Raw genomic sequence first — 56,351 nt, 5'->3', positions numbered from 1 at the left:
GACGGCGGTGTCCTCAGCAAGCCCCGCGGCGTCGTCGTGACGGTGATCGTCGCGCTGCTGGCGCTGACGTGGCTGTTCCCGCTGCTGTGGGCCTTGGTGAACTCCTTCCGGGAGTACGACTACACCCAGGCCAACGGCTACCTGTCCTTCGGGGGCTGGACCACGTCGAACTACGAGGAGGCGTGGTCGCGCGGCAACTTCGGGCTGCACCTGCGCAACTCGCTGCTCGTGACCATCCCGGCGGTCGTGCTCACGCTGTGGCTGTCCTCCATGGTCGCCTTCGTGCTGGCGCGGTTCAGCTACCGCTTCAACCTGATGATGCTGGGCGTCTTCCTCGCAGCGAACCTGCTGCCGCCGCAGGCGTTGCTGATCCCGGTGTTCCGGATGTTCCGGGAGGTCCCCCTCCCGATGTTCATGAGCGACTCCGGCTCGCTGCTCAACAGCTTCTGGGCGCTGATCCTGGTCAACACCGCCTTCCAGATGGGCTTCTGCACCTTCGTGCTCAGCAACTACATGAAGACGCTGCCGCGCGAGATCTACGAGTCGGCCGAGCTCGACGGGGCGAGCGTGTGGCGGCAGTACTGGCAGCTCACGATGCCGCTCGTCCGCCCGGCCCTGGCCGCCCTCGCGACCCTCCAGGTGGCGTGGGTCTACAACGAGTTCTTCTGGGCCACGGTGCTCATCCAGCAGGGTGACAAGCTGCCGATGACCTCGGCGCTCAACAACCTGCGCGGTCAGTTCTTCACCGACACCAACCTCGTCGCGGCCGGCTCGATCATCGTCGCGCTGCCGGTCCTCGTGGTGTTCTTCGCGCTGCAGAAGCAGTTCGTCTCCGGGCTCACGCTGGGGTCGACGAAGGGTTGACCCAGGCGCCGGCGCGCATCGTCCGGACCACGTGCAAGCCCTCGTCGAGGACGACGAGGTCGGCGCGGCGGCCGGCCTCGAGCGCGCCGACGTCGTCCAGCCCCCACGCCCGGGCCGGCGCGGTGCTGGCCGCATGGACCACGTCGAGCAGCGGCAAGCCCGCGGTGCGGACGGCGAAGTGGACCGCCGCGTCCATGGTGAGGGTGGAGCCGGCGATGGCGCCGGTCCCGTTCCCATCGGCCAGACGTGCCACGCCGTCCCGCACCTCGATCGCCATCGGGCCGAGCCGGTAGTCGCCGTCCGGAGCGCCCGCGGCGGCCATCGCGTCGGTGACGAGGATGCAGCGGCCGGGCGCGGCCGCGAACACCGTGCGCAGCACGGCGGGGTGCAGGTGCACGCCGTCGGCGACCAGCTCGACGTCGACGGGGGAGTCCAGCAGGGCGCCGACGGGGCCGGGGTCACGGTGGTGGAGCGGACGCATGGCGTTGAAGAGGTGCGTGCCGAGGCGGGCACCCGCGTCGAGGGCGGCCCGCGACTCGTCGTACGTCGCGTCGGTGTGGCCGATCGCGGCGACCACGCCGGCGTCGACGAGCTGGCGGACTGCCTCGATCCCGCCGGGCAGCTCGGGCGCGAGGGTGACCATGCGTACGGCGCCGTCGCCCGCGTCGAGGAGGGCCTGGACCGAGGCCGGGTCCGGGTGGGTGAGCGAGCCCGGCTGGTGGGCGCCCGAGCGCTGCGGGCTCAGCCAGGGTCCCTCGAGGTGGATGCCGGAGAGCCGGCCGTCCTGGACGAGCAGGGCGAGCTCGCGGACGGCGTCGGCCATCCGCTGCGAGGTGTCGGTGACCAGGCTGGCCGCCATCGACGTCGTCCCGTGGAGGAGGTGGGTGTCCGCGACGACCGCCGCCGCGTCCGACGTACCGAGGTCGAACGACGCACCCCCGCCGCCGTGCACGTGGAGGTCGACGAAGCCCGGGACGACGCTCGCCCCGCCGAGGTCGACGTCGGGCTCGCGGGGTGGCGCCCCTTCGCCGACCTCGACGATGCGGTCACCGTCGACGTGGAGCCACCCCGGCACGAGGACGCGCGCCGGGGTGACCACCTGTCGTGCAGCGAGGATCACGTCAGGCCTTGTTGTCCTGCTCGAGCATCGAGCCGCCGCCGGCCAGGTCGTCGTCCTCCTCGCGACCCGGCGTGCGGAGGTTCCACTTCCGGATCACGAACCGGAACAGGAAGTAGTAGAGCGCCGCGTAGGCCAGGCCGATCGGGATGAGCAGCAGGGGCTTGGTGGCGATGTTGTAGTTGAGGACGTAGTCGAACAGCCCGGCGGAGAAGCCGAAGCCGTCCTTGATGCCGAGGGCGTTGGTCAGGGCCATCGACGTGCCCGTGAGCAGGGCGTGGATGACGTAGAGGGGGAACGCGACGAACATGAACGCGAACTCCAGCGGCTCGGTGACACCGGTGAGGAACGCGGTCAGCGCGGCCGACAGCATGATGCCGCCGACGAGCTTCTTGTTCTGCGGCTTGGCCTCGTGCCAGATCGCCAGGGCGGCGGCGGGCAGCGCGAACATCATGATCGGGAAGAAGCCGGTCATGAACGCGCCGGCCGTCGGGTCGCCCGCCAGGAAGCGGGCGATGTCGCCGTTGACGGGCTCGCCGCCAGCCGGTGTGTACTCGCCGAAGATGAACCACGGCGGGTTGTTGAGGATGTGGTGCAGGCCGAGCGGGATGAGCAGCCGGTTGAGCGTGCCGTAGACGAAGCCGCCGAGCACCGCGTTCTCCGTCACCCGTTCGCCGAGGCCGGTGATCGCCCAGTCGAAGGCGGGGTAGGCGAAGCTCATCAGCACGGAGATCACCAGCATCGCGAAGGCGGTGATGATCGGGACGAACCGGCGTCCGCCGAAGAACGCCAGGTAGGGCGGCAGGCTGATCCGGTGGTAGCGCTGCCAGAGCCACGCGCTGACCAGGCCGGTCACGATCCCGCCGAGGACGCCGTAGTCGATCAGCTCCTGCTCGGCGTCGCCCTCCGGCAGGCCCAGCACGACCGGGGACATCGCGTCGCCGACGCCCTGAAAGACCAGGTAGCCCACGACGGCGGCGAGCGCGGTCGAGCCGTCCGACTTCCTCGCCATGCCGATCGCGATGCCGACCGCGAACAGCAGCGGAAGGTTGGCGAACAGCGCCCCGCCCGCCGCCCCCACGACCGCAGCGACGCTGTCCCATCCGAGGCCATCCGGACCCAGCAGGTCGTCTGCGCCGAGGCGCAGCAGGAGCGCCGCCACCGGGAGGGCGGCGATGGGAAGCATCAGGCTGCGCCCGAACTTCTGGAGCGGTGCGAGGTTGAACCTGCGCTTGTTCTCCGTGGTGCTGCCGCTCGAGGCGGCGTCCTGGGTTGTCACGTCGATCGTTCCCTTCTGGTGCTCTTCTTCCTGGCGGCGCCCTGCTCGGCGCCGAGGCTCATGTGGACCTGGTAGCGGTCGCCCCGGTAGCGGGAGACGACGTACTCGACCGGTCGCCCCGCCGCGGTCGAGACACGGCGGAAGACCAGGAGCGGTGTGTGCACGGGCGCCTCGAGGCGGCGCGCGGTCGCACCCTCCGCCGCCTCGCCCCACAGGGTCTGCTCGGCGCCGTCGATGACGAGGTCGTAGCTGCTCGCGAAGAGCGTGTAGAGCGAGCCGGTGAGGTCCGCGGTGTCGAGGTCGGGGAGGAGGGAGCGCGGGTACCACCCCTGCTCGATCGCCATCGGCTGCCCGTCGGCGAGCCGCACGCGGTCGATCCGCCACGCGGTGCCGCGCGCGCCCAGCCGCAGCGCCGTGACGACCTCCGCCGGCGGCCGCTCCTCGTCGACGCGCATGAGGCGGGTCGCCGGGACCAGGCCGCGGCGGCGCATGTCGTCGGAGAACGACGCCAGGTGCAGGCTCGTCTGCACGCGAGGTCGCGCGACGAAGGTGCCCTTGCCGTGGATCTTCTCCAGCAGCCCACCGACCACCAGGCTGTCGATGGCCTTCCGCACCGTGGCGCGCGAGACGTCGTACGTCGTCATGAGCTCGCGCTCCGAGGGGATCGAGGCGCCGGGCCCGAGGTCGCGGGTCGTCAGCTCGGCCAGCACGTCGCTCAGCTGCACGTGCTTGGGCCGCGGCCCGTCCTCGATCCTGGGGGACATGTCGTCCTCTCGACGTCTGGTGGATCCATTGGTACGGTCTGGTACGTACCAGTTGGAGAGCATGGCTCCGACACGTCGACGTTGTCAAGGACCACTGATGGACACCGCACCCCCGACCGCCCGCGCGACGCAGATGGCCGCCGAGATCGCCGAGCAGCCCGCAGCCGCCCGCCGCACGCTCGACGCGCTCCTGCCCGAGCAGCCGCGGCTGCGCGCGCTCGCCGCCGGTCGCCGCCGCGTGCTGCTGGTGGCGCGCGGCTCGAGCGACAACGCCGCGATCTACGGGCGCTACCTGCTCGAGGTGGCCGCTGGCGTCCCTGCCGCGCTGGCCGCGCCCAGCGTCGCCACGCACTACGGCGCGCGCCTCGACCTCTCGGACACCGTGGTGGTCTCGGTGTCCCAGTCCGGTGCGACCGCCGAGATCGTCGAGACCCAGGAGTGGGCGCGAGCCTGCGGGGCCGCCACCGTGGGTGTGACCAACGTGGAGGGCTCGCCGCTCGCCGACGCCGCCGACGTCGCGCTCGTGACCCGGGCCGGCCCCGAGGTCGCGGTGCCGGCGACCAAGTCCTACCTCACCCAGCTCGTCGCCCTCGCCGTCCTCGCCGACGCGCTCGGCGAGGCGTCGCTGGGGGACGCGCTCGACCGCGTGCCCGCTGCCGTCGAGGAGCTCCTGCGGACCGACGTCGACGCGGCCGCCGAGGCGCTGGCCGCCACCGACCGGGTGGTGGTGTCGGGGCGCGGGCTGCTCCTCGGCACCGCGCTGGAGACGGCGCTGAAGATGGAGGAGACGTGCCTGCGCCCGGTGCGCGGCTACTCGTACGCCGACCTGCGCCACGGCCCCATCTCGGTGGTCAGCGAGGGTCTGCTGGCCGTGCTGGTCGGGGCGGCCGAGGGGCCGCTCGCGGAGCCGATGGTCGACCTGGTCCGCGACCTGCACGAGCGCGGGGCGCGCGTCCTCGGGCTCGGCGGCACGTCCGCCTTTGCTGCCGAGTGCGACCTCCACCTGGCGGGTCCGGACCTGCCCGAGACGGTGGAGCCCATCGCGTCGATCGTGCCTGCGCAGCTGATGATCGAGCAGATGGCCCGTCGACTGGGCCTCGACCCCGACAACCCCCGCGGCCTGAAGAAGGTCACCCAGACCGACCGCTGACCCCCACGACCTTGCGCCGCACCCGTCGGCGTACGCGACAGTGGATCCACCCACGAAAGGAACCTGAGATGAGCAGCAAGGCAGAGCAGATCCTGGCCGGCCTCGGCGGCGCCGACAACGTCGTCGAGATCGAGGCGTGCATCACCCGCCTCCGCACCGAGGTCAAGGACGGCTCGCTCGTGGACCAGGCCGCCCTCAAGGCCGCCGGAGCCCACGGCGTGATGGCGAGCGGCACCGTCGTCCAGGTCGTCGTCGGGCCCGAGGCGGACAACCTCGCCGACGACATCGAGGACCTGATGTGAGCGGTGCCGTCCAGGTCCTCGCCCCCTGCCCGGGACGCGTCGTCGCGATGTCGGACGTGCCCGACCCCGTCTTCGCCCAGGAGATGGTCGGCCCCGGGGTGGCCATCGAGCCCGAGCCCGGCCGCACCACCGTGGTGTCGCCGATCGCCGGCAAGGTCGTGAAGGTCCTGCCGCACGCCTTCGTCGTCCTCGGCGACGGTGTCGGCGTCCTGGTGCACCTCGGCATCAACACCGTCCGCCTCGAGGGCGAGGGCTTCGAGGTCCTCGCCACCCAGGGCAGCGAGGTCGCCGCTGGCGACCCGATGATCACGTGGGACCCGTCCTCGCTGCCGTCCACGGCCAGCGGCCAGGACGTCTCCCCGATCGTCCCGGTCGTGCTGATGGACGCCCCGAAGGGGTCGGTCGCGAGCGACGCCGTCGGTGGGTCCGTGGCTGCCGGCGACGTGCTCTTCGCGACCGCATGACGGGGGCGACGACGGGCGTCTCCGCGCTGCTGCTCGACCTCGACGGGACGCTGGTCGACTCCGAGCCGCTGCACCGGCGCGGCTACGAGTCGTTCTTCGCCCACAAGGGCTGGGAGCTGCCCGACCTCTCCGTCTTCACCGGACGCCGCGCGGTCGACGTCTTCGCGACCGAGCCCGGTCCCTGGGACGGGCTCGACCCCGAGGCCGTGCTCGCGGAGGTCCTCGAGCACGTGCCGGACGAGGCGGCGGTGGCCGTGCCCGGTGCGCGGGAGCTGATCGAGGCGGCCCGCGCGGGCGGCACGCCGGTCGCGATCGTCACCTCGGCCGGACCGGCCTGGGTGCAACGGTCCCTGGTCGAGTCGCTGACCCTGGAGCTCGACAGCGTCGACCTCGTCGTGACTGCCCGCGACGTCGCGGACGGCAAGCCGCACCCGGCGGGGTTCGCCCTCGCCTGCCGGAGGCTCGACGCCGACCCAGCGGCCGCCCTGGCGGCGGAGGACTCGCCGGCGGGTGTCCGCGCGGCGCTCGGTGCCGGCGTACGCCAGGTGCACGGCATCGGCACGTCCCACCCGCGCGAGGTGCTCCTCGACGCCGGCGCGGTCGAGGTCCACGACGACCTCCGGCCGCTGCTACGGATGCTGCGGGCGTGATGCTTCACGGTGCGGCCCAGGTCAGCCGACGGCCTGGTCCCCGACGGTCCTGGCGTGCGGGCGGCCCGGGTCGTCGAGCGCCGGCGCGACCTCACCCGCCCGGAGCGCCTCGAGCTGGGCGCACACGGCCGTGCCGTAGAAGAACGCCACGGACGACAGGAGCGCCCACAGCAGCAGGGCGAACACGCCGGCGAGCGGCCCGTACACGCTGCCGAACGACCCGCTGAGCGAGACGTACGCCGCGAGCCCGGCGGTGGCCACGGCGTTGAGGACGACGGCGATCCCGGATCCGAGTGCGAGCCACGACAGGGCCGGCTGCCGGCGCCGCGGCGCGTGGTCGAGGAGCACGGCGATCGCGAAGACGAGCAGCGCGATGCCGAACGGCCACCGCAGGCCGTTCCACCAGTCGACGGCCGTGTCGGACCAGCCGTAGCTCTCCGCCATCGCCTCGCCGAGCGCGCCGCCGCCGACGATCATCACGAACCCCACGCCGACCGGCAAGGCGAGCACGGCGGTCAGCACCGCCGCCCGGCCGTACTTGTGGAGCGCCTTGCGGTCGCGCCGGATGCCGTAGATGCGGTTGGCGCCGCGCTCGACCTGCGCCATCGCCGTGGTCATCGACAGGAGCGCGAAGCCGAGGCCGAGCACGAGCGCGATCTCGCCGGCGCGCTCGGAGGCGTCCGACCCGTCGACCGCCGAGGCCAGCGCGTCACCGTCGCCCGAGCCGGGGGAGAGCGAGTCGACGACGTGCGCCACGACCGCGGCGGGACGCTCGCGGTCGATGTCGGAGGCGAGGCCGGTGAGGGCGAGGAGGAACGGGACGACGGCGAGGCAGGCCTGCAGGGCGAGCGCGCGCGAGTTGGTGAACCCGTCGCCGTAGCGGAAGCGCACGAACGACTCGACCGCGATCTTCCGCAGCCCGTGGTGGCGTGCGAGGTGCCAGGCGTCGAGCGCGTCCAGCTCGTCGCCGTCCATCTCGGTGGTGACGGGAACGGTGCGCGCGGTGGTCATGGGCGCACCCTAGGCGGCGGCTGTGGCGGACGAGCGGCCGGATTCGCCGGACGGGAGCCCCGTGCCGCCTCTATTCTGGGGGTCCCACCGGTCGTCGCGACCGCTGGCAGACGTTCTCGACCTTCTCGGAGTCTCCGTGTCGTTCCTCGGCCCCACCCTGTCTCGTCGCGCCCTCGTGGGCGCCTCCCTCGTCGGCACCGCCGCAGCCCTGTCCCTCTCGCCCGGCAGGGCGTACGCCGCGTCGGGCACCCCGCTCGGCCGGCAGGTCCGGTTCGGCGCCTACGCGTGGGACGTGCCGTGGACCCCCGGCGTCCTCGACGACCTCCAGCGGAACGTCCAGGCGCCGGTCTCGATCGCGTCCTACTTCTACGGACCCGACGTCGTCTTCCCCGCCCAGCAGGACCTCGACACCGCTCGAGGTGGCGCGCGCGACCTGCTGGTCGCGTGGGAGATCGGCAGGTTCCGCTACAGCGAGTGGCCCGCGGGCCTGCACGACGCGTACCTCGACCAGGTCGCCGCGGCGGCGCGCGCCTTCCCGTACGTCATGTACGTGCGCCCCTGGCCGGAGATGAACGGCGACTGGACCTCGTTCCAGCCGACCCCCGCCGGCGAGAAGGAGCACGGCGGCACGCCCGAGGAGTTCATCGCTGCCTGGCGCTACCTCGTGACCTACCTGCGTGAGCGGGGCGCCACCAACCTGCGCTGGGTGTTCAACCCGACGACCGACACCTACGAGGGCACGACCGACATCCGCACCATCTACCCCGGTGACGACTACGTCGACGTCCTCGGCCTCGACGGCTACAACTGGGGCAACACCGGCCTCAGCTGGGGACAGTGGCGCACCTTCGAGGACATCTACCGCGAGCAGTACGACCGGCTCGTCGCCCTGCACCCCACCGCTCCGGTGTGGATCTGCGAGGTCGGCTGCAAGGAGCCGTCGTACGACGACGGTGCGCCCCGCATCAAGTCCGCCTCCAAGGGACGCTGGATCACCGACATGTTCGCCGCGACCACCTTCCCTCGGGTCCGGGCGGTGTGCTGGTTCCAGGGCAACAAGGAACGCGACTGGCGGGTGAACTCCTCCAACGACGCGCTCCGGGCGATCCGCTCCGCGCTCGACCAGATGCCCGCCTGACGTCGGCCCCGCCGCTGCACCCGGGACATCGGGCGCGGCCGGGACGCTGGAGGCTGTCGGTCCGCACCGCCAGACTGGAGGCATGGACGCTCGGGACCGGGTCGGATCGATCGGGAGACAGGTGGCGGTGGAGCCGCGCCGGTTCTACGACGGCGGCACGCTGCCGACCGCGGCGGGTCCGGGCGAGCCGCCCGACCCCGGGTCCGATCCCCGCATCGTGCTCGAGCGGCACTCCGCGGAGGGCGTCGAGACGTTTGCCCTCGCGCGGCGCCTGGCCTACCGCGACCGTCACCTCGGCGAGCTGCTGGTCCCGGCGGACGCGGACTTCCGCACCGACCTGACCTCGGTGCCCGCCCTGTTCACCTGGCTGGTGCCCAAGACCGGGGCCCACCTGCCCGCCGCGCTGCTCCACGACGCCATGGTGGCCGGTCGCGGCGACCCGACGTCGTACGTCTCCACCGACGGGCACGAGGTCGACCGGGTCGAGGCCGACCGGGTGTTCCGCGACGCGATGGCCGACACCGGCACGGGAGTGATCCGGCGCTGGATCGTCTGGTCGGCAGTCACCGTGGCGACGATCTTCGTCGGCCGGGCCGTGCCGTGGTCGCCGGTCAAGCACTGGTCCTACCGGGTGGCGGCCGGAGTCACGATCGCGACGGTGCTCTACCTCGGCTACAGCGCGACCAGCGACCTCTTCGACCGGTCCTGGGCCGGGGCGGTCGACGTGCCGTGGATGGGCGACCGGACGTGGCGGGTGGAGCTGGCAGGCGGGTTCGCGGGGGCGATCGTGCTGCCGCTGGCGCTGAGCCTGCTCTGGGGCCGGCTGCGGATGGCGGGCGCGATCGCCGGGGTGATGCTCGCCGTGCTGCTGCACGTCACCGTCGCCCTCGCCGTCATCGGGGCGAGCTACCTCGCCCTCGAGCGGCTGGCCCGGCGCTCGCCCGTCGCGGCCTGGGTGTTGGCGGGCGTCGTCGTCGCTGCCTCGCTGGTCGTCCTCACGGTGCTCAGCCTCGGCTGAGTAGGTGTCTTCGGTGCTCGCTCCGCTCGCGCGAGAAGCCCCAGTAGGCACGTTCGGCGCCCGACGTCGTCTGGACTGACGAGCGAGCAAGCGTGACGAGCGAAGCGAGACAGCGCCGTCGAGCGAGGAGGGAAGACGACGTCTACAGGGGCGCCGAACACGCCCGAGCGGAGCGAGGGCAGATCAACGCAGAGAGTAGGTGGCGAGCGAGACGCCGACGTAGTGGGCGGCGAAGGCCAGGATCGTGAACGAGTGGAACACCTCGTGGAAGCCGAACCAGCGGGGGGAGGGGTTGGGGCGCTTGAGGCCGTAGACCACGCCGCCGAGCGTGTAGAGCACACCGCCGACCGCCACGAGCACCAGCGTGGCGACCGCGATGCCGCTGCTGAAGCGGTCGGCGCCCTCCATGAACTGGGGGATGAAGAACACCGCCGCCCAGCCGAGGGCGATGTACATCGGCGTGTAGAGCCAGCGCGGCGCGTCGGTCCAGAACACCCGGAAGAACACGCCCGCGACCGCCGCGATCCAGACGACGAGCAGCAGCGTCGTACGCGCCGAGCCGTCGAGGAAGAGCAGGGCGTAGGGCGTGTAGGTGCCCGCGATCAGGACGAAGATGTTGGCGTGGTCGAAGCGGCGCAGGAACGCCCACGTGCGCGGCGACCACGTGCCGCGGTGGTAGATCGCGGAGACCGTGAAGACGAGGAGGGCGGAGAGCGCGAAGGCGGCCGACCCGACGCGGGTGGAGGCGGTGGGGGAGAGTGCGACCAGCACGATGCCGGCAGCGAGCGCGATCGGCGCGGTGGCGGCGTGCAGCCACCCACGCAGGTGCGGCTTGATCTCGGCCATCTTGTCGGCCATCACCTCGCCGGCGCGCTCGACGGCGTGCTCGACGCGGTCGCGCGGGGTCTGGCCGGGGGTCTCCATGGGACGAAGTTACCCGGACGGGGGTGAGAAGCGCAGCCGAGTGCACCGAGTGCCCGGTCACACGGCGTGACGGCGTTACGATCGCTTGGTGGTCAACGTGAAGGACGCCGTGCGACGGGTGCTCTACCCCGCCTACGAGTCCCGGGTGGTGAAGTTCCTTCCCCACGACCAGATCCCGAAGCACGTGGGCGTCATGCTCGACGGCAACCGCCGGTGGGCCAAGGCGGTCGGGCTCAACACCGCCGAGGGCTACCAGGCCGGCGCCGACAACATCCGTCCGCTGCTGGGCTGGTGCGAGGAGGTCGGCGTCGAGGTGGTCACGCTGTGGCTGCTCTCGAGTGACAACCTCACCAACCGCCCGCCCGAGCAGCTGACCGGGCTCCTGAAGATCATCGAGGGCGCGGTCGAGTCGCTCGCCGAGGCGGGCCGCTGGCGGATCCACCCGGTGGGGGCGCTCGACCTGCTGCCGACCGAGACCGCCGAGCGGCTCAAGGCCGCCGAGGAGAGCACCCGCCACATCGACGGGGTTCTCGTCAACGTCGCGGTCGGCTACGGCGGTCGCCGCGAGATCGCCGACGCCGTACGCGCCCTGCTCGCCGACCACGCCACCAAGGGCACCTCGCTGGAGGAGCTCGCCGACATCATCGACGTCGAGCACATCGCCGAGCACCTCTACACCAAGGGCCAGCCCGACCCCGACCTCGTGATCCGCACGTCCGGAGAGCAGCGCCTCGGCGGCTTCCTGCTGTGGCAGTCGGCCAACTCGGAGTTCTACTTCTGCGAGGCGCTGTGGCCCGACTTCCGGCGCGTGGACTTCCTGCGCGCCATCCGCGCGTACGCCGAGCGCGAGCGCCGCTTCGGCGGCTGAGCGGCGGCCCTCGGACGTCGCCCGACCGTCACCTCGCGTTCGGGCGTGTCGCCCCGGATCGGTTGGGCCGCGGGCGTATTTTCGCAGCATCAGCAGGTGGGGAAGCCGGCTGAACCGGGAGGCACACCTTGGGCACTCAGATGGGAGCTCTCCGGTCCGTTGAATGACATCGGGCCGGGCGAGGAGTGCGCGCGCCGACCCGCAGCAAGGGGTTAGTCGTGGCCAGCAGCAAGACCTCACCCAGCTCCGCATCGCTCAGCTCGGTTCCGCCCAGCAGCACCCGCCGCACGTACGTCCTCGACACGAGCGTCCTGCTCGCCGACCCGGCCGCGACCAAACGCTTCGCCGAGCACGAGGTCGTGCTCCCGGTGGTGGTGATCACCGAGCTCGAGGGCAAGCGGAACCACCCGGAGCTCGGGTTCTTCGCGCGCTCGGCCCTGCGGGCCCTCGACGAGCTGCGCGTCGTCAACGGGCGGCTCGACCAGCCCGTCCCCGTCGGGACGGAGGGCGGCACGGTCCGCGTCGAGCTCAACCACACCGACCCGGAGTCGCTGCCGTCGGGCTTCCGGCTCGGCGACAACGACACCCGGATCCTCGCCGTGGCCCGCAACCTGGCCAACGAGGGCCACCGGGTCACCCTCGTCAGCAAGGACCTCCCGCTGCGGATCAAGGCCTCGGCCGTCGGGCTGGACGCCGAGGAGTACCGCGCCGAGGCGATCAGCAGCTCCGACACCGGCTACACCGGGATGGCCGAGCTCGAGGTGCTCGCCAGCGACCTCGACGAGCTCTACGAGGACGGTGTGATCGACCTCGCCGAAGCCCGCGACCTCCCGTGCCACAACGGGCTCGTGCTGCTCTCGGACAGGGGTACGGCGCTGGGCCGCGTGGGGGCGGACAAGCGCGTGCACCTCGTCCGCGGCGACCGCGACGCGTTCGGCATCCACGGCAGGTCGGCCGAGCAGCGGGTGGCGCTGGAGATGCTGCTCGACCCCGAGGTCGGCATCGTCTCCCTCGGCGGCCGCGCCGGCACCGGCAAGTCGGCGATGGCGCTGTGCGCCGGCCTCGAGGCCGTGATGGAGCGGCGCCAGCACAAGAAGGTGGTGGTCTTCCGGCCACTCTTCGCCGTCGGCGGGCAGGAGCTCGGCTACCTGCCGGGCTCGGAGAACGAGAAGATGTCCCCCTGGGCCCAGGCGGTCTTCGACACCCTCGGCGCGCTGGTCTCGCGCGACGTCGTCGACGAGGTGATGGACCGCGGGATGCTCGAGGTGCTGCCGCTCACGCACATCCGCGGCCGCTCCCTCCACGACGCCTTCGTCATCGTCGACGAGGCCCAGTCGCTGGAGCGCAACGTCCTGCTGACCGTGCTGTCGCGCATCGGCGCGAACTCCAAGGTGGTGCTCACCCACGACGTGGCCCAGCGCGACAACCTCCGCGTCGGCCGCCACGACGGCATCGTCGCGGTGGTGGACAAGCTCAAGGGTCACCCGCTCTTCTCGCACGTCACGCTCACCCGCTCTGAGCGCTCGCCGATCGCAGCGCTCGTGACCGAGATGCTGGAGGACGTCACCCTCTGACCGAGGCGCTCCGCGCTCCGCGCTCCGCGCTGTTGCGCGCTGCAACGCCGGGTTACTGCCCACTGCCCACCCCCGAGCAACCCCGTGGGTACAGCCGTAACCCGGCGTTGCCGCGCGTGTGGGGCGGGGGCGACTCGGTGGCGCTGGTCACCCGCCTGTGACTGATGAGGCCCATGAGGCGTCGATAGAGCGCTGTGACGCAAGGGACAGCACCAATTGTGCGGTTCGGTTTGCACGTGGTTGAAGCCTCATGCATGGTGGCTCGTGACCGTTCCGTGACCTCGGTCGTCGGCAGGGCCGGGCTCCCCCGCACCACCGCCCCGTCCCGCCGCACCAGGTCCTCGTGGTCGCCCCGCGCCTCCGTGCACGACCCGGCGCGACACCCCCTGTCGTCAACCCCCGTGAGCCCCTGTGTCGAAGTCAGACAAGTACGTCCCGAAGCACCGCGCGCCCGGCAAGCACAAGGCCGTCCGCGCGCCGCGTCGAGCCCTGCGCACCGGCGTCGCCCTGACCGGTCTGGCAGCTGCCGTGACCGGCGTGAGCGTCACCGGCGGCCTCGCCTCGACCGACCCCGACGTGCTGACGCCCGCCGCCGCGGACGTCGCGACCGCCACCCCGACCCCGTCCGCCGACGCGACGGCCGAGGGTGCCGGCTCGACCGCTGGCGCGACCACGCTGGAGCGCTCGTCGCGGCAGGTCGCCTCGCGCTCGGCGCGACGCACCGACAAGGCGAAGGCCACGACGCTGGCCATGTCCGGCGGCTCGGCCGTGACGCGCTCGGAGAAGCTGTCGGAGGGAGACCCGCGCGACATCGCCCGCGCGCTGCTGCCGGCGTACGGCTTCTCCTCCGACCAGTTCTCCTGCCTCGACTCGCTCTACGTCAGCGAGTCGGACTGGCGCATCGACGCCGACAACCCGACGTCGTCGGCGTACGGCATCCCGCAGGCGCTGACGCAGCTGCACGACCTGCCGGCGGACTACATGACCTCCGCCGAGTCGCAGATCCGGTGGGGCCTGGAGTACATCCAGGACACCTACGGCACCCCCTGCAGCGCGTGGAGCTTCAAGCAGGGCAACGGCTGGTACTGACCCTCGCTCCGAGCGTCACGACAGCTGGTAGAAGCGCCAGAACCCGAAGTCCTCGATCGGCAGCACCTCGAAGCCGGTGAAGCCGGCGGCCTCGCCGTACGCACGCAGGGTCGAGGGGCGCATGACGGTGCCGGTCCCGACGCTCGGCGTGCTCGACAGGCCGTCGGGGAGGCAGACGAAGAGGCTGAAGCCGTACATCATCTGCTCGAGGTCGTCGCCGTTCGGGGCGAACTCCTCGGCGACAGCCTCGTCCATGACGACCAGCGGTGCCCCGGGCGCCAAGGCCCGGCGGACGGCTGAGAGCACGTCGACCGGTCGTGGCATGTCATGGATGCACTCGAAGGCGAATGCTGCGTCGAAGCGTCCGGCCGGCAGGGTCGAGGCGTCCTGGTGGAGGAAGGTGACCCGGTCCGCGAGGCCGGCCTCCCGGGCGTTGACCGTCGCCATCCGCACCGATTCCTCGTCGATGTCGATGCCGGTCACGGCGACACCTGGGTACGCGCGGGCGAGGGCGATGCTGGACCACCCGCCACCGCTGCCGACGTCGAGCAGCCTGACCGCCGGCCGGGAGAGGACGTCATGCAACGTGCCGACGCCGGCGAGTGCGGGCCCGAGCCGGCTCTCGTACCACGGCCGGTTGGCGTCGGCCTGCGACTCCCGGGCGTCGGGTCCGAGCTCGTCCCAGCTGACACCGCCGCCGGCACGGTAGGCCTCGAGCAGCCGAGGCAGTGCCGGACCCACGGCCCCGAACATCCGGCCCACGGGCGCGAGGTAGGCCAGGCTCGAGACGTCGGTCATCACCTCCGCGGTGCTGGGCGGGATCGCGTAGACGCGTGCGTCGGCGGCGCCGTCGGCCTGCAGCGAGAGCAGGCCGACCACGGCTTGCTGCTCGAGCCACTCGCGCGCGTAACGGGGCTGCGTGCCGGTGCGGGCGGCGAGCTCGGGAGCCGTCGCCGGCCCCTGGGAGGCGAGGCTGGCGTACCAACCGAGACGGTCGCCGAGGTAGACCGACATGATCTCCACCGTGCCGAGCAGGGAGGTGAAGAGCCGTTGGGCGACCTCGTCCGCTGTCTGCTGGGATGCGTCCATGGCCTCACTGTCCTCCTGCAGGGACCCCTGCGCCACGCAGTAGATCGGATGCCCCCCAGGACATGGCGGCGTTCATCACCGCGATGCTCGACACCTTCGCGGCCGCGTGGCCTCACCTCGCGGCGCTGGCCGCGTGACCGGTCTCCGGCGGTGCCTCGAGCTCGTCGGCGACGGAGACGACCAGGCCGCCCAGCATGAAGGCGACGATGGCGGCGACGAGCGCCGAGGTGGCGAGGTCCGGGATGAACCGGCGGGCGCCCACCGGCTCGGCGCCGTGGAACCCGTGGGTGAGGGCGTGTCCCTTCCCGCGTGCCAGCAGGTAGCGGTTCACGGGCCACGCGGCGAAGAACGCCACCGTGAGCGCGAGCATCATCGAGAGCCAGAAGACCGGGTTGACCAGCCCGGCGTCCATCGCGCCCGGGATGATCGCCATGACCAGGTTGTCGACGACCTCCATGGTGGCGATCGAGAGCGTGTCGGCCGCGAGGACCACCGTCAGCGCGGCACCGACGCCGAGGCCGGCCCGCAGGAGCGGCAGCGTCGACAGCGCGTAGCCGAAGACGAACGCCAGGCCCACCGCGATGGCGATGGTCGCGAGGTTGCCCAGGCCGAGGGCGGTGCCGACCATCAGGCCGAGGACCTCGCCGATGGCGCAGCCGGTGAGGCAGTGGAGGGTGGCGGAGATCGCCATGGCGTTGGTGCCGAGGTTGCCCATGTCGTGGTGCGCCCCGTGGTGGGCTCCGTGGGCGGTGTGCTGATCCATGCGACAAACATACCCCCGGGGGGTATAACGGTCAAGCGGGTGCGACGTCCATCGACATCACGCAGTTCTTCAGGCCCTTGGGGCGCACGTAGGTGAACCCGAGGCGCTCGTAGAGCCGCCGCGTGCCGTTGTAGAGGAAGGACGACGACATCTTCTTGGTCTGCTCGGTCAGGTCGTGCGGATAGCTCTCCACCAACCCGCCACCGGCCTCGGCGATCAGGTCGAGCGCGCCACGGACGGCGACCTCGACCAGGCCCTGCCGGCGGAAGCGGCGGTCGACGAACACGCAGGTGATCCGCCAGTCGGGGTCGGCCTCCTTCTCGGCGTCGTACTGCTTGCGGTGGTGGATGCCGGGCAGCTCGGCCGGAGTGCCGTACTCCGCCCACGCGACGGCCTCGTCGCCGTCCATGACCAGGGCGGCGTGGGCGACCCCCTGCTCGACGAACGAGCGCTTGAGGACCCGGTTGGCCTCTCTGCCCTGGCCGCGCTCGGGACCGTCCGGGTGGAACGCGATGCAGTAGCAGCCGCCGAAGATCCCGTTGTGCCGGATGACCAGGTCGTCGAAGGCCGGCCAGGTCTCGGGCGTGAGGGGCTTGATGTCGTAGGACGTCTCGCTCATCCGTCGACCGTACGACGGCTACCGGACGATCGGCGACCGCTTCACTCCGAGGTGCGGCGACCCGTCATCGAGTCGACGTCCAGCGCGGCGTCGAGCTGTTCCTCGGTCAGGTCGCCGCGCTCGACGTAGCCCATCTCGATCACGGTCTCGCGGATCGTGGCCCCGTCGGCGAGGGCCTTCTTGGCCACCTTGGCGGCCTGCTCGTAGCCGATGTGGGCGTTGAGCGGGGTGACCACCGAGGGGGAGGACTCGGCGTAGCGCCGCATCCGCTCGGCGTCGGCGGTGATCCCGTCCACGCACCTCTCGGCGAGCAGCACCGAGGAGGTGGACAGCACGTGGATCGACTCGAGCAGGGCGTGCGCCATGACCGGCATCATCACGTTGAGCTCGAAGCTCCCGGACGCGCCGGCCCACGCGATCGTCGCGTCGTTGCCGACGACGCGGGCGCACACCATCAGCGTCGCCTCGGGCAGCACCGGGTTGACCTTGCCGGGCATGATGCTCGATCCCGGCTGCAGGTCGGGCAGGTGGATCTCGGCGAGCCCGGTCGTGGGTCCCGACGACATCCACCGCAGGTCGTTGCACGCCTTCGTGAGCCCGACGGCGATGGTGCGCAGGACGCCGGACAGCTCGACCAGCGAGTCGCGGGTGCCCTGCGCCTCGAAGTGGTTGCGCGCCTCGGTGAAGGGTTGCCCGGTCCGCTCGGAGAGCGCGGTGATGGCCCGCTCCGCGAAGGCGGCCGGGGTGTTGATTCCGGTGCCGACGGCGGTGCCGCCCAGGGGGAGCTCGCGCACGCGCGGCAGCACTGCCTCGAGCCGCTCGACGCCGAGGCGCAGCGTGGCGGCGTACGCCCCCATCTCCTGCCCGAGCGTCACGGGCGTGGCGTCCATCAGGTGGGTGCGCCCCGACTTCACCGTGTCGGCGAACTCCTCGGCCTTGCCCTCGAACGAGGTCGCGAGCCGGTCGAGCGCGGGAAGGAGGTCGTCCACCACGGCGAGCGTCGCCGCGACGTGGATGCTCGTCGGGAAGGTGTCGTTGCTGCTCTGCGAGGCGTTGACGTGGTCGTTGGGGTGCACCTCGACGCCGGCCTTCGCGGCCAGGGTCGCGATGACCTCGTTGGCGTTCATGTTCGAGCTGGTGCCCGATCCTGTCTGGAAGACGTCGATGGGGAACTCCCCGTCGTGTGCCCCGTCGACGATCGCGTCGGCGGCGGAGACGATGGCCTGCGCCTGCTCGTGGCGTACGACGCCCAGCGCGGCGTTGGCGGTCGCGGCGGCCGCCTTGACGTGGGCCAGCGCCTGGACGTGCCGGGGCTGCAGCGTGAGGCCGCTGATCGGGAAGTTCTCGATCGCGCGCTGGGTCTGGGCCCGCCACAGGGCGTCGCGAGGTACCTCGACCTCGCCCATGGAGTCGTGCTCGGTGCGTGTCTCGGTCACCCGACGACCGTACCCACTGTCGGGGGACCTACGCCTCCGCGTCGCGGTCACGTCGAGGACGGCGGACGCCCCGCCGACCTCGGGTGAGGCCAGCGGGGCGTCGTGGGCGGCGTCGTCGTGCGCGTCGGGTGGCGAGGATCAGCACCAGGGGTAGACGAAGAGGCTGTCGTCGCCGGCGCGGTGGTCGGCCAGGACGACGCTGAGGGGAAGCGGGTCCGGGAGGGGCGCGACGTCGGTCCCGGCGCGGGGGGTGACGCCGACCGACACGGCGGTGGCGATCGGCAGTCCGTCGCGAGCGACGGTCGAGAAGAGGCCGGCCGACTTGAGCGTGCTGATGCCGGCGCGCATGCAGTCGGTGTCCGCCTTGGCCTGCGCCGCGGCGGGGGCGAGGACGACGGTGGCCACGCCGAGGGACAGGGCGGCGAGGCTGCCGACGGTGCGAGAGGTGCGGGTCATGTCGACTCCTGGTGGGGGGAGATGGGACGTCCAACGAACCATGCCGCGGTGAGGTTGTCGAGGGTTTGTCCAAGGTTGTTCCGACTTTTGTCCGGAGTCGCTGTCCCGCGGATCGCTCGGTGGGCCAGCCTTGACAAACGGTAACAATCTGGTTACCAATGTGGCGTGGACCCGTTCGCAGCCCTCGCTGACCCCGTGCGCCGGGACCTCGTCACGCGACTGGCGGGGGGCCCGGCCCGGGTGGTCGACCTGGCCGCCGACCACGCCATCAGCCGGCCGGCCATCAGTCGCCACCTCCGGGTGCTTGCCGAGGCGGGCATCGTGGAGGCGGAGGACCGTGGCCGGGAGCGGCACTACCGGCTGCGGCGCGACGGTCTCACCGTCCTGACCGACTGGCTGGGCGCCCTCGGGGCTCCCGGGGCTCCGCAGCCCCCGATCGCCGAGCCGGCCTTCGGCGGGCTCGAGCTCGAGGTGCGCCGCACCGGACGCGAGCGCCGGGCCACCACCCCGTCCGCCACCCCGTCTCCCACCCCATCCCGACTCCAGGAGGACATCGCATGGACACGACCCTCATGACCGGACGCCGCGAGCAGCGCGACGGACGCACGCTGCTGGTGATCGAGCGCCGGTACCGGGCTCCGCTCGACGACGTCTGGGCGGCCTGCACCGAGCCGTCCCGCATGGAACGCTGGATCGGCACGTGGAGCGGGGACCCGGCGGACGGGTCGGTGAGCTTCCGGATGACCGCGGAGGGCGACGACGTGCCCGCCGAGGAGATGGACGTGCTGGCCTGCGAGCCGCCGCACCGCTTCGCCGTCCGCAGCCGCGAGCCGCAGCCGTTCAGCGAGGACGGCCAGGGGGAGAAGGCGCTGTGGGAGATGGAGCTGGAGCTCCAGGAGGCCGACGGTGTCACCTCGCTCAGGTTCGTCCAGGTGCTCGTCCCGGGGGCGACGGGCGTCGACATGGCCGCGAGCGTGGGTCCGGGCTGGGACTACTACCTCGACCGGCTGGGAGCCGCCCTGGCGGGCCGGGACGTGGGCGACATCGACTGGGAGGACTACGCGGGCGGGTCGCCCCACTACCGCCAGCGCTTCGCCTGAGCCACCGCTCGTCGGCGTTGCGCCTTGGTCGCGACGCCCGGGCTCGGGACCATGGGCGCATGCGATCACTCCGTCTCGGGGTCGCCGCTCTGCTCGTGGGGGTGAGCTCGGCATGCTCCGCGCTCGGCGGTGACGACACCGACCCGCCGTCCGGAGTGGCCGACGACCTCGCCGCCGCCCTGTCGGACCACTCGCTCGCCGACGTGCCCCTGGTCGACGACGCCGACCGCGCCGCCTTCGCCGACCTCGTCGCGCCGCTGGAGGACGTGCCGGTGGCCGTCGAGGTCACCGCCGTCGACGAGGTCGACGGCACCGGCGACGACCCCGACTCCGCGACGGCGACGCTGGCCTGGCAGTGGGAGCTGACGGACAGCGCGCCCTGGGAGTACGACACGACGGTCGCCCTCGTGCCGGAGGGGACCGGCTGGCAGGTCGACTGGGCGCCCGACGCGCTGGCGCCCGACCTCGCCGACGGCGACAACCTCGGCCTGCGATCGCTGCCGCCGGTGCGCGGCGACATCACCGGAGCCGACGGCGCGGTGCTGGTGACCGAGCGGCCGGTGCTGCGCTACGGGCTCGACAAGACCAAGGTCCGGGGGCCGCAGGTCGCCCGGAGCGCCCGACGGATCGCGCGGGTCCTCGACGTCGACGCGGCGTCGTACGTCCAGCGCGCGGAGGTGATGGGCGCCGAGGCCTTCGTCGAGGCGCTGGTGCTGCGCGAGGACGACGCCCTCGACGTGCTGCCCGGCTTCGCGAAGATCCGCGGCGCGCTCGCCGTGCGCGACACCATGCCGCTCGCCCCGACGCGCGAGTTCGCCGCGGCGCTGCTCGGCCGCGTGGGCCCGGCGACGGCAGAGGTCGTCGAGGCCTCGGAGGGCCGCATCGTCGCCGGCGACGAGGTCGGCCTCTCCGGCCTGCAGGCCCGCTACGACGAGCAGCTGCGGGGCGTTCCCGGCGCCGCCGTCATCGCGCGCGACGCCGACGACGAGCTGCGCACCCTCGCCGAGGTCCCGGCCACCGCCGGGGCCGACCTCGTGACCACCCTCGACCCGGCGCTCCAGCAGAAGGCCGAGGACGTGCTCTCCGCCCTCGGCGACAGTGCGCCGGCCGCGGCCCTCGTGGCGATACGGCCGTCCGACGGCGCGGTCCTGGCGAGCGCCAACGGCACCGGGGCGGCGGGCGCCGACCTCGCCATGACGGGGCAGTACGCCCCCGGCTCCACGTTCAAGGTGGTCACGTCGCTCGCGCTGCTGCGCAGCGGGATGGGGGTGGACGACGTCGTGTCGTGCCCCGCCACGACGGTCGTGGACGGCCGGTCGTTCAAGAACTACGACGACTACCCGGCCTCCGCGCTGGGAGACATCACCCTGACCCAGGCCATCGCCCAGTCCTGCAACACGGCCCTGATCGGCAACGCCGACCGGCTCGCTGACGGCGACCTGGCTGCGGCCGCGCAGGCTCTCGGGCTGGGCACCGACCACGACCTCGGCTTCCCGGTCTACTTCGGCCAGGTCCCGCCGCCGGAGACCGCGACGGGCGCCGCCGCCGACATGATCGGCCAGGGCACGGTGCTCGCCAGTCCCTTCGCGATGGCCATGGTCGCCGCGTCGGTGCAGGCCGGCCGGGCCGTGCTGCCGGTGCTGCTGCCGGACCACCAGGTCGAGCAGGTGGCGCCGGACCAGCCGCTCACCGGTCGCGAGTCCGGCACCCTGCGAGGGCTGTTGCGCGCCGTGGTCACCACCGGGTCGGGACGCTTCCTCCAGGACGTGCCGGGCGAGGTGGGCGCGAAGACCGGCACCGCTGAGTTCGGCCAGCCCGACGCCTCCGGGGCACTTGCCACGCACACCTGGATGATCGCGACGCAGGGCGACCTCGCCGTCGCGGTGTTCGTCGAGACCGGCGTCTCGGGGTCGCAGACCGCGGGCCCGCTGCTCGAGGCCTTCCTGCGCTGAGGGTGGTCGGCCCTCAGCGACGGGCGAGGTAGAGGAAGTACTCCTCCGGCCGGTCCTGCAGGAGCACGTCGTGGGCCTGCTCCTCCGCGTCGCCGAACACCGTGCGGAGCGAGGCGAGCAGCTCGGGCGCGGGGTTGGCCGACCACACCACGAGCACGCCTCCGGGTCCGAGGACGTCGCGGCACCGGCGGAGGAACTCCTCCTCGTAGACCGCCTCGTTGTGCTGGTGCACCAGGTAGCCCGGTCCGTTGTCGACGTCGAGGAGCACCAGGTCGTAGGTGGAGCGCGCCTCGGCGATCGCCATGGCGATGTCGGCGTTGACGACGGTCGCGCGCGTGTCGGCCAGCAGGGCGGGTCCGTGCGGCACCGTCCCGTCGCGCATCCACTGCACCAGCGCCTCCTCGATCTCGACCACGACCGCCCGCTCGACGCGGGGGTCGGCGAGCACCCGCTGCAGGGTGAAGCCGAGCCCGAGCCCGCCGACCAGCACCGCGGCCGGCTCCTCGACCAGGTCGAGCGCCTGCGCGGCCAGCTCGATCTCGCTCGTCGTCTCGAGGGTGTCCATCACGAACACCCCGTTGACGCGCAGCTCGAGCACGTCGGCGCCGGTGCCGCTCGCGCGTCGCCGCAGCACGACCTCGCCACGGGGGCTCTCGGCCCGGGCGATCTCCACGCTCTGGACGCTCTCGGGGCTCACCATGGTGCCATCCTGCCAACCGTCGTTGCCGGACGGGACGCTGCCCGTGCCCACATCCGTGGGGAGGGTTCGTCCAAGGTCGCCGCGCGCGAGATCGGGGCGTCAAATGGCTGCCCAGAGCGAGCGCGCCCGACTACCGTGAACTCGTGTACACCGTCGGCCGCACAGCTGAGCTCACCGGCGTGCCCACGGGGACCCTCCGCAAGTGGGAGCAGCGCTACGGCGTGGTCGTCCCGCAGCGCTCGCCGGGCAACTACCGGCTGTACGACGACGAGGCGGTGCGCCGGCTGGTCGTGATGCGCAGCCTGGTCGAGGCGGGTTGGACGGCTCACGAGGCGGCTCGCCACGTCGCCGAGGACGTCGCGGCCGCCGAGGCCCAGGTCGCCCGACCGGAGGAGCCGGCCTACGAGGCACGCTTCGAGACGCTCGTCGCCTGCGCCCAGGACTTCGACGTCGCCCGGCTCGAACGTCTGCTGGGCGAGGGCTTCGGCGACATCGACGTCGTGTCGGTGATCGACGACTGGCTGCTGCCCTCCATGGTGCACCTCGGCAAGGCGTGGCAGCACGGACTGGTCTCGGTGGCCGGTGAGCACTTCGTGACCGGTGCGGTGCACCGCAGGCTCGCCCTCACGTTCCAGTCGCTGCCGCCCGCCCCGAGCGGCGGCCCGCGGGTCGTCGTGGGTCTCGCGCGCGGCTCGCGCCACGAGATCGGCGTCCTGGCGTTCGCGCTGGTGCTGAGGTCGCGCGGGGTCGCGGTGACGTACCTCGGCGGTGACCTGCCGCTCGAGGCGTGGGTCGGAGCGGTGCGCCTCATCCAGCCCCGGGCCGTGGTGCTCGCCGCTCCGACGATCGAGGACCTGCCGGCCGTGCGCGAGGTCACCGACGCGCTGATGCCGATGACCGAGGTGCTGCTCGGCGGCGCCCACCAGGACCGCGTCGAGGGACCCGTGCACCTCGGGCACCACGCCGGTGCGGCCGCGGACGCCCTCGCCACCCGCCTCGGCGCCGTCAGCTGACGCGCGGGGCAGCAGGCGTCGGTTGTCCAGACTTTGTCCATAGTTCGCTACGTTGGGCGGGTGTACACCGTCGGACGCACCGCGCAGCTCACCGGAGTGCCGCGCGAGACCCTGCGCAAGTGGGAGCAGCGGTACGGCGTGGTGTCACCGGCCCGCACCGAGGGCAACTACCGCCTCTACGACGACGAGGCGGTCAGACGCCTGTCCGTGATGCGCGACCTCGTCGACTCGGGGTGGGCGCCGCGCGAGGCGGCGCGGCGCGTGCTGGACGAGTCGGCACGAACCGCCGACCTCCCCCGACCGGGGTCGCCACCGGTGCGGCTCGACGACCTTGCCGCGTGCGGCGAGGACTTCGACGTCGTACGTCTGGAGGCCATGCTCGACAAGGCGTTCACCGAGACCGACCTGGCGATCGCGGTCGACGAGTGGTTGATGCCGTCCCTCGTACGCCTCGGCGAGGCCTGGCAGCAGGGGACGGTGAGCGTCGCGGGGGAGCACTTCGTCAGCGCCGCCGTCCTGCGCCGGCTCGCCCAGGCGTTCCACCAGCTCCCGCACGCCGAGCCGGGGGCACCCCAGGTGATGGTCGGGCTGGCCCGGGGCTCGCGCCACGAGCTGGGCGTCATGGCCTTCGCGATGGTCCTGCGCAGCCGTGGCGTCAACGTCACCTACCTCGGCGCCGACCTCCCCGTGGAGAGCTGGGTCGACACCGTCCGTGCGCTGCTGCCCGAGGCCGTGGTCCTCGCGGTCCCGACCGTCGAGGACCTCCCGGCGGTGCGCGAGGCCGTGCAGGCGATCACGCCGATCGCCACCGTCCTCCTCGGCGGCGCCCACCAGGGCCGGGTGGAGGGTGCCGAGCCCCTCGGGCACCGGATCGGCGAGGCGGCGGCCGACCTCGCCGCGCGCCTCCTCGCCTCCACCGCCTGACCGCCGCCTGACTGCGGTGCGGCCGCTACTGCGCCGAGCGGACCCGGATGCCCGCCCCGGTCAGCGAGCTCAGCGGCACCGTCACCGCGCCCGAGGGGTCGGTGAAGAAGTCGTTGCCCTTGTCGTCCACGACGATGAAGGCCGGGAAGTCCTCGACCTCGATCTTCCAGACGGCCTCCATGCCGAGCTCCTCGTACTCGACGACCTCGACGGACCTGATGCAGTCCTGAGCGAGGCGCGCTGCCGGGCCGCCGATCGAGCCGAGGTAGAACCCGCCGTGGGAGTGGCATGCCTCGGTGACGGCCTTCGAGCGGTTGCCCTTGGCGAGCATCACCATCGATCCGCCCGCGGCCTGGAACTGCTCCACGTAGGAGTCCATCCGACCGGCCGTGGTCGGGCCGAACGACCCGGACGGCATGCCCTCCGGGGTCTTGGCCGGGCCGGCGTAGTAAACGGGGTGGTTGCGCAGGTAGTCGGGCATCTCCTCGCCGGCGTCGAGGCGCTCCTTGATCTTGGCGTGCGCGATGTCGCGTGCCACGACGAGCGGGCCGGTGAGCGAGAGCCGCGTCTTGACCGGGTGCTTCGAGAGCTCGGCGAGGATGTCGGCCATCGGCTGGTTGAGGTCGATCGGGACGACCGCGCCGCCCTCGATGTCGTGCGCCATGCCGGCGTCGGGCATGTAGTGGGCCGGGTCGGTCTCGAGCTGCTCGAGGAAGACGCCCTCCGGCGTGATCTTGCCGAGCGCCTGCCGGTCGGCCGAGCAGGAGACGGCGATCGCCACCGGGCACGAGGCACCGTGGCGGGGGAGGCGGACGACGCGCACGTCGTGGCAGAAGTACTTGCCGCCGAACTGCGCGCCGATCCCGAAGGACTGCGTGAGCTCGAAGACCTTCTCCTCCAGCTCGACGTCGCGGATGCCGTGGGCGGCCATCGAGCCCTGGGTCGGCAGGTCGTCGAGGTAGTGCGCCGAGGCGTACTTCGCGGTCTTGAGGGCGAACTCGGCGCTCGTGCCGCCGATGACGACGGCGAGGTGGTACGGCGGGCAGGCGGCGGTGCCGAGGGAGCGGATCTTCTCGTCGAGGAACTCCATCAGCCGCGTCGGGTTCAGGACGGCCTTGGTCTCCTGGAAGAGGAACGACTTGTTCGCCGAGCCGCCGCCCTTGGCCATGAAGAGGAACTTGTACTCCGGGACGTCCTTCGCAGGTGTCGAGTAGAGCTCGATCTGCGCGGGCAGGTTGGTGCCGGTGTTCTTCTCCTCGAACGTCGTCAGCGGCGCGAGCTGCGAGTACCGGAGGTTCAGCCGGGTGTAGGCGTCGTACACGCCACGGCTGATCGCCTCGCCGTCGTCGGTGCCGGTGAGGACGCCCTCGGACTTCTTGCCCATCACGATCGCGGTGCCGGTGTCCTGGCACATCGGGAGGACGCCGCCGGCGGAGATGTTGACGTTCTTGAGCAGGTCGAGCGCGACGAAGCGGTCGTTGCCCGACGACTCGGGGTCGTCGATGATCCGGCGCAGCTGCGCGAGGTGGCCCGGTCGGAGGTAGTGGCTGATGTCGTGCATCGCCTCCTCGGTGAGCCGGCGGATCGCCTCGGGCTCGACCTGCAGGAAGGTGCGACCCCCGACCTCGACGGTGCTCACGCCCTCGGTCGTGACGAGGCGGTAGGGCGTCTCCGGAGCGCCGTTGGAACCGGCGGTCGGGAGGAGGTCGGAGTAGTGGAACTCGGGGCCAGCGGCAGCGGTCGTCACGGCTGCCGATGCTACGCCGGGCCGGGCTCCTTGCCGGACTCGCCCTCCGGGTCCGGACGCGGACGCGCGCCCTCCTGCTGCTCGCGCGCCTGCTGCTCCCGCGCCTTGCGACGCTGCTCCTCCGCGCGCTCGCGCACCTTCTTCAGGAACGCCTCGTCGGCGGCGGGGTCGGCAGCCGCGAAACGGCCGGGACGGTCGTACTCCGGGAACGCGCCCGCGCTGCGCTCGTGGGGACCGTGCCGCCGGGCGTCACGCTGCGGCCGTCCTGCGACGAGCCAGGCGATCGACCCGACGAACGGGAAGAACAGGACGAGCAGGATCCACCACACCTTGGACAGGTTGCGGACCTCGTCGTCCCGGGCCGAGATGGCCTCGACGATGCAGTAGATGCTGAGGACCAGCGGGATCAGGAAGAGGAGCAGGCGCAGCACGTTCGTACCCCCGTAGTACAGACCCCGGACGCGCCGGAGACCCCGATCCGATCCGGGGCGACGGCAGCGTAGCGGCGTGGGGGCCCGCCGGGAGGAGAACCGCCGAAGCGGGCCAGACCACGCGTTCATCGGTCGTACCCACAGGGGTCACTCGGGAGTAGCCTCCGAGCAGACGGGCCCGACGAGGCTCCGCGCGGCACATTCCACCGGCTGCGGCCGGCCAGCACCCTGGAGGTCGAAGTTGAAGGTCCGCACATCACTCGTGTCCCTCGCCGCGATGGCGACACTCGCAGCCGCAGCCGGCTGCGCGGCTCCCGAGGAGGAGTCCGACACCACCACCGAGAGCGGCGTCGACGCCGCGTCCGCCCAGTCCTCGGAGGACTTCGGCGGGATGGAGGAGCTCGTCAAGGCGGCGGAGGATGAGGGCGAGCTCAACGTCATCGCCCTGCCGCCGGACTGGGCCAACTACGGCGAGGTCATCTCCACGTTCGAGGAGAAGTACGACATCGAGGTCAGCTCCGACCAGCCGGACGCCGCGTCCCAGGACGAGATCAACGCGGCCAACGACCTCAAGGGCACCGACCGCGCGCCCGACGTCTTCGACCTCGGCCAGTCCGTGGCGCTGGCCAACACCGACCTGTTCGCGCCCTACCAGGTGGAGACCTGGGACGACATCCCCGACGAGTTCAAGGACCCGGACGGCACCTGGGTCAACGACTACGGCGGCTACATGTCGATCGGCTACGACTCGTCCGTGGTCCCCGACGTCACCTCGGTGGCCGACCTGATGAAGCCTGAGTTCAAGGGCAAGGTGGCGCTCAACGGTGACCCGACGCAGGCCGGGGCGGCGTTCAGCGGCGTCATGATGGCGGCGATCGCCAATGGCGGGTCGGCCGACGACATCGCTCCCGGCGTCGACTTCTTCGCCGACCTGAAGAAGGCCGGCAACTTCCTCACCGTGGACCCCGACTCGACGACGATCGAGCAGGGCACCACGCCGGTCGTCATCGACTGGGACTACCTCGGCGCGGCTGCGGCTGCCAACGTCGACACGTGGAAGACGGTCGTCCCCGAGGAGGCGGTCGTCGCGGGCTACTACTTCCAGGCGATCAACGCCGACGCGCCGCACCCGGCCGCCGCGCGGCTGTGGCAGGAGTTCCTCTACAGCGACGAGGGCCAGAACCTCTGGCTCAAGGGCGGTGCCCGTCCGGTCCGCGGTGAGGCGATGGCCGAGGCCGGCACGATCGACGCCGAGCTCTGGGACGCCCTGCCCGAGGTCACCGGCGAGCCGGTCATCCCGACCGACGAGCAGACGGTGACCGCCGGCGAGTACCTCGCAGCGAACTGGTCCAAGGCCATCCGCTGAGCACCCCGACCCGCGTGAGCGGGGGTCCGGGCCGGCGGTTCGCCGTCGGCCCGGCCCTCCCGCTCCTGCCGTTCCTGCTCTTCGTCCTCGTCTTCCTGGTCGTCCCCACCCTGACCGTGGTGGTGGGCGCCTTCCAGGACGAGGACGGTCGCCCGACGCTCGGCAACCTCGACGCGCTGACCAGCGAGGCCGCCCTCTCCGCGCTGCGGGGCTCGCTCGTCCTGTCCGCGTCGACGGCGGTCATCGGCGCCGTGCTCGGCGCCCTCCTGGCCTACCTGGTCTTCACCATGCCCCCGAGCAGCCTGCTGCGCCGCAGCACGCTGGCGGTGAGTGGCGTCCTCGCCCAGTTCGGTGGCGTCACGCTCGCCTTCGCCTGGATCGCGACCATCGGTCCCGTCGGTGTCATCACCCTGGCCGTGGCGGACCTGGCCGGGATCGACCTCTACGGGTCCGGCTGGCTCTTCGGGCTGCCGGGCCTGGTCGTCGTCTACTGCTACTTCCAGATCCCGCTCATGGTGATCGTCTTCGCGCCCGCCTTCGAGGGCCTGCGCCCGCAGTGGCGCGAGGCCGCGGTCAACCTGGGTGCCAGCACGTGGGCGTACTGGCGCCACGTCGCGATCCCGCTGCTGACCCCCGCCTTCCTGGGCGCGATGCTGCTGCTCTTCGCCAACGCCTTCGCGGCCTACGCCACGGCGGCCATCCTGGTCAGCCAGGGCCAGCCGATCGTGCCGCTCCTCATCCGGCAGGCGATCACGAGCGAGGTCCTCCTCGGCCAGGCCAACGTCGGCTTCGCGCTCGCGCTGGAGATGATCGTCGTGGTGACGGTGGTGATGGTGGCGTACACCCTCCTGCTGCGACGTACGTCGAGGTGGATGCGATGAGTCCCTCACCCCTCTTCCGGATCGTGCGGGCCGTCGTTCTGGTCGCGTTCGCGGCGTACTTCTTCGTGCCGCTCCTGGCGATGCTGGACTTCTCCACCCAGGTCCGCGGCAGCGCCCCCGGGCGCACGTGGGACAACTGGGAGTACGTCTTCACCGACGACGACTTCCGGGCCTCGATCGTCTACTCGCTGCTGCTGGCGCTGTTCACCGTGGTGCTGATGGTCGCGCTGCTGGTGCCGACGATGGTGTGGGTGCGGCTCCGCGTCCCGCGCGCGAAGGTGCTGGTCGAGTTCCTCTGCCTGCTGCCGCTGACCATCCCTGCGCTGGTGGTCGTGGTCGGCATCAGCAACGTCTACTCGTGGGTGACCTACCTGCTGGGCGACTCCCCGCTGGTGCTCACGTTCGTCTACGTCGTCTTCGTGCTGCCCTACGCCTACCGAGCCCTCGACGCCGCCCTGTCCTCGATCGACGTTGCCACGCTCGCCGAGGCGGCGCGGTCGCTGGGCGCGAGCTGGTTCACCGTCATCGTGCGGATCATCATGCCCAACATCACCGGCGGCATCCTGGGCGCGGCCTTCATCGCGGTCGCGCTGGTGCTCGGCGAGTACGTCGCCGCCTCGCTGCTGCACTTCGACACCCTGCCGGTGGAGATGGCGAACATCTACCGCAGCAACGGGCCGGCCGCCATGGCCGCGGCGCTCGCGACCATGTTCGTCGTGTCCGTGCTGCTGCTCGGCCTCACCTTCCTCAGCCGTGACCGGCACAAGCAAGGAGCCTCCTCATGACCGATCGCGGCCTCGCCGTCGAGCTGTCCGACCTGACCCGCGTCTACGGATCCGTGCGGGCGCTGGACGGGCTGACGCTGCACCTCGCGCCCGGCGAGCTCGTCGCCCTGCTCGGCCCGTCGGGGTGCGGGAAGACGACGGCCCTGCGGATCCTGGCCGGTCTCGACCAGGCGACCTCGGGCTCGGTGTCGGTGGGCGGCAAGGACCTGACCAGGGTTCCGGCCAACAAGCGCGACATGGGCATGGTGTTCCAGGCCTACAGTCTGTTCCCGCACATGACGGTGATCGACAACGTCGCCTTCGGCCTCAAGCTGCGCGGCAGCACCAGTGCCGGGCGCCGCAAGCGGGCCGGCGACATGCTGGACCTGGTCGGCCTCGGTGAGCACGCCGACCGCTACGCCCACCAGCTGTCGGGGGGTCAGCAGCAGCGCGTCGCGCTGGCGAGGGCGCTGGCGGTCGAGCCGTCGGTGCTGCTGCTCGACGAGCCGCTCTCCGCGCTCGACGCCAAGGTGCGGGTGCAGCTGCGCGACGAGATCCGTCGGGTGCAGCTCGAGGTCGGCACCACGACGTTGTTCGTCACCCACGACCAGGAGGAGGCGCTCGCCGTCGCCGACCGGGTCGGCGTGATGAACGCCGGTCGCCTCGAGCAGCTGGCGCCGCCGGCCGAGCTCTACGCGTCCCCGGCCACCCGGTTCGTCGGCGAGTTCGTCGGCCTCAGCAACCGGGTGCCCGCCGACGTGCGCGACGGGGTGGCCGACATCCTCGGCCGCGAGGTGCCCGTCCTCCCCGGCTCGACCACCGGACCGGGTCGGGCGCTCGTGCGTCCCGAGTCGGTCTCGGTCGTCAAGGACGCGGAGGGCCCTGCGACCGTCGCGACGGTGATGTTCCTCGGACCGCTCTCACGGGTGACCTGCACCCTCGCCGACGGCACCGACGTCGTCGCCCAGCTGGCGAGCTCGGACGCCCTCCGGCTGGTCCCCGGTGACGCCGTGCGCCTCGAGGTCGCGCCGTCGCCGGTCCTCGTCGTGGCCTGAGGCGTCAGCGCCAGGGCATGACCAGGGCCGTGAGGTCGGGCGCGAGCTCCTGCATCAGCTTGGGGCCGAAGGTCACCCGGTGCACGCCCATCACCTGAAGGTCCTCCAGCGACCCGGCGGCGCTGCCGGTGCGCGGGTTGGCGATGACGTTGACCGGACCGGACAGCGCGTCGAGGAGGGCCTGCAGGGCGGCCGCGTCCGGTACGCCGACGGGGTAGACGCAGCGCGCGCCCGCCTCCTCGCACGCCCGCAGGCGGGTGACGGCCTCGCCGACCGGGTCCGCGAACTGGTCCTTCTTGAGGAACACGTCGGTGCGGGCGTTGACCACCAGGTCGACGCCCGCCCCGTCCGCCGCCTGGCGGATCGCGCCGATGTAGTCGGCGTGCTCCGCCGCCGAGCGCATCCGCCCACCTTCGGAGTGCACGGTGTCCTCGATGTTGAGGCCGACGGCGCCGGCCTCGAGGAGCCGCTCGACGAGCTCCTGGGGCGTGGCGCCGTAGCCGGCCTCCATGTCGGCGGTCACCGGGACCTCCGGCACGGCCGAGCAGATGCGTCGTACGCCGTCGAGGGCGTCGTCGAGCGTCATGTCCTCCTTGTCGCCCTGGCCGCGGGAGTCGGCCAACGGGTGGCTGCCGATGCTGAGCGCACCGAAGCCGGCCTCGGCGACGACCTTCGCGGACCAGGCGTCCCAGACGTTGGGGAGGACCAGCGTGGAGCCGGTGTGGTGGAGCTCGAGGAGCCGGGTGGCGAGGTCAGCGACGGAGGTGGTCATGCGTCGAGGCTGCCACGCGGCAGGCGCGGAGCACAGGGGCACGGGCATAGGAGCTCGCGCTCGCGCGTTGCAGGCGACGTGAAGGTTCACGAGGCAGCGCCCGAGGCGGCGCCCGGCTCCGCCCTCGACTCCACCCTCGACTCCGTCCTTGACTCGGTCGTGATCGGCGCCGGGCAGGCCGGTCTCGCGGCGTCGTACTTCCTGCGCCAGCGCGGCATCGACCACCTCGTCCTCGACGCCAACCCCGGTCCGGGCGGGGCGTGGCAGCACCGGTGGGCGTCCCTCAGCATGGGTGACGTGCACGGGGTCGCCGACCTGCCGGCGTCCACCGCGCCCGACGGTCGTGACCTGGCGGCGAACCTCGTCGTGCCCGACTACTTCGACGGCTACGAGCGGTGGCACCACCTCCCGGTCGTCCGTCCGGTGCGGGTCGACCGCGTCGAGAGCGAGGGCGAGCTCCTCGTCGTGCGCGCGGGCGACCGCGTCTGGCGCGCCCGGACGCTGGTGAACGCGACCGGCACCTGGACGCGCCCCTTCGTGCCGCACTACCCGGGCATCGCGTCGTTCGCCGGCGAGCAGCTCCACACGGCCGGCTACCCGGGCGCCGAGCACTTCCGCGGCAAGCGCGTGCTCGTGGTCGGCGGCGGCGCCTCCGCGGTGCAGTTCATCGGCGAGCTCGCGCCCGTCACCGACACGCTGTGGGTGACCCGCCGCCCGCCGGTGTGGCGCGACGACGACTTCGACTCCGCGGCCGGCCTCGCCGCGGTGACCGCCGTCGAGGAGCGCGTACGACAGGGGTTGCCGCCGGCGAGCGTCGTCAGCGCGACCGGTCTGGCGCTTCGTCCGCAGGAGCAGGAGGCGGCCCGGCTGGGCGCCTACGAGCGGCGCCTCCCGATGTTCGAGCGGATCGAGCCCGACGGCGTGCGGTGGGCCGACGGCCGCTTCGAGCCCGTCGACGTGATCCTCTGGGCCACCGGCTTCCGCCCCGCCGTCGAGCACCTCGCCCCGCTCGGCCTCCGCTCCCCGCAGGGCGGCATCGCCCTCGTCCCGGTGCCCGGGAACGTGCAGGGCGCGACCACGGCCGTCAGCGACCCGCGCGTGCAGCTCGTGGGCTACGGGCCCTCGGCCAGCACGGTGGGCGCTTCGCGCGCCGGTCGACGGGCCGCCCTCGCGGTGTCGCGGCACCTCGCTGCTCGGGCCGCCTGAGTCCCAGCGGCGGACTCGCTCTTCGCCCACCACGGCACAATCGGGGGATGGAGGGACGGGCTCGACATCTCGCGGCACTGGTCGCCTGCGCGCTGGTCGCGTCGGCCTGCACCTCGCCCGCGCCCAGCCAGGAGCCGCCGGACGACCCGGGTGCCGGCAGCACCTCGACGACGCCGCCGGCCCGGGGCGGGCAGGTGACCCTGGCCTTCGGTGGCGACGTGCACTTCGAGGGCCAGGCGGGTCGGCTGCTGGACCGGCCCGACGGGCTGGGACGCATCGCCCGCACGCTGCGCGCCGCCGACGTCGCGATGGTCAACCTCGAGACGCCCGTGACGCGGAGCGAGCGTCGCGACCCCAAGGAGCTCGAGAACGCCGGCGACCGCTACTGGTTCCGCACCCGCCCCGCCGCCGTCGGCGTGCTGGCTGACGCCGGTGTCGACGTGGTGAGCGTGGCCAACAACCACGCGGGCGACTACGGCGCCGAGGGCCTGCAGGACACGCTGGCGGCCGGCCGCGGGAGTGGCGTCGCGATGGTCGGCGCGGGCCGCGGCGAGGCGGCGTACGACCCCCACGTGGTCGAGGTCGGCGACCTCGAGGTCGCCTTCCTCGCGGCCGACGGCGTCCAGCGCGAGGGCGCCAGTGACGTGTGGTCCGCGAGCGCCGGACGCATCGGTACGGCGTCGGCTCGGGGCAGCAACGCCGCAGGGCTGGTCGCCGCGGTCGAGGCGGCGTCGGCGCGCGACCAGCTCGTCGTGGTCTACCTGCACTGGGGCCGGGAGTACCAGTCCTGCCCGACGCAGTCGCAGCGGCTGCTCGCCCGTGACCTCGCCGACGCCGGCGCGGACGTCGTGGTGGGCAGCCACTCCCACGTCCTCGGCGGCGGGGGATGGGCCGGCGACGCCGTGGTGGCCTACGGCCTGGGCAACTTCGTCTGGTACCACGCTCGCCAGGCCCGGACGGGGGTCCTGTCGGTGACCCTCGATGCCGAGGGCGCCGTGCAGAAGTCCTGGACGCCGGCCACGATCTCGCCGACCAACGGCCGGCCCGTCCCGGTCACCGGAGCGGAGCGCACCCGCGCCGTGGCCGACTGGCGTGCCCGGCAGCGCTGCACCGGACTGGCCGCCGACCGCGGTGGCGCGCAGGCCGACGACCCGGCGTACGCCTCGTCGGTGAGCCGCATCGACGTCGACCTCGCCGACCGGATGCGCCGCAGCCACCGATCCGGCTGTCCCGTCCCGCTCCGCGACCTGCGCCACCTGCGGTTGACCCACCGCGACTTCGACGGCCGGGCGCGGACGGGCGAGCTGGTCGTCCACCGGCGGTGGGCGCGCCAGGTGGCCGACGCGTTCGGACGCCTGTACGACGCGGGCTTCCCGGTCGCGCGGATGCGGCTCGTGGACGACTACGGCGCTGACGACGACCGCTCCATGGCGGCCAACAACACCTCCGGCTTCAACTGTCGCCGGGTCGCGGGGCAGCGCAGCTGGTCGCAGCACGCCTACGGCGCGGCGATCGACATCAACCCGGTGCAGAACCCCTACGTCACGCCTGCACGCGTCGACCCTCCGGCCGGCCTGCCCTTTGTGGCGATCGCCCGGGACCGGTCGGCACCCGCGCGGCCCGGTGTCATCCGGGCCGGCGACATCCCGGTCGCGGCGTTCACCCGCATGGGCTGGGAGTGGGGCGGCGCCTGGGTGTCGACGAAGGACTACCAGCACGTCGCTGCGCCGCGCGGGCGCTGATCGAGCGGCTCACCCGCGCTTCCGGACGGCGGCCACCCGCGGCTTCGGGACCCGCGGCCCTCCCGGCGCGGCGGAGGAGAACGTGTCCGGCACCAGGGCGCGGGACCGGTCGACCACGCCGAGCAGGGGCACGTGCCCACGCGCCTGGGCGTGGGCACGGCGCAGCAGCCTCCGGGCGAGGGTGCCGCGACCCTCGCCCAGCGCGAGCTCGCCCGCCCGCCAGCGGGCGTACGCCGCCTCGTGCGGGCGGGCGACGAGGTCCCATTGCTCGGCCGCACCGATCCAGTGCTGCAGCTGTGCGACGCCGTGGAGCCGGGCGAGCTCGGCGCGCCACGTGCTCCGGGTCGCAGGGGCAGCGGCGTGGGCCGCCTCCGGGGCGAGCGGGTCGGTGGACCACTGGCGCTGCCAGGCCGAGAGACGAGCGGCGAGGACGGCTCGGCGGGTGGGGTCGGCCTCGGCGACGTCGGCGCCTGCGCGGGCGGCGAGGCACAGCAGGGACCCGGTGTAGGGCGACCACGAGGTGGCCGTCTCGCCGGCGATGCCGTCACCGATCCGTTCGAGGGCCTGCGTCGGCAGATCGCGCCACAGGTCGCACAGCGCCTGGACGGTCACCACCGCCTGCCGGTGAGCGCTGACCCCGAAGTCGAGCGTGGCGATCGCCTCGAGCCGTCGGTCGGCCGGCTCGAGGTCGCCGTGCACCACCTCGACCCACGCCCGGGTGAGGTGCAGGAAGCGGGTCGCCTGCCGGGGCTCGTCCTTGGTGCGCGGACGGACCAGCCGGGACGCGGCTCCGGTGGCTCCGGCGTGGAGGCGGGCCTCGGCGACGTTGCAGAGGAGCATCGTGCTGAGGACGAACGACTCGATCCCGGCCTCGCGCACCGCGGCCAGCCCGGGGTCCGCCGCGTCGGCCACGTCGTCGGCTCGCGCGCACAGCATCAGCAGCAGGTCGGTGTGGTAGGTCCCGAGCCACACGTCGCTGAAGGGGTTGCCCTCGACGAGGACGGTCCTCGCCTCCCGGGCCGCGCGCAGCCCGTGGGCCGAGCGCCCCAGCACGATGTCGTGCCAGGCGCGCTCGACCAGGGCGTCGCGGTGCAGCGCCGGGTCGCCGAGCCCGGCGCTGATCTCGAGCATCCGGTCGATGACGAGGTCGGCCTCGCCGTTGCGACCGGCTCCTCGCAGGGCGCCCGACTTGTCGCCCATGGCCCGGACCAGGGAGACGCGGTCGTCGAGACTGTCGAGCACCGTGATCGCCTCGTCGAGCAGGCGCACGGATGTCTCCGGATCGACCTGTGCGAGCACCTGCCCCGCCCGGCGCAGCGCGCGGGCGTGGTCGTGCCCGGGCAGCGCCGGGGCGAGAGCCAGGGCCTCTTCCACCACGTCCTCCACCACGGGCCTCGCCTGATCGGTGCGACCCGAGCCGGTCCTGGAGTGGACGAGCTCCAGCAGCAGCTCGCACCTGGTGATCCCGGCGTCGGCGGGGGCGGGGCCGTCGGCGGGCCACAGGTCCAGGGCGCGCTCCCAGTGGACCGCCTCCTCGTCGCGGGACAACCCGTCGCAGGCCGCCCGTCCGGCAGCAACCCGCCACCGCAGCTCCTCACGAGGATCCCCGGCGCCGCGCCAGTGCGCCGCGACCTCGGCCGGCGACGGGTGCGACGTCGTGGCCAGGACGGCTGCCAGCCTCCTGTGGGTCGGTACGGCCTCTCCCGGCACGAGCCCGGCCCGCAACGTGGCGGCCGTCAGCGGGTGGCGGACGGTGACGTCGGTCGCGGTGTAGGGGTCGGCGAGCAGGTGCCGCGACACCAGCTCGCGCAGCGCGTCGTCGAGCTCGGGCTGGTCCATCGACGTCGCGTCGGCGACGACCTGCGGGGGGAGGGGACGGTCCGCGAGCGCTGCCACGAGCAGCACCGACCTGGCGCTCGGGCTGAGGTGGCCGAGCTGCCGGGACAGCACGTCGGCCAGCGGCTCCGGCACCGTGGCCGCGGTCATCGAGCGCGCCAGCTCCTCGGTGGACAGCGGCACCCCGCGGCCCAGCGCGTGGACGCGCTCGACGTCGCCGCGGCGCAGCCGGGGTCCGACGAGCAGCCGCAGCTGCTCCCGGGTCTCCTTGAGGGTGAGCGGAGCGAGGTTGAGCACCAGCGCCGCCTCCCGACGCACGCGCGTCAGCCACGCGTCGGCCTGCGCGGACTCGCCGGTGCACAGGCTGGCGACGATCGGGACACCCCGGCCACCGACCACGTGCCGCTCGACGAAGCCGCGCGAGCTCGGGTCGGACCAGTGCAGGTCCTCGAGCACGAGCGCCAGGGGGCGGAGCGAGGACAGGGCGGCGAGGATGGACTCGATCGCGGCGAAGAGGCGGTCGGTCGCGAAGCGGTCCTCCAGGTCGCGACCGGGCAGCCCGATCTCCGGCAGGATCCGGGACAGCGCCGGTGCGACGAAGCCGGGGCAGCGGCCGAGCGCCTCGCCGAACCACCGACCCTCGTCGTCGAGCCACACCTGGCGCAGCACGTCGGACACGAGCGCGAAGGGCGCGTCGGCCAGGATCGGCAGCCCGCCGGCTCGAGCCACGAACGTGGACACCTGCTGCGATGCTGCCGCCAGGAGCGTCGTCGTGCCGATGCCGGGCTCGCCGGTGAGGACCAGCAGCCCGCCGCCTGCCTCGAGGTGTCGGCGTACGACGAGGAGCTCGGCGCGGCGGCCGGCGATGGTCCGCGCGGGAGGGGGCAGGTGCCGGGCGCCGTCCGCCGTGGCGGCGAGCCAGAGGTCCCGGAAGTCGGCCGGGTCGCCCCCGGTCGCCGTCACGACCACCTCGAGGAGCGACCACGCGGGCAGCCGCGGGTGCGTGAACACGTGGAACACGGTCGTGTGCGAGCACCCCGCCCGGCGGGCGATGGCGCGAAGGCTGGGCCGTCCTGCCGCGTGGTGCAGGCGGTGCAGCGCATCGACGAGGTCGCGGTGCGGTCCGGGCGCGAGCTCGGGCTGGTGCAGCAGGCCCATCGGCCCTCCCAGGGTTCCTCCTCAGGATCGACCCGTGGTGGGGGGTTGTCCAGATCCCGTCAGGTGGTCCCGACGCGGTCGAGCGTGGCGGCCGCCGCATCGGCGAGGGGCACGTGCTGCCGGGCGTCTGCGCGGGCCCGGACGGCCAGCCGGCTCGCCAGGCCGCCCCGGCCGTCGTGGAGGGCCACCTGTGCGCCGCGCCACCGGCAGTAGCCGGACTGGTGCGGACGTCGCAGCAGGTCCCACCGGGAGGCCGCTCGTGCCCAGAGGTCGACGGTGGCGCGGTCCTCCAGCCGGGACAGCTCGGCCTCCCACAGCAGCGCGTTGGCCGTCGTGGCGACGTCGGGGACGCCCGGCCCGAACGGGTCGGTCGAGGCGCCGGCGACCTGCGCACGGAGCGAGCTCGACGTCGATCGTCGCAGGCTCGAGGGTGCCGCCGTCTCGTCCATGACCTCTGCGTGTGCCCGGGCCAGCGCGACCAGCAGTGGCGCGGCCGCGGCGGCCTGCTCCCCGGCCAGGTCCCGCGCCAGCACGTCCGCGAGCCGTGGGCACGTGTCGGACGCCCGTCCCGCCCAGAGCTCGATCTCCGCCTCCCAGGGCAGGCACAGCGTCCAGTTCTGGTCGTGGATGCGAATGTGCTCGTCCGCCGCGCGACTGCGCCGGAGGGCGGCCGGCGCGTTCCCCTCGCGCAGCTCGACGGCCGCCAGCATGAGATGGGCGAACGCGGTGTTGGTGGCGGGGCGCGAGCGGGTGATCGGCTCGATCCACGCCCGCGCCGCGCGGGTGTTCCCGTCGAGGAGGTGCGCCCAGCACACGTTCGTGCGGACGAGGGCTCCCGGGTAGGAGAGCTCGAGGTCCCAGGCTGCCGCGGTCGCGAGCGGGGCGCGGGCGATCTCCTCGGCGCGCGCCGCTGGCGACGACGTGCTGAGCAGGGCGTCCGTCGCGTTGGCGGCGATCATCAGCTGGGCGACCGGGTCGGAGTCGTCGTCGTCCTCGAAGGCTCGGAGGGCCTCCTCCACCGCCGCCTCGGCGTCACCGGTGGCCAGGCTCGCCCTCCAGAGCACCGACGCCCGATGACGACCGCGGAACCGGGCATCGGCGACCTCGAGGAGCTCGGCCGACCGGTCGATCGCGGCGAGCGCCTCCCTGTGCCGCCCCATCTGCAGGAGGAGCCCGGTGCGGTCCTCGTGCAGTCGGAAGAGCTCCGGCGACGGCGGCAGTGGTTCGAGCAGCCGCAGCGCCAGGTCCATCAGCTCCTCCGCCCCGGCGCCGTCTCCTTCCTCGTAGCGCTGCGACCCCAACCGGTGCAGGACCTGGGCGCGTGCGCTGTCGGTGAGCTCGTCGAGCGGCAGCCGGGCCGCGCGGTCGGCGAGGTCGTGGCCCGTCTCGACGTCGCCCGTCTCGACGGCGGCCTCGATCGCCCGCACGAGCACCTCCCACAGGTCGACGTCCTCGGGCGTGTGGCCCGCGTCCCACAGGGCCAGCACGCGCAACCACGTCGCGAGCTCCTTCGCGAAGGCGAAGCGCGCGCCCGCCACGATCGCCGCATCGATGCGTGCGGAGACCTCCTGGTCGGGCCGTCCGGCCGCCAGCCAGTGGTCCGCGACCTCGGCCGGCTCCACGCCGGGCGCCGCGGTCAAGGCCTCGGCGAGGCGGGCGTGCACCTCCACCGCCTCTCCCGGCACCAGGCGTCGCGCGACGGCCTCCACGAAGAGCGGGTGGGCGAGCTCGGCGTCCTCGCCGGTGCCGGACCGGAGCAGACGCCGCCGCGCGAGCAGGTGCAGGGCCTCGTCCATCGCCTCGGGTGGCACTCCCGTGGCGGCACGCAGCACGTCGGGAGGCAGCCTGCGTTGAGCGACCCCCAGCATCCGCGCCACCCGCCAGGGCACGTCGTCGAGGTCGCCGATGCGTCGGTCGAGGAGGTCGGCGAGGGCGCGGGGCAACACGACGGCGTCCGGGCCCGCGGCGAGCTCGGCGGTGTACAGCGGCAGGCCCTGGCTCCGCGCGTGGATGCGTCGGGCCAGGTCGTCGGCGCCACGTCCCAGGAGCAGCCGCAGCTGCTCGGCGGTCTCGGCAGGGGTGAGCGGTGGGACGTCGACGGCAGTGACGCCGTCCGTCCGGCGCGCACGGGCGAGCCAATCGGTGTGCACGTCGGACACGTCGGGGTCGTCCACCCGCCACGTCGCCACGAGCGGTGGACGCGACGGACTGGTGATGAGGTGCGTGAGCAGGTCGAGGGTGCTCCGGTCAGCCCAGTGGAGGTCCTCGAGGTGCACCGCGAGCGGACGCGCGTCCGCCAGGGCGCGCAGGGTGCTGCCCACCGACGCGAAGAGCCGCTCGAGGCCCCAGAGGTCGTCGGAGGCTCGAGCTCCCGGGCTGTCGTCGAGCTCGGGCAGCAGCCTCGCCAGCGAGGTGGCCACGAAGGTGGGGCACGCAGCCAGGGCCTCCGCCATCCACTGACCGTCGTGCTCGAGCACCGCGCGGAGGGCGTCGGCCACCGGCATGAGCGGCATCTCGCGGGAGAGGTGCAGGCAGCGACCGACAGCGACGAAGACGTCCGTCGAGCCCACAGCCGCACCCACGAGGGCCGACTTGCCGATGCCTGCCTCACCCGTGACCAGCAGCAGTCCGGTGCCCGACGTGAGGTGGTGTCGTACGACCCTCAGCTCAGCCCCGCGACCCGCGATCCGAGTGGCGCCGCGCTCGGTCCCGGGATCGCCCGACGGCGCCGAGGCAGCCAGCCAGAGCTCGCGCGCCTGCGGCACGTCGCCGCCCATCGCCTCGACCAACAGCTCGACCGTCCCCCAGCTGGGAAGCGCCGGCGACGACAGCGCCTTCGAGACGGTGGTGTGCGAGACCCCGGTCTGCTCCGCGAGCCTCCGGAGGCTGGGCCAGCCCGCTCGGTGGTGCAGGTCGTGGAGACCGTCGACGAGCTCCCGATGGGGTCCGGGAGGCACCTCGGGTCGCGGTAGCGCGCCCATCGGACAAGGATCGCCGATCCGGTGGGGGACCCACGGGTGGTCCAGACCGCTCGCGGTCGGGGTGTCAGCGTCTGTCAACCCTTGTCAACCGTTCCGGCGGCGGTCCCACCGTGGAGGAACGGCCGGTCCATCCGGGTCCGGCACCACGAAGGGACACCCCATGAACACCAACACCCATTCGGTCCGCCGACGCATGGCTGCGTGTGCGGTTGCGGCCCTCGTCCTGCCCGTCTTCGCCGCCTGCGGTGCCGACGTCGATCCGCCGGCCCAGAACATCAACCGCGGCACGGACGACAAGGACACCAAGGCCCCGGTGCCCGAGTACACCTCGGGAAACCGGTACCACTTCGGTGACGAGTACGGCCAGCGCTCGCCGAAGAAGCAGGAAGCCGAACCGGACCAGGAGCGGAGCCTCAACCGGAAGGACTTCCGGGACAACGCCCTGTGAACGAGGCAGACCGGGCGCCGTCGGGGGGCGTCCGGTCCTCGTCCCTTGGCCGCGTCCGCCCGATGGATCCCTGCCCCTCCGGGCGCAGGGATCCATCCACGTCCTCACCCGTCCGCCACCGCGGACGGTGTGCCGTCGCTCACCGGCCGGACGTCTCGGCGATCACCCGGGACAGGGGCACGTGCTCACGGGCGTCGGCGGCGGCCCGCCGCAGCAGCCGATCGGCGACGGCGCCCCGGCCCTCGCGGAGCGCGACCTGCGCCGCGCGCCAGCGGCAGTACGCCGCCGCGTGGGGTCGGCCGAGGTGGCCCCAGGCGACTGCGGCACGTGACCACTGGTCCACCGTGTCGGTGCCACGAGCCCGGACGAGCTCGGCGTCCCAGGTCACGCCGGCCGCCACCCCTGCCGACGACCGCTGCGCGTCCAGCGGGTCGAGGCGGGCCCGCCGGCGCATGGCCTCCAGGTCCTCCAGATCTTCCGGACCCTCCAGGCCCTCGAGTGCGGTCGCGACCTCGTCCGACGCACCACCTCCCGGAGGCGTGCGCGCGTCGGCCGCGGCTCGGGCGAGCACCAGGAACGCCAGCCAGTAGTCGGCGATCCCGGCGGAGTCGAGGAACGCGTCGAGCGGGTCGTGCAGCGCCGCCCATGCCTGCTCCGGCTCGTCCTGCCACAGGAGCGCGGTGGCCTCCCACACCGCACGGTTCAGCCTGTTGCGCGTGCTGCCACCGACCTTCACCAGCCCGCGCATGGTCCTGATCGCGTCGCCGGTACGACCCTGGACGATGTCGAGGCGCGCCGACACCCACTGGCCCGGCCAGTCGTCGTAGCTGTGCGACCGCGGCACGTCGACCAGGCGGGCAGCGGCGTCGCCGGTCCGGCCCGCGTCGAGGTAGGCCTCGACGACATTGGCCTTCACCAGCGTGAGGAGGTGGAAGTCGAGCTGCCACTCCCGCCCGAGGTCGAGCACGAGCCGGGCGGCCTCCTCGACCTCGCGGGGCGGCCGGTGATGCTGGAGGAGCACGTCGGTGTGCATCATCGCCAGGTTGGCCTCCCGCCACGGTCCGGCCGTGCCGGCCACCCGGCTGCGCGCCCGGCGGAAGAGGTCGAGCGCCGCGGCGAGGTCGCCGAGGTGACCCACGTGCCAGGCCAGGGTGGCGGCGGTCTGGAAGTACAACGCGTCGTCATCGAGCTCCGCGCAGGCGTCGAGGGCCCCCTGGAGGTCGATGGTCGCCTCGTCGTAGCGGGCCAGGTCCATCAGGGCGTTGGCGCGCTGGTCGAGGACGTGGACGAGCCCGGCGCCGACGGGATGCCCGGCCAGGCGGTCGAGCGCGCGGTCGGCGAGCACCAGGGCGGCCTCGGGATCGTCCCCGACCAGCCAGGCGACCTGCGCCGCGCGGCGGATCACCCTGGCCGCCTGCTCGTCAGGCAGCGCGTCGACGTCGAGCTGCTCGTCGTCGACCAGGGCCGCGCAGGCCTCGAGCCGACCCGACAGCTGCAAGGCGTCGAACGCGGACAGCCACGCCGTGACCAGGCCCTCGGGCGCGACGGCGTGCTGGCGGCCCAGCTCGAGGATCCGCAACCAGTGCTCGGCCTCCGAGCGCGGGTCGGTGCGACGGCGTGCCTGGCGGGCGGCGGCGGCCCGCCACCGGGCCTCCTCCGTGGTCCCCCCGGCGAGCCGCCAGTGCTCGGCGACCACGGCCGGGTCCGCGCCGCCGCCGCGTCCGAGCAGCTCGGCGAACATGCGGTGCAGCCGGCGTACCTCGCCCGGGAGCAACCGTCGCCGAGCGGCGTCGGCGAGGAGGGGGTGCGCCAGCCTCACCGTGTCCGTGGCGCCCACGCTCACCAGGTGTCGCGCCGCGAGGTGCCGCAAGGCGCCGACCACGGCGTCGTCGTCGAGGCCGGTGGCGGCGACCACCAGCTCGACGCCGACCGGCCCGTCGGCCACGCCGAGCGCGGTGGCCACCCGGTGCTGGTCCGGTGAGAGGTCGCCGAGGCGCCGGTCCAGGAGGTCGGCCAGCAGCGGTGGGAGGGTCGGGTCGTCCCCCTGGATGGCGAGGTGGGCGGTGAAGAGGGGATGCCCGCGTGACCGCTCGTGGATCCGCCGGGCCCGGTCGGTGGTGGTGCCGTCGAGCCACCCGGCCAGCCGCAGCTGGTCGCGTGTCTCCGGCAGGGTGAGCGGACCCAGGCTCATCGTCCGGACCCCGGGCAGTGCCTGCACGCGCGCCAGCCACTCGCTCCGCCACCGCTGGACCCTCTGGTCGTCCAGGCGCCACGTCACGGTGATGGGCACGTCCACGTCGCGCGACAGGACGTACTCGAGCAGGTCGAGGGTGGTCGCGTCCGACACGTGCAGGTCCTCCACCACCGCAGCGAGCGGCCGGGTCGCTGCGAGCCTGGCGAGCACCGCCGCGACGGCTGCGTAGAGGTGCTGCTGGGCGAAGTCGACGTCGTCGGCCGACGCCGCGGCACCACTCAGCTCGGGCAGGAGGCGGGCGAGCGCCCCACGTGCGTAGGCCGGGCAGCCGGACAACGCCTCGCCGATCCACCGACCGTCGTCCGCGTCGTGGATCGAGCGGAGCAGCTCCACCACAGGCATGAGCGGGACCTCGGTGGAGAACGGCAGGCAGCGCCCGACGGCCACGCGGGTGTCGGTGAGGGCCGCCGCCGCGTCGACGAGCGTCGACTTGCCGATCCCCGCCTCGCCGGTCACCACCAGGAGGCCGCCGTGCCCGTCCAGGTGGTCGCGCACGACGGCGAGCTCGGCCCGGCGTCCGGCGATCCCGGGGGACGGAGCGGGAGCCGCGTCGTCGTCCGCCGAGGACGCGGCGAGCCAGAGGGCGTGGAACTCCGAGCGGCTGCCGCCCATCGCCTCCACGAGGAGCTCCACGGTGCCCCAGGGCGGGAGGACGCTGCTGGAGAAGACCTTGGAGACCGTGGTGTGGGACACCCCGGCGTGCCGGGCGAGCAAACGGAGGCTGGGCCAGCCTGCCCCGTGGTGCAGCGCGTGCAGGGCGTGGACCAGGTCCCGGTGGGAGCCCGGCGGCAGGACCGGGCTCGGTAGTGCGCCCATGTCACCTCCGACAGCCGCTGGTGCAGTGCCCGAGACGTCGTTCCCCACCATCCGCCGCGCGAGGCGCCGTGTCCATGCAATTCCGGTCCCCGTGCCGCGTCCCGGCCGGCGGGTCGGCGTCCCTGACGCCCGTCACGGGCGGGGACTGCCGCTCGTCGCTAGGCTGGAGCCATGGGGGAGATCGAGAACCGCCCGCACGATCCGTCGCAGATGCGCATCTCCGACGCCGACCGCCAGCGCGTCACCGACGTGCTGCGGGACGCTGCGGGGGAGGGCCGGATCGACCTCGACGAGCTCGAGGAGCGGCTGGAGCTGACCTGGCAGGCCAAGACCTACGGCGAGCTGGTGCCGATCACGCTCGACCTCCAGGCGCCGGGCCCCGCAGTCCCACCCGCCGGCCCTCCGGTGCGTCGTACGCCGTCTGCGGTGCCCGCGGTCGGGCACAACTCGTCCGTCGCGATCATGAGCGAGTGCAAGCGCCACGGCGTCTGGTCGGTGCCCGAGCACCACAGCGCCTTCGCGATGATGGGCGGAGTGGTCATCGACCTCCGGCAGGCACAGCTCTCGGCCCACGAGACGCTCCTCAACGCCAGCGCGATCATGGGCGAGGTGAAGGTGATCGTCCCCGCCGACATGCACGTCGTCATGGACGGCACCCCGATCATGGGCGAGTTCACCCAGGCCAAGGACAAGGTGCCCGCCGAGGTCGGCCCCGGCTCCCCGGTCGTACGCATCCGCGGGATGGCCCTCATGGGGTCGGTCACGGTGCAGCGCCAGCCGGCGCCGGGCACGCCGAAGAAGTACCTCGGCACCTACTGACGACACGCGGCGACCCGCCCGTCGGCCCGCGCCCCCACCGTCGGGAACGACCGCGGGACGGGCCGCGATTGCTGCGCCCACCCGGGGGCCCTAGTGTGACCCGGGTCACTTCACTACGGATCGTCCGGCACGTACCTGCCGGTGAAGGAGCAGAACATGGCATCAGTGACGTTCGAGAAGGCGCAGCGGTGGTATCCCGGCACCGACGAGCCGGCCGTGCCCGGCATCGACCTGGAGATCAAGGACGGCGAGTTTATGGTGCTCGTCGGCCCCTCCGGCTGCGGCAAGTCCACGACCCTGCGGATGCTCGCGGGGCTCGAGGAGGTCAACGACGGGCGCATCTACATCGGTGACCGGGAGGTCACCAACGTGCCGCCCAAGGACCGTGACATCGCGATGGTCTTCCAGAACTACGCGCTCTACCCGCACATGTCGGTCGAGGAGAACATGGCGTTCTCGCTCAAGATGGCCAAGGTGCCCGCAGCCGAGCGCAAGGAACGGGTGGCCAAGGCGGCGGAGATCCTCGGCCTCACCGAGTACCTCGAGCGCAAGCCCAAGGCACTCTCGGGCGGTCAGCGTCAGCGTGTGGCGATGGGTCGCGCGATCGTCCGCGCACCGCAGGTCTTCTGCATGGACGAGCCGCTGTCCAACCTCGACGCCAAGATGCGGGTGCAGACCCGCACCGACATCGCGCGTCTCCAGCAGGACCTCGGCGTCACGACCGTCTACGTCACGCACGACCAGGTCGAGGCGATGACGATGGGCGACCGGGTCGCGGTGATGAAGCTCGGCGTGCTGCAGCAGGTCGACACCCCGCTCAAGCTCTACGACAAGCCCGCCAACCTCTTCGTCGCCGGATTCATCGGCTCGCCGCAGATGAACCTCATGGAGGGCACGGCGGTCGACGGCGACGTCATGGTGGGCAAGTACACGGTGCCGGTCGACCCCACCGCCGAGCGCAAGATGTCGGGCAGGGTCACCGTCGGCGTGCGTCCGGAGAGCTGGCGCATCGTCACCGCCGAGGAGGGTGGCCTGCCCGTCAAGGTCACGGTCGTCGAGGAGCTCGGCGCCGACAGCTTCGTCTACGGCACCTGCGACGTGGAGGGCACGCCCTCCAACGTGATCGTCCGCGTGGCCGGACGCCAGCACCCGCAGAAGGGCGAGACCCTCTACGTCACCACCGACCCGCAGAGCGTCCACGTCTTCGACACCGAGTCCGGCGAGCGCCTCTCCGACTGAGTCGTCGCGCCGCACCGTCCAGCACGGCTGAGCCCCCGGGAGCCTCTCCCGGGGGCTCAGCCGTCCACGGCGTCACTTCGCCATACTGGGCGCGTGAGCCGCACCGAGCCGGAGTCCGCTGAGTCCTCCGCTGAGTCCTCCGCTGTGTCCTCCGCTGTGTCCTCCGCTGCGTCCGACACCGGCTTCGTGCAGCGGCTGGCTGCCCTGGAGCCCGATCTGCTCGACACCGTGTCGCGGGTCTACGGGGCTGACGCTGCGCCCGAGGTGACCCGAGCCCTGGTCGAGGTCGCCCGGGCCGCGCACGCCGCCCGGCCGGCGGAGCTGCGCGCGCTCGACGAGCGCAGGCTGCGCGAGCCGGACTGGTTCCAGCGTCCCTCGATGGTGGGGTACGCCGCGTACGCCGACCGCTTCGCCGGCACCCTGCGCGGGGTGGGGGAGCGCGCGGCGCACCTGCGCGGGCTGGGTGTCGGCTACCTGCACCTGATGCCGCTCCTGACGCCGCGACCGGCACCCAACGACGGCGGCTACGCGGTCATGGACTACCGCTCCGTGCGGCCCGACCTCGGCACGGTCGACGACCTCCGGGACCTCGCGACCACGCTGCGCGGCGAGGGCATCAGCCTCTGCCTCGACCTCGTGCTCAACCACGTCGCGCGCGAGCACGAGTGGGCCGTCGCGGCGCGGGCGGGCGACCCGGACAGGCGGGCCTTCTTCCACGTGCACCCCGACCGCGAGGTGCCCGACGCCTACGAGGCGACGCTGCCGGAGGTGTTCCCCGACTTCGCGCCGGGCAGCTTCACCTGGGACGAGGAGCTGTCGGGCTGGGTCTGGACGACGTTCAACGACTACCAGTGGGACCTCGACTGGTCGAACCCCGCCGTCCTCCGCGAGCTCGCCGACATCATCCTGTCGCTGGCCAACCTGGGCGTGGAGGTGTTCCGCCTGGACGCGATCGCGTTCATCTGGAAGCGCCTCGGCACCGACTGCCAGAACCAGCCCGAGGTGCACGACCTCACCCGCGCGCTCCGCACCGTCGCCCGCATCGCGGCCCCCGCGGTCCTCTTCAAGGCCGAGGCGATCGTCGGCCCGGCGGACCTGCCGGCCTACCTCGGCGTCGGCGAGCACGCGGGCCGGGTCAGCGACCTCGCCTACCACAACGGCCTGATGGTGCAGGTCTGGTCGATGCTCGCCTCGCGCGACGCCCGCCTGGCGACGTACGCCCTGCAGCGGCTGCCGCAGCCGCCGTCGACGACGGCCTGGATCACCTACGTCCGCTGCCACGACGACATCGGCTGGGCCATCTCCGACGAGGACGCCCGCGCGGTGGGCCTCGACGCGGCCGCGCACCGGCGCTTCCTGTCCGACTTCTACTCCGGGTCCTTCCCCGGCTCGTGGGCGCGGGGGCTGGTCTTCCAGCACAACGAGCAGACGGGGGACCGGCGGATCTCCGGCTCGCTCGCCTCGCTCGCCGGCCTCGAGGCGGGCGATCCGCAGGCCGTCGCCCGGATCCTGCTCGCGCACGCGATCATCCTGTCCTTCGGCGGCCTGCCGGTGATCTGGATGGGCGACGAGGTCGGGCTGCTCAACGACGACGGGTGGGCCGACGACCCCGACCACGCCGCCGACAACCGGTGGGTGCACCGGCCGCGGATGCCGTGGGCCGACGTCGAGGCCGACCCCGACCCGCACGGCATCACGTCGGGCCTGCGGCACCTGCTCGACGTACGACGCTCGCTGCGGCACCTGCACGCCGCCTCGCCCACCGAGGTGTGGGACCCACGCGACCCTGGCGTCCTGCTCGTGGTCCGGCGGCACCCCGACGGCCCGCTCCTCGCGGCCGCCAACGTCACCGACCGGGAGGCGTGGGTGGCCGCCGACGTCCTGCACTGGCTGGGCCTGCACTCCGACGACCTCGTCGACGCCCTCACCGGCGTCGCGCCGGACCTCCACGACGGCGCGGTGCGGCTCGATCCCTACGCGTCGGTGTGGCTGCACGCGTCTCCGTCGGTGCCCGCCTGACGTCCTGCCACGCGGCAAGGCCCCGGGAGCAGCGCTTCCGGGGCCTCGTTCCACGCCGACCTGCGGGGCCGGACGACCGTGCGGTCAGGTGGTGGCGGTGTCCGAGCCCGGCTGCACCTCGTCCTGCTCGCGCCCGACCTCCTCGGCCTTCGCCATGGCGTTGCCGTCCGGCACGGTGCCCGCGTGCTCGGGGTCCACCGTGAGGTTCTCGCCCGTGGCCGGGTCGAAGAGGTGGATCCTGCGGGCGTCGACCCAGATGGTGGCCTCGTCGCCCTCGCTGATCCGGCTGGCACCGTCGAGCGAGACCACCAGCTGCGTGCGCAGGGACTCGCCGTCGAGGTCGCGCTCGAGCTGCTGGAGCTGCTTCTCGACCTCGGGCGGGGCCTCGAAGGGGATGTAGGCGTAGGCCTCGTTGCCCAGCCACTCCACCACGTCAACCGTGGCCTTGAAGGTGGCCTCGTCGGTCACCTTGTCCGAGTCGACGACGTTGGCGTCCTCGAAGTGGTCCGGACGGATGCCTGCGATCAGCAGGCCCTTGCCCTGCGCCTTCGCTGCCTTGTCGTCGGGGATGGTGACCGTGCCGAACGGCAGCTCGACCTGGTTGCCCTTCACCGTGGCCGGAAGGAAGTTCATCGGCGGGGAGCCGATGAAGCCGGCGACGAAGAGGTTGGTCGGGTTCTCGTAGAGCTCGCGGGGGGTGGCGAGCTGCTGCAGGATGCCCCGCTTCAGCACCGCGACCCGGTCGCCGAGCGTCATCGCCTCGGTCTGGTCGTGGGTGACGTAGACCGTGGTGATGCCGAGGCGCTTCTGCAGGCGGGAGATCTCCGTGCGCATTTGGCCGCGCAGCTTGGCGTCCAGGTTGGACAGCGGCTCGTCGAAGAGGAACGCTTCGGCCTCGCGGACGATCGCACGCCCCATGGCCACCCGCTGCCGCTGGCCTCCGGAGAGGTTGCCCGGCTTGCGCTCGAGGTGCTCGTCGAGCTCGAGCGTCTTCGACGCGTCGCGCACCTTCTGGTCGACCTCGGAGTCCGACGCGCCGGCCAGCCGCAACGGGAAGGCGATGTTCTCGTAGACGGTGAGGTGGGGGTAGAGCGCGTAGTTCTGGAACACCATGGCCAGGTTGCGGTCGCGCGGTGCGAGATCATTGACCTTCTTCCCGCCGATCACCATGTCGCCGCTGGTGATGTCCTCCAGCCCCACGATCATCCGGAGCAGCGTCGACTTCCCGCAGCCGGACGGCCCGACCAGGATCAGGAACTCCCCGTCGGCGACGTCGATGCTGACGTCGTTGACGGCAGGGAAGCCGTCGCCGTACTGCTTGACGATGTTCTTCATCTCGATGGCAGCCATGGCGGCCTCACCCCTTCACTGCGCCGGAGGTCAGGCCGGCGACGATCTTGCGCTGGAACAACAGGACGATGATGACCACCGGCAGCGTGACGATGACCGAGGCGGTCGACAGCTGTGCGTACGGTGGGTTGAACGGGTCTGGTCCGACGAAGAACGACATCTGTGCGGGCACGGTGCGCGACGCGGTCGTCGAGGTCAGCGAGATCGCAAGCACGAACTCGTTCCACGCGAAGAAGAAGGTCAGGATCGCCGCGGTGAAGACACCTGGGGCGGCGAGCGGGACGATCACCTTGCGGAAGGCCTGCCACGATGTCGCGCCGTCGACCTGGGCCGCCTGCTCCATCTCCCACGGGATCTCGCGGAAGAAGGCCGACAGGGTCCAGATCGCCAGCGGGAGCGTGAAGGACATGTAGGGGATGATCAGGCCGGGCCAGGTGTTGAACAGGCCGAACGTCGTCCACAGGTCGAACAGCGGGCCCACCAGTGCGACGACCGGGAACATCGCGATCGCCAGCGCCAGCGAGAGCACCAGCCGCTTGCCCTTGAACTCCAGCCGGGCGATGGCGTAGGCCGCCAGCGTCGCGAGGATCACCGAGAGCAAGGTGGCGATGATGGAGATGCCGAACGAGTTGAAGAGGGCCTTCTGGAAGTCCTTCTCCACACCGGTCGGGTCGGGGCCTACAAAGGGCCAGTCCCACAGCGCCTTGTAGTTGTCGAACGTGGGGTCCTTGGGCAGGAACTGCGGACTGCCGACCGCCGTCTCGCCCTCGGACTTGAACGAGAGCGAGAGAATCCACGCCACCGGGAACAGGCACCACACGAGGATCAGCAGGAAGCCGACCCAGGTGCCGAACTTGGTCTTGCCCTTCATCAGCCCTCACCTCTCGCAGACGCCAGATCCACCTTGAACAGCTTCACGATCAGCCACGCCAGCAGCAGCACCGAGATGAACAGCACCACCGAGAGCGCTGACCCGAGCCCCAGCTGCATCTGCTCGATCACCTGCCGGTAGGTGAGGAACGAGATCGACTCGGTGTCCTGGGCGCCCCTGGTCATGATGTAGATGTTGTCGAAGATGCGGTACGCGTCGAGGGCCCGGAAGAGGACTGCGACCATGATCGCGGCCCGCATGTTGGGCAGGATCACCTTCCACAGCCGCTGCCACCAGGTGGCACCGTCGACCTGGGCCGCCTCCAGCATGTCCTCGCTCACCTGGGACAGGCCTGCCAGCAGCAGCAGGGCCATGAAGGGCGTGGTCTTCCAGATCTCGGAGACCATGATGGCGAACATCGCGTGCCAGTGGTCGCCGAACCAGTTGGTGTCCTCGGCGATCCACGGCAGCCAGTTGAACCACGCGTTCACGAAGCCGTTGTTGAGGGAGAACGCGAACTGCCAGGCGAAGGCGGAGACCACCGTGATGATGCCGTAGGGGATCAGGATCGAGGTCCGCATCACTCCGCGCGCGAACACGATGCGGTGCATCACCATCGCGAACGCGAAGCCGATGACCAGCTCCACGGCCACCGTCACGACCATGATCAGGACGGTGTTCCACGTGTCCTGCCAGAACAGGCCGTCGGTCAGCACGGTGACGTAGTTGTCGATCCCGATGAACTCGCGGTCGTCCGGCGCGGTGAGCCGGTAGCGGAACAGCGACAGGTAGAGCGCCTGGATCATCGGCCAGGCGGTGACCAGCAGCATCATCACCACGGCGGGTGCGACCAGCTTGAGGCCGAGCCTGTTCTCGGCCTTGGACCGATCGCTCGCCACGGCCTTGGTGGACACGTCGGCGGGTGGGCGTTGCAGGGTGGTGCTCACAGCAATCTCCCTCCTTCCAGGATCTGCTGGGTGAAGTCCTGGGACTCCGGGGGCGTGTCCTGGTTCACGTTGGCCGGCGGGTGCCAGGTGTTCTGCAGGGAGCTGGAGATGTCGCTCCAGTAGGGAGTGACCGAGCGCGGGGCCGAGGTGTCGACGCTCTCCTGAAAGAGCTTCAGGAGGTCGTCGGGGTACATGTCTGCAAGTGCGGGATAGTCGTAGCCTGCAGTGCTGGCCGGCATGTTGCCGGTCATCTCGGCGTTGATGCCCTGCTGCTCCGGCTCCACCAGGCAGGCGGCGGCCTCCAGCGCGAGGTCCTTGTGGTCGGAGAACTCACTGACGGCAATGCCGATGCCGCCGTAGGGCGGTCGGGACTCCTCGCCCTCGACCGTCTGGGGGTAGCGGGTGTAGCCGATGTCCTTGGCGACGTCGGGGGCCGTCTCGTCGTAGTTGTGGAAGATGTAGGTCCAGTTGACCATGAACGAGCCGTTGTCCCCGCCGAAGGTCGAACCGGCGGTGCCCTCGTTGGAGACGCTGAGGTCGGCGGGAGCGGCCTCGGAGGTCGCGAGCTCCTCGATGACCTTCGCCGCGTCCTCGCCCTGCGGGCTGTCGATGGTCAGGTCGAGGTCGACGCCCTTGTCGGCGTTCTCCACCAGCTGCCCGCCCGCGCCCGCGATGAGCGCGTTGATCCAGACGCTGTAGCCCTCGTACTTGTTCGCCTGCACGCCGATCTGTCCGCCGTTGTCCGCGGCGGCCTGGATGATCTGGTCCCAGGTGACCGGCTGGGTCATGTCGAGGCCGGCCTTCTCCACGAAGGACTTGCGGTACCAGAGCACCTGGGTGTTGGACCAGAACGGGAAGACGACCAGCTTGTCCTCCCACGTAGCCGCATCCATCGCGCCCTTGAAGGTGCCCTGCTCCTCGAGCTGCGCCTTGGCGTCCTGCGGGACCTCGGCGAGGAAGCCGGCATCGGCGAACTCCGCGGTGAACGGCGGGTCGAGCGACATGAGGTCGATCTCGGGATCCTCGGCCGCGAGACGTCGCGACAGTTGGATGCGCTGCTCGCTCGAGCTCTGGGGGAGCACCTGGGTGGCGATGGTGTACTCGTCGGTCGAGCACTTCTCGGCGATGGCTGCTTGGCCCCCGGTGTCGGGATTGATGTACCAGGTCAGCTCGGTCTTGCCGCTGTCGCTGCTGCACGCGGCCAGCAGGGTACTGGCAAGGGCCAGGCTGGCGAACGAGCCAGCGACCCGACGAGCCCCTGGACGACCGCGCGAGCGGGTCGATGATCGTGGTGCCATGCGCCCCTCCTAGGTATGACGAGAGTCACTGGTCTATCGGCTGCGACTAGTGTTTGGCAACAGCGCCTCACCCAGAGGAACGCCGTGACGAGAGAGGCTCATGTGACGAGCTGGTTCGCGCCCGGTCGCATCAACCTGATCGGCGAGCACACCGACTACAACGACGGCTTCGTGCTGCCGTGCGCGCTGGCGGTCGGGTGCACCGCGACCGTCTGGTCCGTCGGGGTCGGCTGGACCGGCACCGCCGAGGGCTCCGACGCCTGGACGGTGCGATCGGTCCAACAGCCTGACCCGGTCGTCGTACGACGCTCCGGTCTGGATGCCGCCGACATGCAGGGCGTGCCCGAGTGGTCGCGCTACGTGCTGGGTGCGCTGTGGCTGCTCGCCGACCGCGGCGTCGACGTCCCGCCCCTCGAGGTCGAGGTCGACTCCGACGTGCCGTCGGGAGCCGGGTTGTCGTCGTCAGCCGCGCTGGTCTGCTCGGTGGCGCGGGCCGTCGACGCCCACCTCGGTCTCGGGCTCGACGACGACGCGCTCTTCGCGCTGACCCGCGACGTGGAGAACGACGCGGTGGGCGCGCCGACCGGTGGTATGGACCAGCTGGTGAGCCTGCGCGGCGAGGCCGGACATGCGCTGTTCTGCGACATGCGGAGCCACGCGACCCGGTCGGTCCCGCTCGACCTGGGTGGCAGTGGGCTGGCGGTGCTGGTGGCCGACACCCGCGCCCCCCACCGTCACTCCGACGGCGAGTACGGCGCCCGGCGCCGCGGCTGCGAGGAGGCGGCCCGCCGCCTGGGCGTCCCCGCGCTGCGGGACGTGTCCGCCGACGACCTCGATGCCGCGCTCGAGCGCCTCGACGACGAGGAGCTGCGCCGCTACGTGCGGCACGTCGTCACCGAGGACGACCGCGTGCTGTCGGTGGTGCGGCTGCTCGACGAGGGCCGCCTCGCCGACGTCGGACCGCTGCTCACCGCGTCGCACCGCTCGATGCGCGACGACTTCCGGATCACCGTGCCGGAGGTCGACATCGCCGTCGACGCGCTGCTGGAGGCGGGGGCGCTGGGTGCCCGGATGACCGGCGGCGGCTTCGGCGGCTGCGTCATCGGCCTGGTGCCCGTGGCGTCCGTGGACGCGGCGGGTGACGCCGTACGCCGTGCCTTCGCGGACGCCGGCTTCGGTGAGCCCGACCTCTTCACGGCCGAGCCGTCGCAGGGCGCTCACGCCGTCGACGGCTGACGAGTTCAGCGCTGGTCGAGGAGGTCGCGCAGCGACCGTCACGAGACCCGGATGATGGGTCTCGTGACAGGACTTCGTCCTTCCTCGACCAGCGAACCAGGTGGCCGGCCAGCGGCTACGAGGCCCGGTCGGCCGTCCGCCGGATCGCGTCGACGAAGGTGCCGAAGAGCTCGGGCGGCAGGTCGTGGCCCATGCCGTCGATGGTGACCAGCTCGGCGCCGGGGATGGCGGCGGCGGTCGAGCGCCCGCCGCTGACGTGGACCATCTTGTCGGCGTTGCCGTGGATGACGAGGGCGGGGATGCGGAGGCTGCGCAGCCGCGGGGTGCGGTCGCCCTGCGTGAGGATGGCGAGCATCTGGCGCACCACGCCGCTGGCACTGACGCCGCGGTCGAACGTCTCTCCGGCGCGGGTGCGCAGGGCCTCGGGGGCGGAGGGGTAGGCGGCGGAGCCGATCAGCGCCCACATGGCGACGCTGCTCTCGACGTACGCGTCCCGCCCGGCCCCGCGCGGCCCGATCAGCCGCGGCAGGAGGGACGGGTGCTGCCAGCCGACCGTGCGTCGTCCGGTCGTCGAACTGATGCTGGTCAGCGAGCGCACCCGCGTCGGGTGCTCGACGGCGACCGTCTGCGCGATCATGCCGCCCATCGACACGCCGACGAGGTGGGCGGACTCCAGGCCGAGGTGGTCGAGCAGCGCGACGGCGTCGCCGGCCAGGTCGGACATGGTGTACGGCGTCCGCGCACGACCGGTCGCGAAGGCGCGGACGAGCTGGTCGCGCCGGACCGGAGCCGCGATCCGCGACGACCGGCCGGTGTCGCGGTTGTCGTAGCGCACGACGTGGAAGCCGGCGCCCGCCAGCTGCTCGCAGAAGGCCTGGTCCCACCACGTCATCGGGCCGCTCAGGCCCATCACGAGGAGCAGCGGCTCGTCGTCGGGGTCGCCGAAGGTCTGGTAGCAGAGCTCGACCTGGTTGCCGATCGGGGCGCGGAGCTCGTCGGACGCGAGGGGCGGCTGGGAGCTGTCTCGAGAGGGCGCGGACATGGCGCCAGTGAACACGACAGCCGTCCCCAATTAAACGCAAAGTGACCCACATCCCCGGTGTGAAGAGGGTTCTGGGCTAGGTTCGATGATTGTGACGCAGCGCACAATGGCCGCATTCCTGACCCCGGAGGGCTTCTCGCAGCCTTCCGTGGTGGCGGTGCTGCGCGAGGGTTCGGCCCTCACCGAGGCCGGCCGCTACGCCGTCTCGGCCTTCGGCTCCCGCGGCGCACGACGTCGTACGCCGCTGGGCGCACACCCGGTGCGGATGGGCGAGCCGGTGCTGCTGGTGCCGGGGTTCCTCGCCGGCGACTCGTCGCTGGGGCCGATGAGCCGGACGCTGCGCCGCCAGGGCTTCAGGACCTACCGCGCGGACATCCGCGCCAACGTCGGCTGCACGCGGTCGGCCGCCGCGCAGCTCGAGGAGCGGCTGGAGGAGATCTCGCAGCGACGCGGGTCGCGCGTGCGGATCGTGGGCCACAGCCTCGGCGGGATGCTGGCCCGCGGCGTCGCCGCCCGACGGCCCGACCTCGTCGCGGGCATCGTCACGATGGGCAGCCCGATGCTCGCGCCGGGTGCCCACCACGTCTCGCTGGCCCGCAGCGTCGACCTGCTCGTGCGGCTCAACCGCGCCGGGATGCGCGGCCTGATGGCCGAGGACTGCGTCGCCGGCCACTGCGCCCAGGAGAGCTTCGACCAGGCCCGCGCACCGCTCGCCGAGGGCATGGACTTCACCGCGATCTACTCCCGGCGCGACGGCATCGTCGACTGGCGGGCGTGCATCGACCCGGCCGCGCGGCCGGTGGAGGTGCGCTCCTCGCACGTGGGGATGGCGTTCGACCCCCTCGTCATCACCGCGGTCTCGGCCGCGCTGCGGCCGCCGGTGGCGCCGTCAGTTGTCGAAGTCGATCGTGGAGAGATTGCGTAGCTTCGAGAGCCGGTGCTCGGCGGTGATCGAGCGGACGGTGCCGCTGCGCGAACGCATCACCAGCGAGTGCGTGGTCACGCCGTCGCCGCGGTAGCGCACGCCCCGCATGAGCTCGCCGTCGGTGATGCCGGTGGCCACGAAGAACGCGTCGTCACCGGTGACCAGGTCGTCGGTGCCGAGCACGAAGTCGCGGTCCAGGTCGTGGCCGGCGTCGAGGGCGCGCTGACGCTCGTCGTCGTCCTGCGGCCAGAGCTGGCCCTGGATCTTGCCGCCGATGCACTTCATCGCGCACGCGGCGATGATGCCCTCGGGCGTGCCGCCGACGCCGAGCATCAGGTCGACGCCGGTGTCGGGGCGGGCCGCCATGATCGCGCCGGCGACGTCGCCGTCGGTGATGTACTTGATGCGAGCGCCGGTCGCGCGGATGTCCTCGACCAGCTGGGCGTGGCGGGGCCGGTCGAGCAGCACCACGGTGACGTCGTGGATGGAGATGCCCTTGGCCTTCGCGACGCGGGCGATGTTCTCCTTGACCGGCAGCCGGATGTCGACGTGGTCGGCGGCCTCGGGACCGGTGGCGAGCTTGTCCATGTAGAAGACCGCGCTCGGGTCGTACATCGAGCCGCGCGGTGAGACCGCCAGCACCGAGACGGCGTTGCTCATGCCCTTGGCGGTCAGCGTCGTGCCGTCGATCGGGTCCACGGCGACGTCGCACTCGGGGCCGGAGCCGTCGCCGACCTCCTCGCCGTTGAAGAGCATCGGGGCGTTGTCCTTCTCGCCCTCGCCGATGACCACGGTGCCGCGCATCTCGACGGTGGAGATCATGTAGCGCATCGCCTCGACGGCGACGCCGTCGGCGTCGTTCTTGTCGCCGCGACCGACCCAGC

50 protein-coding genes (2 of these 50 cut by a window edge) are annotated in these 56,351 nt (G+C 72.3%); 27 read left to right on the top strand and 23 right to left on the bottom strand.

All coding sequences use genetic code 11. The annotated features are described in order from the left end of the window. Nucleotides 1-864, top strand: the 3' portion of a protein-coding gene (locus tag ACFQW6_RS02430; protein WP_378540796.1) for a carbohydrate ABC transporter permease. The gene continues 81 nt to the left of window position 1, outside the view; only the last 864 of its 945 coding nucleotides appear in the window; its start codon lies off the left edge, out of view; it ends in the stop codon at nucleotides 862-864. On the opposite strand, the gene nagA is transcribed toward ACFQW6_RS02430, so the two are convergent. Genes nagA through ACFQW6_RS02415 form a run of 3 tightly spaced genes read right to left on the bottom strand, consistent with a single transcriptional unit; the run spans nucleotide 839 to nucleotide 4,024 of the window. Continuing rightward, nucleotides 839-1,984, bottom strand: a complete 1,146-nt coding sequence (nagA, locus tag ACFQW6_RS02425) for an N-acetylglucosamine-6-phosphate deacetylase (RefSeq protein ID WP_378540794.1) — start codon at nucleotides 1,982-1,984, stop codon at nucleotides 839-841. The genes ACFQW6_RS02430 and nagA overlap by 26 nt on opposite strands. A 1-nt stretch (nucleotide 1,985) precedes the next feature. Beyond that, nucleotides 1,986-3,260: a PTS transporter subunit EIIC gene (locus ACFQW6_RS02420; protein ID WP_378540791.1), complete on the bottom strand. Its 1,275-nt coding sequence runs from the start codon at nucleotides 3,258-3,260 to the stop codon at nucleotides 1,986-1,988. Further along, nucleotides 3,257-4,024, bottom strand: a complete 768-nt coding sequence (locus ACFQW6_RS02415; protein WP_378540788.1) for a GntR family transcriptional regulator — start codon at nucleotides 4,022-4,024, stop codon at nucleotides 3,257-3,259. The genes ACFQW6_RS02420 and ACFQW6_RS02415 overlap by 4 nt, the downstream gene beginning before the upstream one ends. Before the next feature lie 97 nt (nucleotides 4,025-4,121). Between ACFQW6_RS02415 and ACFQW6_RS02410 the strand changes: the two genes are divergently transcribed. The 4 genes from ACFQW6_RS02410 to ACFQW6_RS02395 all read left to right on the top strand — a co-directional run bounded on the left by ACFQW6_RS02410 (nucleotide 4,122) and on the right by ACFQW6_RS02395 (nucleotide 6,590). Next, the gene (locus tag ACFQW6_RS02410; protein ID WP_378540785.1) at nucleotides 4,122-5,174 is read left to right on the top strand and encodes an SIS domain-containing protein; all 1,053 of its coding nucleotides are present in this window, start codon (nucleotides 4,122-4,124) and stop codon (nucleotides 5,172-5,174) included. A 68-nt stretch (nucleotides 5,175-5,242) separates the two neighbouring features. Further along, the gene (locus ACFQW6_RS02405; protein WP_056908300.1) at nucleotides 5,243-5,476 is read left to right on the top strand and encodes a glucose PTS transporter subunit EIIB; all 234 of its coding nucleotides are present in this window, start codon (nucleotides 5,243-5,245) and stop codon (nucleotides 5,474-5,476) included. After that, nucleotides 5,473-5,940 (top strand): PTS glucose transporter subunit IIA, encoded by a 468-nt coding sequence (locus ACFQW6_RS02400; protein WP_378540782.1) that lies wholly within the window; start codon nucleotides 5,473-5,475, stop codon nucleotides 5,938-5,940. Before ACFQW6_RS02405 ends, ACFQW6_RS02400 begins: the two co-directional genes overlap by 4 nt. Continuing rightward, complete coding sequence (locus ACFQW6_RS02395; protein ID WP_378540780.1) at nucleotides 5,937-6,590, top strand: HAD family hydrolase; 654 nt, start codon at nucleotides 5,937-5,939, stop codon at nucleotides 6,588-6,590. Before ACFQW6_RS02400 ends, ACFQW6_RS02395 begins: the two co-directional genes overlap by 4 nt. A 21-nt stretch (nucleotides 6,591-6,611) precedes the next feature. Here ACFQW6_RS02395 and ACFQW6_RS02390 read toward each other — a convergent pair whose 3' ends face one another. After that, complete coding sequence (locus tag ACFQW6_RS02390) at nucleotides 6,612-7,601, bottom strand: YihY/virulence factor BrkB family protein (RefSeq protein ID WP_378540778.1); 990 nt, start codon at nucleotides 7,599-7,601, stop codon at nucleotides 6,612-6,614. A gap of 136 nt (nucleotides 7,602-7,737) precedes the next feature. Between ACFQW6_RS02390 and ACFQW6_RS02385 the strand changes: the two genes are divergently transcribed. Both ACFQW6_RS02385 and ACFQW6_RS02380 read left to right on the top strand, forming a co-directional pair. After that, complete coding sequence (locus ACFQW6_RS02385; RefSeq protein ID WP_378540776.1) at nucleotides 7,738-8,739, top strand: glycoside hydrolase family 26 protein; 1,002 nt, start codon at nucleotides 7,738-7,740, stop codon at nucleotides 8,737-8,739. Between the two features lie 82 nt (nucleotides 8,740-8,821). Beyond that, nucleotides 8,822-9,757, top strand: a complete 936-nt coding sequence (locus tag ACFQW6_RS02380) for a DUF1353 domain-containing protein (RefSeq protein ID WP_378540774.1) — start codon at nucleotides 8,822-8,824, stop codon at nucleotides 9,755-9,757. Between the two features lie 183 nt (nucleotides 9,758-9,940). On the opposite strand, the gene ACFQW6_RS02375 is transcribed toward ACFQW6_RS02380, so the two are convergent. Further along, on the bottom strand, nucleotides 9,941-10,681 hold the full coding sequence (locus ACFQW6_RS02375) for a hemolysin III family protein (protein ID WP_378540772.1): 741 nt from the start codon (nucleotides 10,679-10,681) through the stop codon (nucleotides 9,941-9,943). A gap of 88 nt (nucleotides 10,682-10,769) precedes the next feature. Here ACFQW6_RS02375 and ACFQW6_RS02370 point away from each other — a divergent pair, with 88 nt between their 5' ends. The 3 genes from ACFQW6_RS02370 (at nucleotide 10,770) to ACFQW6_RS02360 (ending at nucleotide 14,212) form a co-directional block, all read left to right on the top strand. Beyond that, complete coding sequence (locus tag ACFQW6_RS02370) at nucleotides 10,770-11,549, top strand: isoprenyl transferase (protein ID WP_378540770.1); 780 nt, start codon at nucleotides 10,770-10,772, stop codon at nucleotides 11,547-11,549. Nucleotides 11,550-11,767: 218 nt separating this feature from the next. Then, a complete protein-coding gene (locus ACFQW6_RS02365) occupies nucleotides 11,768-13,123 on the top strand; it encodes a PhoH family protein (protein WP_378540768.1) in 1,356 nt (451 codons plus the stop codon). Nucleotides 13,124-13,534: 411 nt separating this feature from the next. Next, nucleotides 13,535-14,212, top strand: a complete 678-nt coding sequence (locus tag ACFQW6_RS02360; protein ID WP_378540766.1) for a lytic transglycosylase domain-containing protein — start codon at nucleotides 13,535-13,537, stop codon at nucleotides 14,210-14,212. 15 nt (nucleotides 14,213-14,227) lie between these two features. Here ACFQW6_RS02360 and ACFQW6_RS02355 read toward each other — a convergent pair whose 3' ends face one another. The 5 genes from ACFQW6_RS02355 to ACFQW6_RS02335 all read right to left on the bottom strand — a co-directional run bounded on the left by ACFQW6_RS02355 (nucleotide 14,228) and on the right by ACFQW6_RS02335 (nucleotide 18,575). Continuing rightward, the gene (locus tag ACFQW6_RS02355) at nucleotides 14,228-15,301 is read right to left on the bottom strand and encodes a class I SAM-dependent methyltransferase (protein WP_378540764.1); all 1,074 of its coding nucleotides are present in this window, start codon (nucleotides 15,299-15,301) and stop codon (nucleotides 14,228-14,230) included. 112 nt (nucleotides 15,302-15,413) lie between these two features. Further along, nucleotides 15,414-16,064 (bottom strand): DUF4396 domain-containing protein, encoded by a 651-nt coding sequence (locus ACFQW6_RS02350; RefSeq protein ID WP_378540761.1) that lies wholly within the window; start codon nucleotides 16,062-16,064, stop codon nucleotides 15,414-15,416. Nucleotides 16,065-16,095: 31 nt separating this feature from the next. Then, nucleotides 16,096-16,683: a GNAT family N-acetyltransferase gene (locus ACFQW6_RS02345; protein ID WP_378540758.1), complete on the bottom strand. Its 588-nt coding sequence runs from the start codon at nucleotides 16,681-16,683 to the stop codon at nucleotides 16,096-16,098. Nucleotides 16,684-16,724: 41 nt separating this feature from the next. Next, nucleotides 16,725-18,119 (bottom strand): class II fumarate hydratase, encoded by a 1,395-nt coding sequence (locus ACFQW6_RS02340; protein WP_378540755.1) that lies wholly within the window; start codon nucleotides 18,117-18,119, stop codon nucleotides 16,725-16,727. A 138-nt stretch (nucleotides 18,120-18,257) separates the two neighbouring features. Beyond that, nucleotides 18,258-18,575, bottom strand: a complete 318-nt coding sequence (locus ACFQW6_RS02335; RefSeq protein WP_378540752.1) for a hypothetical protein — start codon at nucleotides 18,573-18,575, stop codon at nucleotides 18,258-18,260. A gap of 165 nt (nucleotides 18,576-18,740) precedes the next feature. Between ACFQW6_RS02335 and ACFQW6_RS02330 the strand changes: the two genes are divergently transcribed. Genes ACFQW6_RS02330 through ACFQW6_RS02320 form a run of 3 tightly spaced genes read left to right on the top strand, consistent with a single transcriptional unit; the run spans nucleotide 18,741 to nucleotide 21,627 of the window. Beyond that, a complete protein-coding gene (locus ACFQW6_RS02330; protein ID WP_378540750.1) occupies nucleotides 18,741-19,151 on the top strand; it encodes an ArsR/SmtB family transcription factor in 411 nt (136 codons plus the stop codon). Further along, nucleotides 19,133-19,675: an SRPBCC family protein gene (locus ACFQW6_RS02325; protein ID WP_378540747.1), complete on the top strand. Its 543-nt coding sequence runs from the start codon at nucleotides 19,133-19,135 to the stop codon at nucleotides 19,673-19,675. Before ACFQW6_RS02330 ends, ACFQW6_RS02325 begins: the two co-directional genes overlap by 19 nt. Nucleotides 19,676-19,734: 59 nt before the next feature. Beyond that, on the top strand, nucleotides 19,735-21,627 hold the full coding sequence (locus ACFQW6_RS02320; protein WP_378540745.1) for a penicillin-binding transpeptidase domain-containing protein: 1,893 nt from the start codon (nucleotides 19,735-19,737) through the stop codon (nucleotides 21,625-21,627). A 13-nt stretch (nucleotides 21,628-21,640) separates the two neighbouring features. Here the strand turns inward: ACFQW6_RS02320 and ACFQW6_RS02315 are convergent, their stop codons facing one another. Continuing rightward, on the bottom strand, nucleotides 21,641-22,327 hold the full coding sequence (locus tag ACFQW6_RS02315) for a spermidine synthase (RefSeq protein WP_378540742.1): 687 nt from the start codon (nucleotides 22,325-22,327) through the stop codon (nucleotides 21,641-21,643). A 143-nt stretch (nucleotides 22,328-22,470) separates the two neighbouring features. Between ACFQW6_RS02315 and ACFQW6_RS02310 the strand changes: the two genes are divergently transcribed. Then, nucleotides 22,471-23,340, top strand: coding sequence for a MerR family transcriptional regulator (locus ACFQW6_RS02310; protein WP_378540739.1), 870 nt, complete (start codon nucleotides 22,471-22,473; stop codon nucleotides 23,338-23,340). A gap of 60 nt (nucleotides 23,341-23,400) precedes the next feature. Beyond that, nucleotides 23,401-24,264 (top strand): MerR family transcriptional regulator, encoded by an 864-nt coding sequence (locus ACFQW6_RS02305; RefSeq protein ID WP_378540736.1) that lies wholly within the window; start codon nucleotides 23,401-23,403, stop codon nucleotides 24,262-24,264. Nucleotides 24,265-24,289: 25 nt separating this feature from the next. Here the strand turns inward: ACFQW6_RS02305 and ACFQW6_RS02300 are convergent, their stop codons facing one another. Further along, nucleotides 24,290-26,011 carry a fumarate hydratase gene (locus ACFQW6_RS02300; protein WP_378540734.1) on the bottom strand — a complete coding sequence of 574 codons (1,722 nt, stop codon included), beginning with the start codon at nucleotides 26,009-26,011 and terminating at the stop codon, nucleotides 24,290-24,292. Nucleotides 26,012-26,022: 11 nt separating this feature from the next. Further along, nucleotides 26,023-26,442: a PLD nuclease N-terminal domain-containing protein gene (locus ACFQW6_RS02295; protein ID WP_378540731.1), complete on the bottom strand. Its 420-nt coding sequence runs from the start codon at nucleotides 26,440-26,442 to the stop codon at nucleotides 26,023-26,025. 277 nt (nucleotides 26,443-26,719) lie between these two features. On the opposite strand from ACFQW6_RS02295, the gene ACFQW6_RS02290 reads away from it, so the two are divergent. The 4 genes from ACFQW6_RS02290 to ACFQW6_RS02275 are packed head-to-tail and all read left to right on the top strand — an operon-like array spanning nucleotide 26,720 to nucleotide 30,508. Continuing rightward, complete coding sequence (locus ACFQW6_RS02290; protein ID WP_378540728.1) at nucleotides 26,720-27,808, top strand: ABC transporter substrate-binding protein; 1,089 nt, start codon at nucleotides 26,720-26,722, stop codon at nucleotides 27,806-27,808. Nucleotides 27,809-27,822: 14 nt separating this feature from the next. Further along, nucleotides 27,823-28,689: an ABC transporter permease gene (locus ACFQW6_RS02285; RefSeq protein WP_378540726.1), complete on the top strand. Its 867-nt coding sequence runs from the start codon at nucleotides 27,823-27,825 to the stop codon at nucleotides 28,687-28,689. Continuing rightward, nucleotides 28,686-29,474, top strand: coding sequence for an ABC transporter permease (locus tag ACFQW6_RS02280; RefSeq protein WP_378540723.1), 789 nt, complete (start codon nucleotides 28,686-28,688; stop codon nucleotides 29,472-29,474). The genes ACFQW6_RS02285 and ACFQW6_RS02280 overlap by 4 nt, the downstream gene beginning before the upstream one ends. Next, nucleotides 29,471-30,508, top strand: a complete 1,038-nt coding sequence (locus ACFQW6_RS02275; protein ID WP_378540721.1) for an ABC transporter ATP-binding protein — start codon at nucleotides 29,471-29,473, stop codon at nucleotides 30,506-30,508. The genes ACFQW6_RS02280 and ACFQW6_RS02275 overlap by 4 nt, the downstream gene beginning before the upstream one ends. Nucleotides 30,509-30,512: 4 nt before the next feature. On the opposite strand, the gene ACFQW6_RS02270 is transcribed toward ACFQW6_RS02275, so the two are convergent. Beyond that, nucleotides 30,513-31,280, bottom strand: a complete 768-nt coding sequence (locus ACFQW6_RS02270) for an isocitrate lyase/phosphoenolpyruvate mutase family protein (protein ID WP_378540719.1) — start codon at nucleotides 31,278-31,280, stop codon at nucleotides 30,513-30,515. Nucleotides 31,281-31,358: 78 nt separating this feature from the next. On the opposite strand from ACFQW6_RS02270, the gene ACFQW6_RS02265 reads away from it, so the two are divergent. Together ACFQW6_RS02265 and ACFQW6_RS02260 are read left to right on the top strand one after the other, a co-directional pair. Continuing rightward, nucleotides 31,359-32,486, top strand: a complete 1,128-nt coding sequence (locus tag ACFQW6_RS02265) for an NAD(P)-binding domain-containing protein (RefSeq protein ID WP_378540717.1) — start codon at nucleotides 31,359-31,361, stop codon at nucleotides 32,484-32,486. Nucleotides 32,487-32,533: 47 nt separating this feature from the next. Continuing rightward, the gene (locus ACFQW6_RS02260; protein WP_378540715.1) at nucleotides 32,534-34,228 is read left to right on the top strand and encodes a CapA family protein; all 1,695 of its coding nucleotides are present in this window, start codon (nucleotides 32,534-32,536) and stop codon (nucleotides 34,226-34,228) included. Nucleotides 34,229-34,237: 9 nt separating this feature from the next. Here ACFQW6_RS02260 and ACFQW6_RS02255 read toward each other — a convergent pair whose 3' ends face one another. Together ACFQW6_RS02255 and ACFQW6_RS02250 are read right to left on the bottom strand one after the other, a co-directional pair. Next, nucleotides 34,238-37,222: an ATP-binding protein gene (locus tag ACFQW6_RS02255; protein WP_378540713.1), complete on the bottom strand. Its 2,985-nt coding sequence runs from the start codon at nucleotides 37,220-37,222 to the stop codon at nucleotides 34,238-34,240. A gap of 59 nt (nucleotides 37,223-37,281) precedes the next feature. Beyond that, entirely contained in the window at nucleotides 37,282-40,203 is a 2,922-nt protein-coding gene (locus ACFQW6_RS02250) for an ATP-binding protein (protein WP_378540711.1), read from the bottom strand. Between the two features lie 160 nt (nucleotides 40,204-40,363). On the opposite strand from ACFQW6_RS02250, the gene ACFQW6_RS02245 reads away from it, so the two are divergent. Then, nucleotides 40,364-40,651 carry a hypothetical protein gene (locus ACFQW6_RS02245; RefSeq protein ID WP_378540709.1) on the top strand — a complete coding sequence of 96 codons (288 nt, stop codon included), beginning with the start codon at nucleotides 40,364-40,366 and terminating at the stop codon, nucleotides 40,649-40,651. 139 nt (nucleotides 40,652-40,790) lie between these two features. On the opposite strand, the gene ACFQW6_RS02240 is transcribed toward ACFQW6_RS02245, so the two are convergent. Beyond that, nucleotides 40,791-43,721: an ATP-binding protein gene (locus ACFQW6_RS02240; RefSeq protein ID WP_378540706.1), complete on the bottom strand. Its 2,931-nt coding sequence runs from the start codon at nucleotides 43,719-43,721 to the stop codon at nucleotides 40,791-40,793. Between the two features lie 171 nt (nucleotides 43,722-43,892). Between ACFQW6_RS02240 and ACFQW6_RS02235 the strand changes: the two genes are divergently transcribed. The 3 genes from ACFQW6_RS02235 (at nucleotide 43,893) to ACFQW6_RS02225 (ending at nucleotide 47,798) form a co-directional block, all read left to right on the top strand. Beyond that, a complete protein-coding gene (locus ACFQW6_RS02235; protein ID WP_378540703.1) occupies nucleotides 43,893-44,540 on the top strand; it encodes a DUF1707 domain-containing protein in 648 nt (215 codons plus the stop codon). A gap of 156 nt (nucleotides 44,541-44,696) precedes the next feature. After that, the gene (locus tag ACFQW6_RS02230) at nucleotides 44,697-45,779 is read left to right on the top strand and encodes an ABC transporter ATP-binding protein (RefSeq protein WP_378540700.1); all 1,083 of its coding nucleotides are present in this window, start codon (nucleotides 44,697-44,699) and stop codon (nucleotides 45,777-45,779) included. Between the two features lie 93 nt (nucleotides 45,780-45,872). Next, nucleotides 45,873-47,798: an alpha-amylase family protein gene (locus tag ACFQW6_RS02225; RefSeq protein WP_378540697.1), complete on the top strand. Its 1,926-nt coding sequence runs from the start codon at nucleotides 45,873-45,875 to the stop codon at nucleotides 47,796-47,798. Nucleotides 47,799-47,882: 84 nt separating this feature from the next. On the opposite strand, the gene ACFQW6_RS02220 is transcribed toward ACFQW6_RS02225, so the two are convergent. From ACFQW6_RS02220 to ACFQW6_RS02205, 4 genes are read right to left on the bottom strand one after another with little or no spacing between them, the layout of a single operon-like run. Continuing rightward, entirely contained in the window at nucleotides 47,883-49,148 is a 1,266-nt protein-coding gene (locus ACFQW6_RS02220) for an ABC transporter ATP-binding protein (protein WP_378540695.1), read from the bottom strand. A gap of 7 nt (nucleotides 49,149-49,155) precedes the next feature. Continuing rightward, nucleotides 49,156-50,019, bottom strand: coding sequence for a carbohydrate ABC transporter permease (locus tag ACFQW6_RS02215; protein ID WP_378540692.1), 864 nt, complete (start codon nucleotides 50,017-50,019; stop codon nucleotides 49,156-49,158). Then, complete coding sequence (locus tag ACFQW6_RS02210; RefSeq protein ID WP_378540689.1) at nucleotides 50,019-50,966, bottom strand: carbohydrate ABC transporter permease; 948 nt, start codon at nucleotides 50,964-50,966, stop codon at nucleotides 50,019-50,021. The genes ACFQW6_RS02215 and ACFQW6_RS02210 overlap by 1 nt, the downstream gene beginning before the upstream one ends. Continuing rightward, the gene (locus ACFQW6_RS02205; RefSeq protein WP_378540687.1) at nucleotides 50,963-52,264 is read right to left on the bottom strand and encodes an extracellular solute-binding protein; all 1,302 of its coding nucleotides are present in this window, start codon (nucleotides 52,262-52,264) and stop codon (nucleotides 50,963-50,965) included. The genes ACFQW6_RS02210 and ACFQW6_RS02205 overlap by 4 nt, the downstream gene beginning before the upstream one ends. 102 nt (nucleotides 52,265-52,366) lie before the next feature. On the opposite strand from ACFQW6_RS02205, the gene galK reads away from it, so the two are divergent. Further along, a complete protein-coding gene (galK, locus tag ACFQW6_RS02200; RefSeq protein WP_378540685.1) occupies nucleotides 52,367-53,500 on the top strand; it encodes a galactokinase in 1,134 nt (377 codons plus the stop codon). 115 nt (nucleotides 53,501-53,615) lie between these two features. Here the strand turns inward: galK and ACFQW6_RS02195 are convergent, their stop codons facing one another. Further along, entirely contained in the window at nucleotides 53,616-54,542 is a 927-nt protein-coding gene (locus ACFQW6_RS02195; protein WP_378540683.1) for an alpha/beta fold hydrolase, read from the bottom strand. 91 nt (nucleotides 54,543-54,633) lie between these two features. Here ACFQW6_RS02195 and ACFQW6_RS02190 point away from each other — a divergent pair, with 91 nt between their 5' ends. Beyond that, entirely contained in the window at nucleotides 54,634-55,467 is an 834-nt protein-coding gene (locus ACFQW6_RS02190; protein ID WP_378540681.1) for an esterase/lipase family protein, read from the top strand. On the opposite strand, the gene glpX is transcribed toward ACFQW6_RS02190, so the two are convergent. Further along, on the bottom strand, nucleotides 55,432-56,351 hold the 3' portion of the coding sequence (gene glpX / locus ACFQW6_RS02185) for a class II fructose-bisphosphatase (RefSeq protein ID WP_378540679.1). 94 nt of this gene lie beyond the right edge of the window; only the last 920 of its 1,014 coding nucleotides appear in the window; the start codon falls outside the window, past its right edge — the gene reads right to left on this strand; it ends in the stop codon at nucleotides 55,432-55,434. The genes ACFQW6_RS02190 and glpX overlap by 36 nt on opposite strands.

This window comes from Nocardioides sp. GCM10028917 (assembly GCF_042666175.1).
In the GTDB taxonomy this organism is placed as follows: Bacteria; Actinomycetota; Actinomycetes; order Propionibacteriales; family Nocardioidaceae; genus Nocardioides.
The sequence above is the reverse complement of the archived record's forward strand: the minus strand, read 5'-3'. Positions and strand labels throughout refer to the sequence as shown.

Bases quoted from the DNA above. Each gene is read 5' to 3' on its own strand.
- ACFQW6_RS02415 (WP_378540788.1), bottom strand. From the start codon at position 4,024: ATGTCCCCCAGGATCGAGGACGGGCCGCGGCCCAAGCACGTGCAGCTG.
- ACFQW6_RS02410 (WP_378540785.1), top strand. From the start codon at position 4,122: ATGGACACCGCACCCCCGACCGCCCGCGCGACGCAGATGGCCGCCGAG.
- ACFQW6_RS02405 (WP_056908300.1), top strand. From the start codon at position 5,243: ATGAGCAGCAAGGCAGAGCAGATCCTGGCCGGCCTCGGCGGCGCCGAC.
- ACFQW6_RS02395 (WP_378540780.1), top strand. From the start codon at position 5,937: ATGACGGGGGCGACGACGGGCGTCTCCGCGCTGCTGCTCGACCTCGAC.
- ACFQW6_RS02390 (WP_378540778.1), bottom strand. From the start codon at position 7,601: ATGACCACCGCGCGCACCGTTCCCGTCACCACCGAGATGGACGGCGAC.
- ACFQW6_RS02380 (WP_378540774.1), top strand. From the start codon at position 8,822: ATGGACGCTCGGGACCGGGTCGGATCGATCGGGAGACAGGTGGCGGTG.
- ACFQW6_RS02375 (WP_378540772.1), bottom strand. From the start codon at position 10,681: ATGGAGACCCCCGGCCAGACCCCGCGCGACCGCGTCGAGCACGCCGTC.
- ACFQW6_RS02355 (WP_378540764.1), bottom strand. From the start codon at position 15,301: ATGGACGCATCCCAGCAGACAGCGGACGAGGTCGCCCAACGGCTCTTC.
- ACFQW6_RS02350 (WP_378540761.1), bottom strand. From the start codon at position 16,064: ATGGATCAGCACACCGCCCACGGAGCCCACCACGGGGCGCACCACGAC.
- ACFQW6_RS02345 (WP_378540758.1), bottom strand. From the start codon at position 16,683: ATGAGCGAGACGTCCTACGACATCAAGCCCCTCACGCCCGAGACCTGG.
- ACFQW6_RS02335 (WP_378540752.1), bottom strand. From the start codon at position 18,575: ATGACCCGCACCTCTCGCACCGTCGGCAGCCTCGCCGCCCTGTCCCTC.
- ACFQW6_RS02325 (WP_378540747.1), top strand. From the start codon at position 19,133: ATGGACACGACCCTCATGACCGGACGCCGCGAGCAGCGCGACGGACGC.
- ACFQW6_RS02320 (WP_378540745.1), top strand. From the start codon at position 19,735: ATGCGATCACTCCGTCTCGGGGTCGCCGCTCTGCTCGTGGGGGTGAGC.
- ACFQW6_RS02315 (WP_378540742.1), bottom strand. From the start codon at position 22,327: ATGGTGAGCCCCGAGAGCGTCCAGAGCGTGGAGATCGCCCGGGCCGAG.
- ACFQW6_RS02290 (WP_378540728.1), top strand. From the start codon at position 26,720: ATGGCGACACTCGCAGCCGCAGCCGGCTGCGCGGCTCCCGAGGAGGAG.
- ACFQW6_RS02280 (WP_378540723.1), top strand. From the start codon at position 28,686: ATGAGTCCCTCACCCCTCTTCCGGATCGTGCGGGCCGTCGTTCTGGTC.
- ACFQW6_RS02275 (WP_378540721.1), top strand. From the start codon at position 29,471: ATGACCGATCGCGGCCTCGCCGTCGAGCTGTCCGACCTGACCCGCGTC.
- ACFQW6_RS02270 (WP_378540719.1), bottom strand. From the start codon at position 31,280: ATGACCACCTCCGTCGCTGACCTCGCCACCCGGCTCCTCGAGCTCCAC.
- ACFQW6_RS02260 (WP_378540715.1), top strand. From the start codon at position 32,534: ATGGAGGGACGGGCTCGACATCTCGCGGCACTGGTCGCCTGCGCGCTG.
- ACFQW6_RS02255 (WP_378540713.1), bottom strand. From the start codon at position 37,222: ATGGGCCTGCTGCACCAGCCCGAGCTCGCGCCCGGACCGCACCGCGAC.
- ACFQW6_RS02250 (WP_378540711.1), bottom strand. From the start codon at position 40,203: ATGGGCGCGCTACCGCGACCCGAGGTGCCTCCCGGACCCCATCGGGAG.
- ACFQW6_RS02245 (WP_378540709.1), top strand. From the start codon at position 40,364: ATGAACACCAACACCCATTCGGTCCGCCGACGCATGGCTGCGTGTGCG.
- ACFQW6_RS02240 (WP_378540706.1), bottom strand. From the start codon at position 43,721: ATGGGCGCACTACCGAGCCCGGTCCTGCCGCCGGGCTCCCACCGGGAC.
- ACFQW6_RS02235 (WP_378540703.1), top strand. From the start codon at position 43,893: ATGGGGGAGATCGAGAACCGCCCGCACGATCCGTCGCAGATGCGCATC.
- ACFQW6_RS02230 (WP_378540700.1), top strand. From the start codon at position 44,697: ATGGCATCAGTGACGTTCGAGAAGGCGCAGCGGTGGTATCCCGGCACC.
- ACFQW6_RS02220 (WP_378540695.1), bottom strand. From the start codon at position 49,148: ATGGCTGCCATCGAGATGAAGAACATCGTCAAGCAGTACGGCGACGGC.
- ACFQW6_RS02215 (WP_378540692.1), bottom strand. From the start codon at position 50,019: ATGAAGGGCAAGACCAAGTTCGGCACCTGGGTCGGCTTCCTGCTGATC.
- ACFQW6_RS02205 (WP_378540687.1), bottom strand. From the start codon at position 52,264: ATGGCACCACGATCATCGACCCGCTCGCGCGGTCGTCCAGGGGCTCGT.
- ACFQW6_RS02195 (WP_378540683.1), bottom strand. From the start codon at position 54,542: ATGTCCGCGCCCTCTCGAGACAGCTCCCAGCCGCCCCTCGCGTCCGAC.